Source organism: Asticcacaulis sp. AC460 (assembly GCF_000495795.1).
Classification (GTDB): domain Bacteria; phylum Pseudomonadota; class Alphaproteobacteria; order Caulobacterales; family Caulobacteraceae; genus Asticcacaulis.
Genome location: NZ_AWGD01000036.1, coordinates 113652 through 169282 on the forward strand (window position 1 = coordinate 113652; position 55631 = coordinate 169282).

A 55631-nucleotide genomic window follows, 5' to 3' on the forward strand; every position below is an offset into this window, starting at 1 on the left:
ACTCGAAATGGCGCTGTACGTCAATAAGGACAACACCCCGGCGATCAACTATTACCTGCGCTCCGGCTTCCAGGTCGAGGCTGAGGTGCCGGTGCAGATGGGCCCCTACGGCTTTACCGACTACGTAATGCAGAAGGCCATCTGAGAACCGGGTTGCAAATGGGGCAGGCCGGCCTGCCCCATACTGCAAGCAGCCCCACCTTTACGCCTTGCTTATTTTTCAAGTAACGACCTTTATAAATTCTTTACTACACTTAAGGTATCGGCCAAAAATACGGCCAGATTATTGCACCGCACACGCCTCAAGGGAATAGATGGGCGGTAAACAATCCCGTTATCAGGTATTTACGCCCTTTTTACTGCCTGATTTCCGTGTTACAAAAATTAATGTTCTGTTAAATCACGGTTAATCACCACTTAACACGGCAAGGCAGGCGCAAGACTTGCCACGATACATCTGCCCCCTCTCAGGGCGAAACTGACCAAAGCCAGTGCCAACGCTATCACGACCCCACTCAAACCGTGGAGCCCTCCGATGCCAAACATTACCCCAAACATTACCCAAGTCCGCACCATCTCCATCGACGACCTCGACGAGGTCCGCGATCTGGCCATGACGATCTGGACCAAGCACCATCGTTCGACCATCGCCCCGCTCGACATGGACGAAACCGTCGCCGCCCTGTTCGACCTCGACCAGATGGAAGAGGATATGCGCGAACGCGGCCATGCCCACTTCATCGTCCGCGCCGGCCGTGCCGATGTCGGCTTTGCCTCCGCCCACCTCGAAGGCAGCCGCGTCATCATCACCCACCTCTATGTCATGAGCGATTTCCGCGGCTTCGGCCTGGGTAAGACCCTGGTCCGTGCTGCCCAGGATCACTTCGCGCCGGTTCGCGACCTGGTCATCCTGGTCCATAAGGGCGACAACGACTCGGTCGATTTCTGCCTGCGTTCGGGCTTTGCCGTGGCGCGCGAGATCAGCAGTGAATTCGGCCAGTACGCCTTCACCGACTACGTCATGCACAAATACGTCAACCCCAGCCATATGGTCACGGCATAAGGTCGAAAGCGGACGGCCCGCCCAAAATCCCCTGCCAGGCCAGCACGATCAGACCGTGGAAGACCACACCCGGCCAGAGTGAGCCCGTGCGGTAGCGCATGGCGGCGCAGCCTGTGCCCAGTATGGCCGCGCATATGAGAAAGCGCGGTTCCAGAAACAGGCGCGCCCCCGGCAGGAAGGTCAGGGCTTCGGACACGTGCCACAGCGTGAAAAGAAGGACGCCGGCCGCCATCCATAAGATGGGGCGGGCGCTTTCGTGTCTGGAAGGCAGCGGCCCGCGGAAGATCAGTTCCTCGGTAAAAGCCGGCACGACAAACACCAGCAGCGACGCCCACTGCAGTCTTGGTTGCCAGGACAGCAGGCCCGTCAGGCCGGCGACGGTACCAATGGCCAGTGCGGCGACCAACGCGATGGCCGCCACCTCCCGCCATTCGTCAGCCTTGGGCCATGTGGAAAGCGCGCGCAGGATACGTGACAGCATGACGTTGTTTTAGCGCGGCCGGCGCACATATGCTACCGTCAGCCACGGCATCAGCCCCCTAAGAGAACCGCAGACCGCGCAACTGAAGGCAAAGTAACGCCCTCTACGATGCCTTGGCCAGCTTTTCCGCCTTCGCGATATCGCCGGCGGACATGGATTTCTTGATGACGGGAATCGCCGCGATGGCGTCCTCGTCCTTACCGGCGGCGGCCAGCAGGTACCATTTCAGCCCCTGAACCCGGTCCTGAGGCACGCCCATGGCGTTTTCGTACATCACGCCCAGCTGGTACTGCGCCCAGGCGTCATCTTCCGCCGCCGACTGGCGCAGCCATGTCAGGGCCTGGGCATAGTCGGTCTTGACGCCCTGCCCCTCCATGTACATGTAGCCGATGCGGTACTTCGCCCGCGCCAGGCCCTGGTCGGCACTCTTGTGGTACCATTTCAACGCCTGGTCATAGTCCTGCGGCAGGAAATCGCCGAAATAATAGTGATCGGCCAGACGCATTTGTGCGATCGAGCTGCCGCTGAGCGCGGCCTTGGCGGCGAACTTGAAGGCTTCCGCCGGATCGGCCTCGACCCCGGTTCCTTCGGCGTAGAAGCGGCCAAGCGCCAGCTGGCTGAAAGCGCAGTTCTTGACATCCCCGCGCTGGAACCATTGAAACGCCAGCTCGACATTCTTCGCTTCGCCCAGGTCGCCGTCTTCGTAGATATTGCCCATGGCGTAGATGCCGTCGCATCCGCCCTGCTCAGCGCTGCGCCGGAAATAGTCCTTCGCCTTGGCCACGTCCTGAGCAACGATCCAGCCGTTTTCATAATAGTCACCCACCGACGACAGGCCATAGGCGTCGTTGAGATCGGCGGAAGCGCGATAGTGTTCCAGAGCCTTCGTCCGGTCTTCTGGTGTGCCCAGGGCGTTGGAATAAATGTCCCCCAGGCGGTTGTGGGCCTGGGCATAGTTCTGGGCCGCCGCCAGGCGGTACCATTTCATGGCCTCGGCATAGTCGACGGCGACGGAATTGCCGTTCTCATACATCCAGCCGACGCTGTACTGGCCTTCGGCGAAGCCCTGCGCCGCCGACAAACGGTACAGTTCCAGCGCCCGCGCTTCATCCAGCTCGACTCCGTTCCCGGACAGGTACAGGTCACCCAGGGCACTCTGGGCTTCGGCGTCGCTGGCCGAGGCCTTGAACAGCCAGTTGAAGGCCTGGTCGTAATCGCGCTTGACGCCCCGGCCGTCGGCATAGCGGCGGCCCAGCTCGGTCATGGCGCGCACATCGCCATTCGTGCCCCGCGTGGTCAGATCGGCAAGCGCGGTCGCGCTCAGGACCGGTTCTGCGACCAGAGGCGCCGGCCCTTGCGCCAGAACCGGCGTGGCGGCCAGGATCAGAGCGACGGCGGCCGCGTTTATCCAGCTACGGATCATGATGGTTTCCCCCATATATAGTGCATTTCAGGCGACCATAGCGGGCCCCGGGCGCACTGTTGAGCGAAAAGTGCGCTTTTGCCCTCTTTAAAAATGGGTTAAGACACATCACATCTGCGGGTCGGGGGGCAAGAGGCTCTCCACACGGGCAATAGGGAGCTTCTTCATGTTCAAGCGCGTTTTGGGTCTGATCGCCGTTGCGGGTATGGCCCTGAGCCTGGCCGGCTGCGGCTACAATACCATTCCGACCAAGGAAGAAAACGCCAAGACCAAGTGGTCTGACGTCGCCGCCGCCTATCAGTACCGCGCCGATCTGATCCCGCAACTGGTCTCGACCGTCAAGGGCGCCGCCGCCAATGAGCGCGCCATCCTCAACGATGTCGTCACGGCGCGCGCCAACGCCACAAAGGTTTCGGTCGACGCCTCGACCATCACCGATCCGGAAAAGTTCAAGCAGTTCCAGGAAGCCCAGAACGGTGTCGGTTCGGCGCTGGGCCGGCTGATGGTCATCCAGGAAAACTATCCCAACCTGAAGTCCAACGACAATTTCCGTGACCTTATGGTCGCCATCAACGGCGCCCAGTCGCGCGTCCTGATCGCCCAGAAAGACTACAACGCCGCGGCCCAGGACTATAACACCGAACTGCGCACCTTCCCGGGCGTTGTCTGGGCCAAGACGGCCCATTCCAGCGCCAAGCCGATGGCCTACTTCACGGCCCTGGATCCGGCGGCCGCCACGCCGGGTGGCGCGGTCAAGGCGCCGGAAGTCAATATGGACAGCGTCGGCGCCCCGGCGTCGAAATAAGTCGCGACAGCAAGGCCAAAGCCCATGAACCGCTCCGCCAACCTCGGCTTCCGGCCATGGCTGATGGCCTTGCTGACCCTGCTCTTTTGTGCGGGAAGTGCTTTTGCCGCGCCGCAATTTCCGGCCCAGAACAATACCCGCGTTGTCGATGAGGCCGGTATCCTGTCGGCCCAGACCGAACGTGACCTCAACGAAAAGCTCAAACAGCTCGAAGACAGCACCACCGACCAGGTTATTGTGGTCACTGTCAAGGATCTGGGCGGCTATCCGATCGAGGACTACGGCTATCAGCTGGGCCGCGCCTGGGGCATCGGCCAAAAGAACGACGTTCAGTCATCGAAGGGCCAGACCCTCAAGGACAACGGCGTCATCCTGCTGGTGGCGCCCAATGACCGCAAGGTGCGTATCGAGGTCGGCTACGGCCTGGAACCCGTCCTGCCCGACATCCTGATGGGCCGCGTCGTCCGCGACGTCATCCTGCCGGAGTTCAAGGCCGGCAATTACGACGCCGGCGTCACCAAGGGCGCCGACGTTATCGTCCAGACCCTGTCGATGGAGCGTGGCGCCGCCATAGACCAGGCCAAGGCGGCGACGGCCCAGAAGGTCGAAATCCGCCAGAAGGAAAAGGGTGGCTTCCCGATCCTGGCCATAATTATCATCCTCGTCGTCATCTTCATGTTCTCGCGCGGCTGGCTGCCCTGGTTCCTGCTGGGCAACATCCTGGGCGGCGGCTGGGGCGGCGGAGGCGGCGGTGGCTGGTCCGGCGGCGGAGGCGGAGGCGGTTTTTCCGGCGGCGGCGGGTCGTTCGGCGGCGGCGGTGCGAGCGGGAGCTGGTAGACATGGGCACTCTGAACATCGACCACAGCCGCATCAATGCGGCCATCGCCCGGGCCGAAACCGGGACCTCCGGCGAAATCACCTGCGTTGTCAAAAACAAGGCGCTGGATTACGGCGAAACACCCCTGGGCTGGGCGGCTGTAGCGGCCCTGACCCTGCCCCTGGTCGTGGCGACCATGGGTATGCTGCCGCACCACTGGCTGGAAAACCTGCTGTCGCCGGTCCTGGGCTGGCACGGCCTCTCCGTTGACGGCAACCTGCTGACCTGGGAAGCCATCCTGACCTATGCTGTGGTACAGTTGGCCGTGTTTGCCGTGGCCTATACCGTGATCCGCTTTACGAGCCTGAAACTGGCCTTAACGCCGCTGGCGACCCGCCGCGCCAAGGTCCACCAGAAGGCTCTGGAACAGTTCTATGCCCGCGGCCTGCACCTGACGGCGGCGCGTACCGGCGTGCTGATCTTCCTGGCGGTCGAAGAGCACGTCGTCGAGGTCATCGCCGATGCCGGCATCTACGACAAGGTCGACAAGAGTTTCTGGAACGACACGGTGGCCATCCTCTTGAAGCACATCAAGACAGGCGACGCGACCGACGGCTTCGAAGAGGCCATCACGGTCTGCGGCGCCGCCCTGGCCCAGCACTTCCCGCCGACGGACGACAATCCCAACGAACTGCCAGACGTCCTGATCGAGATTTAATCGGAAAACCGGATTTTTCGCTTGCCCTGACCGCAACCTTTCTGTATCAGCACGATAACACATTGGCACGCCAAATCGAGAGGAGCAACGCTGTCATGACCGACGTCTGCACACATGGCACGGCGCTTTCCGGCGCGGCTATCGGATAGTTTCACTTGCGCAGGGATGCCGGCTGGCGTATCAGCCCGCTGATACAACCGGAGACACGCGCATGGCGGCCGACCATCCCAGCCTCAAGGACGATATCACCCTCCTCCACCAAGCCTTCCTGCAGTTGAAAAGCCAGGACGAGGTCAAGGATTTCCTGACCGACCTGTGCACCCCGCAGGAAATCCGGGCTCTGGCGGAACGGTTCCGGGTCGCCTGGCTGCTGGATGACGGCGAACTGTCCTACCGCCAGATCTCGGACCAGACCGGCGTCTCGACCACCACTGTCACCCGCGTCGCCAATTTTTTGAACAACATGCCCCACCAGGGCTACCGCGCGGTCCTCGACCGCATGAAAACCGATAAGAAGACCTGAAGATGACCGAACCCCGCCTCCGCATCGCCGTCCAGAAGTCCGGCCGCCTCGCCGAACGCTCGCTGGAACTGATCACCGGCGCCGGCCTGCGCGCCATCCGCGGCGCCAACGAGCTGCTGTACCGGGTCGAAAATCATCCGATCGACCTGCTTCGGGTGCGCGACGACGACATTCCGACCTTCGTCGACGACAATGTCGCCGAACTGGGCATCGTCGGTTACAATGTGCTGAAGGAACACTTCCCGGACAAGGACCTGGAAGAGATCATTGTCATGCGTCTGGGCTTCGGCAAGTGCACGCTGAAACTGGCCGTGCCGGTCAATTTCGACTACCAAGGCCCCAAGAGCGTCGCCGGCAAGCGCATCGCCACGTCGTATCCGAACATCCTGAAACAATGGCTGTCCGACAACGGCATCACCGCCGAGGTCATCGAGATGCGCGGCGGCGTCGAAGTCGCTCCGCGCATGCACATTGCCGACGCCATCTGCGATCTGGTCTCCACCGGCACCACCCTGGAGGTCAACAATCTCAAGCCGGTCGAACTGGTGCTCAAGTCCGAAGCCGTGCTGATCAAGGCGCCGCACGCCCCCCAGCCCGACCTGGCCCACATCTACGACATGGTGGTGCGCCGCTTCGACGGCGTCACCAAGTCGACTGGCGCCAAGTATGTCATGATGAACGCGCCGCGCGATCATCTCGATGAGATCATCAACCTGATCCCTGGTTCAGGCAGCCCGACCATCATGAACCTGGTCGATCCGTCCATGGTCGCCGTTCACGCCGTCTGCGACGAAAGCGTCTTCTGGGAAACCCTGGACCGCCTGAAGGCCGCCGGCGCCTCGGCCATCCTGGTGCTGCCGATCGAAAAGATGATGCCGTGATGCGCACCTTCATCTGGAAAGACCTGGATCGGGAGGGGCGTAAGGCCGCCTTGGCCCGACCGGAAAACCGCCGCGATCCTGCGGTGCTGGCGCGGGTGCGCGACATCTTCGACGATATCGAAGCGCGCGGCTTCGAGGGCTTGCGCGACTGGGCAGTGAAGCTGGACGGCTTTGCGCCCGACCGGCTGGAGTTGACTGCGGCAACGGTTGACGCAGCCCGCGCCCAAATGACCGGCGAAGATCTGGCGGCCATGGAACTGGCCGCCGAAAACGTCCGTGCCTTCCAGCAGGCGGAACTGCCCGGCGATGGCCCGGTGATTTCGCCCAAGCCCGGCCTGTCGCTGCAACGCGTCTATCGCCCGATCACCACGGCCGGCCTGTACATTCCGGGCGGCCTGGCGCCGCTGTTTTCGACCCTGATCATGACGGCGGTTCCGGCGGCGGTGGCCGGCGTGCCCAACCGGGTGTGCATCACCCCGCCGGCGCGCGACGGTTCGCTGCACCCGATGATGATCGCCTGCGCGGCGGCCTCGGGCCTGGACGCCATCTGGCGCGTCGGCGGCGCCCACGGCATCGCCGCCATGGCTTTGGGCATCCTTGACGGCGTTCCCGCCGCCGACAAGCTGTTCGGCCCGGGCAACAAATACGTCACCGAAGCCAAGAAGTACGCCACCGAGCGCATCTCGGGCCTGGCCATCGACATGCCGGCCGGTCCGTCCGAACTGCTGGTCATCGCCGACGACACCGCCAATGTGAAGCTGGTCGCTGCCGACCTGCTCAGCCAGGCCGAGCACGACTCCGACGCCCAGGTCATCCTGGTCGCCCTGTCTGCCGACATAGCGAACCGCATCGCCGCCGAGGTCGCCATCCAGGTCGAGCGCCTGCCGCGCGCCACCATCGCGAAAGCATCGCTGAATCAGGCGCGAATCTTTATCACTTCCAGTTTCCGCGAAGCGTCCGAAGTGTCCAATCTGTACGCCCCTGAACACCTGGCCATCCAGATCGAGGACGTCGACGCCATCGTGCCGCTGCTGACCGCAGCGGGGACCATTTTCGCCGGCACCTATGCCGCGGAAACCTTTGGCGACTATGCGGCGGGCCCCAGCCACGTCCTGCCGACCGACGGCGCGGCACGGTCCTACGACGGCATAACCGTGCGGTCCTTCCTGACCAGCTTCGTTGTCCAGAAGGCCACCCGCGAAGGTGCCGCCGCCATCGCCCCTGCTGCTGCCCGCCTGGCGCGGCTGGAAGGGCTTGAGGCTCACGCCCTGGCGGCCGATTTCAGATTGGAAGTGTAGAGATGTTCAACTCCCCCTTCTCATCCCTCGGCGGCGCCGGCCTGGAAGCCGTCCCGCCTTCGCTGGAGCCGTTGCGCGAGCGCATGGCTGGCTTTTACGGCGTCGAGCCGCATCAGCTGATGGTCACCCGCGGCGCTTCGCACGGCATGGAAGTTGTGATGCGCCGGTTGCGCGTGCACGGCCATGAGTTCGTCTGGGCCGGCCAGGACCACTATATCGAAGACCTGTGCGGGGTCTATAGCCTCGCCATCCGCAAGCCTCCCGAAGCCGGCACCCTGGCGCGCGGCGGCGGCTTCTATCTCATTGATAATCCCAGCCAAAAAGACGGCCGGGCGATCGACCTGGTGACGGCACGGACCCTGGCGGTCGACATCTTCCCGACCCTGCTGGTCATCGACGAAAGCTATGCCGATGCCTCGGACGGGTCGCTGATCGACCTGGCGACCAGCGAGCCCAATGTCGTTGTGCTGAAGAGCATGTCCTTCCTGTTCGGCATGTCCGGCGCCCGCGCCGGCGCGTTAATCGCCAACACCAAGACACTTCAAGGATTGCTGAAGTATTGCGAACCACATCCGTTGCCGACACCGTCGGTGCGGGCGGCGGAGAGCGCCCTGTCGCCATCGCGGGCCCTTTCCGTACAAGCCCGGATCGACCTGATCCGCGGTGAACAGGCGCGGTTGCGTGAACGGTTAAAAACTTCGCAATTACTGGAAGCGTTCGATTTGAACGAAGGTCCCTTCCTGCTTTTGCGGCCGAAAAACCTGATCGCCACCCAGACCGCTTTGAAGCGGCTGGGCCTGTCGCCTCAGGTGACCCCGACCGGTCTGCTGCTGGCCTTGGGGGATGTCGCCACCAACAACCGCATCTTGAAAGCGCTGGACGTCGCCGACGACGCCAAGCCGCCGCGCGTCGGTGAGGTCATGCGCGACACCAAGGAGACGCGGATCTCGGTCCTGGTCAATCTGGACCAGCCGAAACCGGTGAAGGTCGAGACCGGTATCGGTTTCTTCGACCACATGCTGGACCAGGTCGCGACCCACGGCGGGTTTTCGCTGCAACTGGCTTGCGAAGGCGACCTGCATATCGACGGCCACCACACGGTCGAGGACTGTATGCTGGCTTTCGGGTCGGCGCTGAAACAGGCCCTGGGCGACCGCATGGGGATGGCGCGGTTCGGGTTTGTGCTGCCGATGGACGAGACCGAGGCCAAGGTCAGTATCGACCTGGGCGGCCGGCCGTTCTGCGTCTTCAAGGGCGATTTCCAGTCGACGCACATCGGCGACTACCAGACGGAGATGACGGGCCACGCCTTCCGTTCGCTGTCGGAAACCCTGGGGGCTTCGATCCATGTCGAGGTCGACGGCGGCAACGATCACCACAAGACCGAAGCCTGCTACAAGGCCCTGGGCCGGGCGCTGCGCCAGGCGACGCGGATCGAAGGCGACGCCCTGCCCTCCACCAAGGGAATGCTGGCATGATCACGGTCATTGAACTGGGTTGCGCCAACACGGCTTCAGTGCTGTTTGCGCTGGAACGGCTGGGTGTCGAGGCGCATCTGTCGTCGGATGCCGCCGAGATCGCCGCGGCGAAGAAGGTGGTTTTACCGGGTGTCGGCGCGGCGGGTTTCGCCATGAACCGCATCCATGAACTGGGCCTGTTCGATGTCATTCGCAGCCTCGATGTGCCGCTGTTGGGCGTCTGCCTGGGCCAGCAACTGCTGTTCGAAGGCTCCGACGAAGGCGATGTCCAGTGTTTGGGGCTGATCCCCGGCCGGGTCACCCGCATGGAGGCATCCAACAACTTCGTGGTGCCGCATATGGGCTGGAACCAGCTTGCGGTCACGCGGGACGATCCGCTGACGGCGAGCGTCAATGACGGCGACTATGCCTATTTCGTCCACTCCTTCGTCTGTCCGGTCAATGAGTGCACCCTGGCGACCGCGACCTATGGCGAACCGTTCGCCGCGATGGTTCGCAAGGGCCAGGTCTGGGGCTGTCAGTTCCACCCCGAACGGTCTTCGGCCACGGGCGCCAAAATCTTGGAAAACTTTGTGAAACTATGATCCTTTACCCCGCTATCGACCTGATCAATGGTGAATGCGTCCGTCTGTCGCAAGGCCGCTTCGACGCCGTCACCAAGTACGACTCCGATCCGTTCAAGCGGCTGGGCCTGTTCAACGGCGAGCACGCCCAGTGGGTGCACATTGTCGATCTGGACGGCGCCAAGGCCGGATCGCCGCAACAGCACGACCTGATCGGCCGGCTGGCCAAGGCCTCCCAGGCCAAGATTCAGACCGGCGGCGGCGTCCGCACGCGCGCCCACGTCCAGACCCTGCTCGACGAAGGCGTCTCCGCCGTTGTGGTCGGCTCGGCGGCGGTCAAGAACCCCGAAGAGGTCCGCGGCTGGCTGAGCGATTTCGGCAAGGATCGGATTACCCTGGCGCTTGATGTTCTGCCGACGGCTGATGGCGATTTCGACGCCGCCCTGCATGGCTGGGTCGAAGGCTCGGGCATCTCGCTGTGGGATGTATTAGATTATTATCCGGTCGGCGTCGCCCAGCGCATCCTGGTCACCGACGTGTCGCGCGACGGCATGCTGATGGGCCCGAACATGGCTTTGATGACAGCCCTGCGCCGCAAGCGGCCAGACCTGGAGATCCAGGCTTCAGGCGGTGTGCGTTCGATCGAGGATCTGCATGACCTGAAGACCCTGGGTGTCCACGGCGCCATCGTCGGCAAGGCGATCTATGAGGGTCTGATCGACCTGAAAGCAGCCCTCAATGTTGGCTAGGCGCATCATCCCCTGTCTCGATGTCAAGGACGGCAAGGTCGTCAAAGGCGTGCAGTTCGTCGGCCACGAAGTCCTGGGCGACGCCGTCGACATGGCCCTGCGCTATCGCGACGAAGGCGCCGATGAACTGGTGCTGTACGACATCACCGCCTCGTCGGAAGGGCGCACGGTCGACTACAATTGGGTGCGCGATATAGCCCGGGCGCTTGATATTCCGTTCTGCGTCGCCGGCGGCATCCGCTCGGCGGACCAAGCCGTGAAATGCCTGAACAGCGGCGCCGACAAGGTGTCGATCAATTCGCCGGCCCTGGAGCGGCCCGATCTGATCAACGAACTGGCCGAGATGGCAGGGTCGCAGTGTGTCGTCGTCGGCATCGACAGCCGGGAGATGGATGGGGACTATTACGTCCATCAATATTCCGGCGATCCGGACAAGATCCGCCAGGCTGGTCGCCGGACCCTGGACTGGGTCGTGGAGGCGCGCGACCGCGGCGCCGGTGAGATCGTGCTGAACTGCATGAACCAGGACGGGGTGCGCAAGGGGTATGACCTGAAGCAACTGCGGCTGGTGCGCGACCTGTTGGACATTCCGCTGGTGGCCTCAGGCGGCGCCGGTGCGCCGGAACACTTTGTCGAGGTGTTCGACCAGGCCGACGTTTCGGGCGCTTTGGCGGCCAGCGTCTTTCACAAGAAGATCATCCACATTCCTGAGTTGAAGCGCGACTTGCGTCAGGCCGGGATAGCTGTGAGACTGTAAGTAAGAAACCCCACCACCGCACCTTGCTCGTTGCAGTCCTCGGCCTTCGGCCTCAGACTTCCACTCACTCGAGCGGTCCCCCTCCCCGACAAGCGGGGAGGAGCAAGAAAGAGCGATGTCGTCTTCTTGTGGTGACTATGAACAACGAGCTCCTGATGGCCGAACAGCACACCCTGCCCAATCCCCTCACCGTCGACGACATCGCCCGCATCGACTTCGCCAAGTCCGGCGGACTGGTGCCCGCCGTGGTCCAGCATGCCGACACGCTTCAGGTCCTGATGCTGGGCTATATGAACACCGACGCCCTGCGCGAAACCCTGACCGGCGGCCAGGTCGTGTTTTATTCGCGGTCGAAAGACCGGCTGTGGCGCAAGGGCGAGACCTCGGGCGATGTGCTGGTGCTGGACCAGGTCCTGGCCGACTGCGATGAAGACGCCGTTCTGGTGCTGGCGCGGCCGGAAGGCCCGACCTGCCACACCAAGACCACCTCGTGCTTCGGTATGGAGAACGCGCCGGGCATCGGTTTCATGGCGCACCTCGCCAAGGTGGTCACCGAACGCGCGGAAGCGTCGCCGGCCGACAGCTACACCGCGCGCCTGATGCACAAGGGGATCGCCAAGATCGCCCAGAAGGTCGGCGAGGAAGGGCTGGAAACCGCTTTGGCCGGTCGTGCCGGTGACCTCGACGAACTGCACAACGAAGCCGCCGACCTGCTGTATCATTTGAGCGTGCTGTTGATGGCGCGAGATACCGGTCTGGGGCCCGTGCTGGATATCCTGCGCGAACGCCACAAGGGCTAATCCTCGGCCAGGTTCTGGCCCAGGTGTTTGCGCAGGCCTAGGCGCTGTTCGAACGTCATGTCGCCCATCAGGCCGCGCCGATCCGGCGGCAGGTGCTCGGCCGGCGGGCCGTTCTTCTGGAAGACGAAGTGGTCGAACATGCCCTTCCAGGCGTCGCGCTGATCCTCGGGTAAGTCGCGCACCGCCAGCATGGCCAGGACCAGGGCCTGCATCGGCTGCCCCCCGGCCGCCTGGATGTCCAGGGCCGGGTTCCACCAGTAGTTCATCTGGACATTGAAGCCGCCCGACGACACGACATGGTGCCACCACATATAGGGGATGTAGAGCACATCGCCGGGTTCCAGGTCGGCGACGGTGGCCGCCTTCAGCGCCTCGGCAAAGCGCGGATGGGCGGTGAAATCCGGGTTCTCCAGGCTGGCCATCGAAGTCGGGACGTTCGAGACCGTGCGTTCGAACGGGCCCATATACAGGTTCGGAAGCTGGTCCGGCGGGAACAGGATGAAGCGTTTCTCCCCGCCGATCATGCAGACCAGGTTTTCCGACAAATCGAAATGGATCTGGGTGATCGAGGTGTTGCCGATCCAGATGCGTGGTTCGGCGTCGACACACGGCAGCTGGTTCTCGGCCTTCATCCGCGGCAGGTGGTCCTTGACCGGCGCCGACTGGATATAGACGTGTTCGGCGTTCGATTGGTTGCGGATCTGGCGGAGCCGTTCCAGGGTCACCGATAGCGGCAGGTTGCCGCGTTGAAACGTGAAGCCATCAATGGTCGAATTGTAGAAGAACTTGCCGTCGCCCGGCGGCTGGCGGAAGGTCGCCGCCGGCGCCCCATTGTCGCAGGCCTTCAGATAGTCAATCAGCGCGTCGGCCGATGTTTGTGATGCTCGGACGGACGGCCAGTCGCGAACCACGCCTTTGAAAACGATCGGTTCATGGGCGTCGGCCACCGCCTGAGCCAGGGTGGCCAGGGTGATGTCGGAACGGGTAGCGACGGTGGGAAAGGGCGACATGGCTTAAGCGATAACCCATTGTGTTTGCGGGGACAATATCAGAGGCTTGCGGGGACCGCCGGATGGGAATGTAAGCGTGGAAACGCCTGCGGGCCAAATCCCCCACCGTCTCATTTGCTTCCAGCAAATGATCCACCTCCCCGTATAACGGGGAGGTATAAGGTATTGATAGTGTATCGCTTTTAAGAACCCAGCCTGTCTTAGAAAGCGCTCCCACAGTAATTCCTCTGTACAGACCGCGGAGTCGTCGCGTAAACTTGGTTAACGGGGATATGTGGAGGGTCCGATGATCAATCTGGCATGGAATACCCAAGGACGTATCGGCCGCCGCGCCTACAAGGATGCCGCCGGCAAGCTCGACTGGATGACCGTCTTGGGCATTATCCTGGCTTCGGTCGTGGCGCTGACCTTCACCCAGCACAACATGCCGCTGTCGGTCGCCGCCGTCGGCGTCATCATCGCCGTCATCCTCTATGTCCAGTACCGCGCCGCGCAGCTTTCGATACGCCGGCTGCATGACCGGGGCCTGCCCGGATTCCTGTTGTGGCCTGTCCTGCTGGTCGGGCTGGGTGTGCTGGGTTTTGGTGCCTGGGTGCTGTTGAAAGCCATGTATGCCGGCGAATTCTGGAGCTTTATCGGCGCGCTGTTCGAACTGGCGACACCGTTCTTCCAGTTGGTCGTCTTCAACGGCATCGGCCTGACCGCCGCTATCGTGCTGGCGCTGTACAACCTGTTCATCGCCTACAATCTCAGCGCCGAAGGCAGGCCCGTCGACAACCGCTACGGCCCGGCCGAGTAGGTTTTCCTGCCACATCGGCGTGATTTTCCGCCGATCGACACCGTCTCAATTGCAACCGTGACGAATTTGCGGCATGATGATGACGGACTCGCGGCGACGCGGTCCTCCCGAAGCGCGTGAACGGATTCCCTGCCATGTCGTCCCTGTCGGACATGATGAGCGCTGCCCTCGCCGGACTTCTGTCCGCCGCGCTGGTGCATTTCGGCGCCAGCGACGCATCCGACAAGCCGAAAAAGCAACCCCCCGCCACCCAGCGCACCGTCGACAAGCCGAAGAGTTCCCGCGCGCCCGTGCCGGAGAACGACGATCGTTTCTCCCCCAGCGGCGCACCTGCCCCGCGCGTGGTAAAGACGCTGGCGCCGCGCCCCTGAAAGCCCCAGATTCCTCTCCGTTAACTGACGAAAACCTTTGCTAAATTAGCCCTTTGCGGCTAACTTTCCCGTGTTGGGAGAAAGACGGGGGGAGAAACCCGGCCTGTCCGCTTCGCGCAATGCCCGTTGACGCTGACCTGAGTCGGGCCACAGGATACTTGAATGAAATCACGCCGCCCCCCGCTGAACCTGACCGAACCGAAAGGCATCCGCCGACGCACGCCGCGCGGAGAGCTCATCAGCGAGGACGCCATCGAAACCGCCGACGGCGCCGAAGACATCTTGGAAACGCCACTGAAGGCCGCCGAGGAAGCGTTCCTGGAAGCGCCCGCCGAAAGCCATGACTTCGATATTCCCGAGACGATTTCGAGGCCCGAGACGATTTCCCGGCCTGAAACCGTTGCCAAGCTTACGCCGCCGCCCGAGGCGACCCCGCCGGCCAAGTCCACCGCAAAAAAGCCGGACGAAGAGCCGGTGCGCCGCGACCTGTCCGCAATCAAGGTCCAGCCGGAAGGCGTCATGAAGGCCACCGGCGCCTCGCCCACCGTCTTCTGGGGCGCCACCGCCCTGGTCAGCCTGCTGTGGGCGTGCGGCCTGGCCGCCTTCGTCCTGGGGGCGCAAGGATCGCTGACCGCGTTCCTGTCCGAGCCGGTGCGCCTGGCCATTCTCGCCTTCCTGGCCCTGTTCCCGGTCGGCCTGATCTTCGCCTCGGCCTTCGCCCTGCGCAACGCCGCCGCCCTGTCGCGCCAGACCCAGCGCACCGCCGCCCTGGCCGATGCCATGCTGGCACCCGCCGCCTCGGCCGCCTCCCAGACCACCGACCTGGTCGATGCCCTGCGCAACCAGGTCGACCACGCCGTCCGCGCCGTCCGCCTGGCGCACAACGACATCGCCGAACTGTCCGCACGTTTGAAGGCCGAGACTGACCGGCTGCAGGACGCCGCCCAGATCGCCCGCGCCGCCACGGCCAGCATCACCCGGTCGTTGGAGCACGAACGCGAGGCCGTCAACCTGATGAGCCAGTCGCTGGGCGCCCAGTCGAGCGGCATCATCGAAGCCGTCGACCGCCAGGCGCGGATGGTCGCCGATGCCTCCGACCTTGCCCAGACGCAACTGCGCGAGGCCGAGGCGTCGCTGGCTTCGACGGCGTCGGACATGATGGGCGCGGCGTCGGATGTCTCCGATACCGCCCGCCGCATCTCCGAGGACCTGGACCGCCAGACCCAGCGCCTGGAAACCGCCGGCTCCGGCGTCGCCGACCAGATCCGCAGCGTCGAGGAAGGTCTGTCGCAGCAGCGCGCCGGCTTGGTATCGGCTGCCCTATCCCTGCGCGCCGATCAGGAAGACTTCGCCGTCCATATCGAAAATCAGCGCGCGCAACTGACCGAGGCCCTGTCAATCACCCGCGTCGCCACCGTCGATCTGGGCGAGACCTCGGCCCGCGGCATCGATGTCCTGCGCGACATCGTGCTGACGGCGCAGGAGAATTTCCGCTCGGTCATCGGCGCCGCCGAAAATGAGCGTACGGCCTTCGAAACGCGGATCCACGCCACCCTGTCGAACATTTCGATCATGGCCGCCGACGCCCGCGACGACCTGATCTCGGAAACCCGGCGCTCCCTCGATCAGTTGACGTCTTCGGCGACCGAGACGCGCAAGGCCGCCGACCAGGCCGCCCAGGCGGCGCAGTCGCGCGTCGACCGGCTGAACGAGACCATTTTCGAAGCCAGCAAAAAGGCCGACGAGGTCTTCGACACGCGGTTCAACGCGGCGCGCCGGCTGATCGAGAACTCGGCCGAACTGATCGCCGAGGCCGGCGACCAGACCGCCGAAAAGCTGGACCAGAGCTTCTCGCACGCCCGTGAGGCCATCACCGAGGTGGCCTCGGCGCTGAACGAACTGACCACCTCGGCCGACCAGCTACCGATCATGGCGCGCGACCGGCTGGATGAAATCCGCCGCGCCGTCGAGGACGGTATCGCCGCTATGACCGCTGCCGCCAAGCGCGCGTCGATCGAAACCGAAGCCGTGGACCAGGCCTTCCAGGACCGGGTCAAACGCAACTACGACATGCTGAACGAGGCCGTACGGTTGATGGGCGTGATCTCGGGCGAGCAGCCGCTACCCCAGAACACCGCCGAGGCGCCGGTGCGCGACCGCGATTATGGCCGCAACCTGCAGATACGCCGCGCCGCCGAACCGCCCGTGGCGCCGCAGCCGGCGCCTGCGATTCGCCAGACGCCGCCGGCGCCGGTGAGCCAGTCGGCCCAGCGCCTGCGCCTGTCGCCGATCAGCGAAACCCGTGCTTCGCCCGGCCCGCAGCCCCGCCAGACACCGGCGCCGCAACCGCAAGCCCAGCCCCAAGCTCAGCCTCTGGCGGCCGGCAAGACTCCCGATGGCTGGTCGTGGCGCGATCTGCTGAACGGCATGGACAGCACCACCGAAAGCCGCGCCGAGGCTTCGGTCCAGACCTACGAACCGGCCCCGGTCGCGCCGCAGCCGCCGCTTGATCCCGAGTTCGACAGCCTGGACGACATCATGATCAATGAGGTCGCCGCCATGGGGGTCGACGCCGCCGCGCTGCTGTCGCGGTCGCGCATCGAAGAGACCATCTCCGCCATCATGGCCGAGGATAACGAAGGCGCGCGCATGGTCGTGCGCCGCGTCGCCCCGGCGGCTATCCGGCGGTTGAGCCGGCGGTTGCTGACCGATGGGAATTTGCGTCAGCAAGCGAACGACTTCGCCACCTATTACGACCAGCAGATCAATATGGCGCTGATGGCCAAGGAGCCGTCGCGGGCGCTGAACGATGTGCTGGCGACCGAACCCGGTCGCGCCTACCTGCTGCTGGATGCGGCGATTTCTGACCTGATCTGATGCGCCTTATTGTCCGCGACGAAACCTTCCCGATTGCCGGGACCTTTACCATCGCCCGCGGGTCGAAAACCGAGGCGAAGGTGCTCTATGTCGAACTGCATGGCGGCGATCATGTCGGCCGCGGCGAGGCCGTGCCCTATGCCCGTTACGGCGAAAGCCTGGAAGGTTGCCTTGAACAGCTGGAGGGCGCCAGGCATCGCATCGAGACGGCCATCACGTTCGGCGAGCTGTACAATATGTTGCCGGCCGGTGCGGCGCGTAATGCCGTCGACTGCGCCCTTTGGGATCTGAACGCCAAGAAGACGGGGATTGCGGCCTGGAAAACGGCGGGCTTGCGACGGCTGGATCCGTTGAAGACGGCCTTTACCTTGAGCCTGGATACCCCCGAAGCCATGGGCCAGCAGGCCAAGGCCAATGCACGCCGGCCTTTGTTGAAGCTGAAGATCGGTGGCGTTGACGACATCGACCGGGTGGCGGCGGTCAAGCGCAACGCCCCCAATGCCCGGCTGATCGTCGACGGCAATGAGGGTCTATCGTTCGATGACCTGCAGCGGGTGGCGCCGGAGTTGAAGCGGCTGGGCGTCAAGCTAATCGAGCAGCCGTTGAAGGCGTCCGAGGACGAGCAACTTCTGAACTATGAGTGCCCGATACCTTTATGCGCCGATGAGAGCCTGCATACGCGGGGTGAGCTGGACCGGGTGTCGCGGCTGTATGCCGTGGCCAATATCAAGCTCGACAAAACCGGCGGATTGACCGAGGCCCTGGCCTTGAAGACCCGGGCTTTGGAAGCCGGCATGGGGATCATGGTCGGCTGCATGGTGGCGACATCGCTGAGCATGGCGCCTGCGATGATCGTGGCCCAGGGGGCGGATTTCGTCGACCTGGACGGGCCGTTGCTGCTGGCCCAGGACCGCGAGAACGGTCTGGAGATTACCGGTTCGGTGCTGCATCCGCCGAAGCCGGCGCTGTGGGGCTGAAGACGGTAGGAGGGAACCACGGAAGGCGCCGAATTCCGGTTACGGCACTTCCCGCGCGAAGCGCCTTCACTCCCAGAGACTATGAGCAACGCACTCTGCTTCGGCATCCTGGATTTCCGTGTTTTCAGTGTCGCCGCGCAGCGGCTTCCGTGTGATCCGTGTTCCCCTTCTTCGCCTTAGAAAGCTCTCAGTCAGCCGGCTTACCGCTGACTTTTCAGAGGAACACGGAAAACACTGAAGCGCCGCCGACGGCGGCGTACACGGAAAGACACGGAATTCAGGATATCAACACGTCAAGCGCGATCCCATGATACCTCGTCATGAAGGCGCTTCGCGCGGAAGGTGCCATAACCGGAATTCCGTGTCTTCAGTGCCGTCGCGAAGCGGCGTTTCGGTGCCTTCCGTGGTCAATCTTTCTTCGATACACAGCGCTCATCCGGATTTACGGCACCACAAACCGCTCGCGGTTCAGGTACAGCCACCCCGCACTCAGCAGTCCAACACCGGCCAGGCCCGCCATCAAACCATAGCCGCCGACGCCGAAGGCGGCGAACACCGCCCCCGACAGCATGGTCCCGATCCCCATCATCACCCCGTTGGCATAGGCTGCATTGACCGTCTGGGCCAGGCCCTCATAGCCCTTGGGCGCCAAGCGATAGATCAGTTCCAGCCCGGCGAAATAGACCGCCGCAAAACTGAAAATATGCAGCAACTGCAACGGCCACAGCAGCCATAGCGGCGGTCCGAACGCCATCACGCCCCAGCGCGCCACCGCCAGCACCGCCGCCAGGATCAGCATCCGCCACGGCCCGACCCGGCGGCGGAAACGATCGGCGAACATCATGAAGGCGATCTCGCCCACCACGCCCACTGCCCAGAGATAGCCGCAGGTCGCCGTCGACAGGCCGCTGTTCTTCCAGATCAGGGTCGAAAAGGCATAGTAGAAGCTGTGCGACGCCTGCAGGCAGCCCACCGCCAGCAGCAGCCAGAACAGGCCGCGATTGCCCATCAGCACGCGCAGCCTTTGCCAGGCGGTCTCCGAGCCCTGGAGGTGGCGCAGGTCCTGACGCGGTTCCGCAGGCAGGATGAACCGCCCCGACACCGCCATGATGGCGACGGCGATCACCACCCACCACAGGATCAGATCGGGTGACGCCCACACCAGCAACAGCCCGAGCAGGACCTCAGCGACGACGAAGGCGAACGAACCGATCGACCGCGGAACGGCGTAGTTGAAGCCGTGGCTGCGCGACAACTGCCAGGTCATGGAATCGAGCATCGGCGACACACTGGTCGAGCAGGTATAGGCGCAGGCATAAAGGATCAGGAAGGCGGCGAACCGCCACGGTCCGTACAGCTGCGACAGACCCATCAGGGCGTAGAACAGCGCTGCGGCCGCGGCAAACCACATCATCGGCGTCCGGTAAAGCGCGAACCGGTCGGCCCAGAGGCCGCTCAAAGGGCCCGACACCGCGCGCAACAGCAAGGGCACGGCCAGGATAAGACCGATCTGTTCGCCGGTCATGCCGTGGTGGTCAAGCCACACCGGCATGAAGGGCAGATTGGCGCCCGTCATGGAAAACAGCAGGATGTAAAACAGCGCCTGCCGGTTTTGCGTCGTGAAAAGGGTTGTGGCCTGCGCCATTTGGGCTTTAGAGTGTTACCTGAAACTATCGCCTCCTCTCTTAGAGCTCATGACCGATTCTGCCAATTCCAAGCCCAGGCCCATGCCACCGCGCGGCCTCTATCCCGACATCGAGCCGTTCGACAGCGGCCACATGGCGACGGAAGGCAAGCATCGCATCTATTACGAGCAAAGCGGCAATCCGGCCGGCCTGCCCGTGGTGGTGCTGCACGGCGGCCCCGGTGGCGGGACTTCGCCCAACCTGCGCTGCTACTTCAATCCGGACGGCTACCGCATCATCATGCTGGACCAGCGCGGTTGCGGCAAGTCGACACCGCATGCCTCGCAGGACATCTCGCTTGAGGACAACACCACCTGGCACCTGGTCGCCGATATCGAGCGCCTGCGTGAAAAGCTGGGGATCGAAAAGTGGGTGGTGTTCGGCGGATCATGGGGCTCGACCCTGTCGCTGGCCTATGCCTTGAAACACACCGACCGGGTGGCGGCGTTGATCCTGCGCGGCATATTTTTGGTGCGCAAGTCCGAGCTGGACTGGTTCTACCAGGAAGGCGCGTCGCACCTCTATCCCGACATCTGGCAGAAGTTTTTGGCGCCTATCCCCGAGGATGAGCGCGGCGATATGCTGAACGCCTATGTGCGGCGCCTGAACGGTTCCGACCGGGCTCTGGCGACGCGCTGCGCCCTGGCGTGGAGCGGCTGGGAAGGTGATACGTTGTCGATCGAAGGTCCGTCCGAGGCGGCGTCGAAGTTTTCGGATCCGGAGTTTGCGTTGGCGTTTGCGCGGATCGAGAGCTGGTATTTCAAGAATGGCGGGTTCTTCGAGACCGACAACTGGGTGCTGGAGAATATCCGGACGTTGAAGGACGTGCCGGCGTGGATCGTCCAGGGTCGGTATGACGTGGTGACGCCGATGAAAACGGCCTGGGAACTGCATCAGGCCTGGCCGGAAGCCCGGTTCAACCTGATCAAAAAGGCCGGGCATTCGTCCAGCGACCGGGGAATCCTGGAAGGGCTTGTCGCGGCGGCCGATGAAGCTCTGGTGGCCCTGGGGAAGTAGCGATTGTCCTGAAACAGGGCGGCGCTCTACCTATGCATACCCCTCCACCGCTTCCTTGCGCGGCAAGGGCTATACCCTTGCTCGCTCACCCGACCTCCCCACTTCGTAAGGAGGAGGGCGTTTGTAACGTCGGACATTCGGTAACTTGAAGCTTTGAAGACGCGGCTTATTCCATAAGGTTTGCCAGCATCGACGACTGTTTCGGCAGCTCCTGGTAGCGGTGCACCTTCACGCCCAGGATCAGGCCGAAGCCCGCCATCACCGTTAGCATAACCGAGCCGCCGTAGGACACCAGCGGCATAGGAATCCCCACCACCGGGAACAGGCCCATCACCATGGCGCCGTTGATCAGCACGTAACAGGCATAGGTCGCGATCGCGCCCGACGCCGCCAGCCGGCCAAAGTGCGAGTGCGACAAGGCCGCCATGCGCAAGGCCATGATGATGATCGTGCCGCTCAGCAGCAGCACCATGGCGCCGCCGACCATGCCCAGCTCCTCGGACACCGCTGCCATGATGAAGTCGGTGTGTTTTTCCGGCAGGAAGTTGAGCTGAGATTGCGACCCCAGCCCCAGACCCTTGCCCAGCAACCCGCCCGAACCCATGGCGATCTTGGACTGCAGGATGTGATAGCCTTCGCCGGACGGATCGCCCTCAGGGTTCAGGAAGGTCAGGATGCGGTTGCGCTGGTAGTCGTGCAGCACGAAGAAATAGGCCAGCGGCACGGAGATCGCGCCCATCAGGCCGGCGCCGGCGATGGCCTTCCAGTTCAGCCCGGCCAGGACCATGACGGCGCCGCCGGTCAGCAGGATCAGCATGCCCGTCCCCAGGTCCGGCTGGTGCATGACCAAGGCCGAGGGCACGGCGATCATCAAGGCCGGGACCAGCAGCCAGAAGGACCAGTTGGCGTCCTCGGGCTTGCGTTCGTGATAGAAGCGCGCCAGGGCCAGGACGATGGCCAGCTTCATGAATTCCGACGGCTGGAAGGAGATCGGACCGAATTCCAGCCAGCGCTGGGCGCCCATGCGGGTGTCGCCGATCAGCTCGACCAGGATCAGCAGGATCAGCGACACGGCATAGGACGGATAGGCCAGCCACAGCCAGAAGCGCAGGTCGACCACCGCCAGGACCAGGGCCATGGCCAGGAACAGGGCGAAGTTGCGCAGCTGGCTGTAGGCCCAGGGCTCCCAGCTCATGCCGCCGACGCTGTACTGGATCAGGGCGCCGATGCCCGCCAGCATGGCCAGCAGGGTCACGAAGACCCAGTCGATCTGACCGATCTTGCTGTCGTAGCGTTCCCGCTGACCGGGACGTGAAAGCGCACTTTGTACCATGATAATCTCTAATCAGCGGGAGGTGTTTCGGCCGGCTGGCCTTCATTGGGCATGTCGCTGGCGCCGGCGGCCTCGCCGCGGGCCAAGGCGGCGGTATCGAGCGCGGTACTGACCGGGCCGACGATGCGTTTCTGGATCTCAGGGTCCTTGATCATGGCCAGGCGCATGATCTCGCGCGCCTTGGGCGCGGCGAAGCGGCCGCCGGCGACGCCATGTTCGACCACCACGGCGCAGGCATATTTCGGCGCGTCCGACGGCCCGAAACAGACGAACAGGCCGTGGTCCTTGTGCATCCAGTCTGCCGCCTTGCGGGTGCCGGCCTTGGCATAGTCGATGACCTGCGCCGTGCCGGTCTTGCCGGAAATCGTGATATTGGGGCCAAGGTCGAGTTGTGAGTTGGTGCGGCCCGTGCCGCCAGGTTCGTTCGACACCGCCCACATGCCGCCGCGGACGATATCCAGATGCGCCTTGGGGATGCCGAGGTCGGCGAAGTCCTTGGTATGGTCGATGACCTTGTCGCCGATCTGGCGCACCAGGTGCGGCTCGACCGCCTTCATGCCGTTGGCAATGCGCGAAGCATAGACGGCCAGTTGCAGCGGCGAAACGTGAACATAGCCCTGGCCGATGGCCACCGAAGCGGTTTCGCCGGGATGCCATTTCGGGTCGTTCGCACGGCCCTTGGTCCCGTTGAAATAGTCGCGCTTCCACTGCTCGGTCGGGATAAGGCCGCGCTTCTGGCCATCGATCTCGAAACCGTCCCAGGTATGGCCCAGGCCCAGCTTGCCGGCGAATTTGGCGATACGGTCGACGCCAGCGCGGTTGCACATGGAATAGAAGTAGGTGTCGCACGAGAACTTGTGCGCATTGCGCATGTTCACCGAGCCGTGGACGCCGTGGCAGCGGAAGAAGCGGTTGCCGACCTGGTAGCCGCCGCGGCAGAAGACCTGTTCCTCCGGGTTGATCCCGGCATCGAGAATGGCCAGGGCCGTCGCCATCTTGAAGGTCGAGCCCGGCGCGAAGGTCGAGCCCACCGACTTGTCCAGCAACGGCTTGCGCTCATAGTCGGCCAGCAGGCGGTAGGCCTTGGTCGGAATGCCGGAAACGAACAGGTTGGGATCGAAGCTGGGCGCCGACACCATGCAGATGATTTCGCCGGTGTGGATGTTCATCATCACCGCCGAACCGGAATCGGTGCCAAAGGCTTCGAGCGCCCGGTTCTGGATGTCGAGATCCAGCGTCAGGGTAACGTCCGCGCCGGGCATGGCGGCGATCGAACCGTCGCCGTCCTCGCCGACCACCTTGCCGCCGGCGTCGACCTCCATCTTGTTGCCGCCGGCCGTGCCGCGCAGGATGTTGTCGTGGGACTTTTCGATGCCCTGCTTGCCGATGCGGAAAGACGGGTGGTGCAGCAGGTTGATGTCGGCGTCGGGCTTTTCGCCTTCGACCTTCATGTCGGCGGCGTTGATCTTGGAGACATAACCGACAACGTGGCTGAAGGCGCCGCCGTGGTGGTAGGCGCGAAGCTGGTCCATGTCGGCGACCACGCCCGGAATGTCGGCCGCATAGAGGCTGACCTTGGAAAAGTCCTCCCAGCTCAGGTCGCCGGCGATCAGGGTCGGCACGGAACGCTTGTTCTGGTTGATGTCGCGCAGGATACGGCGGCGCATGGCCACGGTCTGGGGTAGGATGTAGGCGACCTGGTCGAGGGTCGAGTTGATGTCCTTGACCTCGTTGGTCTCGATCATCACCCGGAAGGACGGCCGGTTGCCGGCGATCACCCGGCCGTGGCGGTCCAGGATATCGCCGCGCGGCGGCGGGATGACGCGGAAATTGAACTGGTTACGCGCCGACAGGGTGGAATACTTGCCGCCCTGCACGATCTGCAGGTGGGCCAGCCGTGTCCCCAGGGCGAACAGGCCCAGAGCCGTCAGCCCGCCGATCAGGAAGGCACGACGGGTGAAGACTCCCTGGCTTTTGTTGATGTCATTGAAGACAATCGACATTTCCGGCATGGCGCGATGTCCCCTAGGCCGGCGGCGGGGTAGCGCCGGCCGTCGTTTCGGTCGGTGCGACGGGAATATCGACGGGGTGCGTGGCGGCCTCGGCCTCGGCGGCCTTGAGCGCGGCCGGGTCGAAGGTGTCCTTGACCGGGCCGACGATGCGCTGACGGACCTCGGGGTCCTTGATCAGGGCCAGGCGCATGATCTCGCGCGCCTTGGGCGCGGCCGAGGACGCGCCCCAGCCGCCATGCTGGACGATGACGCTCATGGCGTATTTCGGCTTGTCGGCAGGGGCGAAGGCGATGAACCAGGCATGGTCGCGCCGCTCCCAGTCCAGGTGCAGGGTGGCGCGCGCCCCATCCTTATAGGTGTGCGACTGGGCGGTGCCGGTCTTGCCGGCCATGACGATCGGCCCCAGGTCGAGCTTGCCCGACCGGGCGGCGGTGCCGCTGGTCACCACGTCGGCCATGGCGGCGCGCACCATGTCGATATGGCTGGGAGCGACCGACAGATCCGCGAACTCGGGGTAGTTGACGGCCTTGCCGCCGATCGCCTTGATCAGGTGCGGCATGACAACCTTGCGGCCATTGGCGATGCGGGTCACGCTGACGCAGTTCTGCAGGCAGTTGATATTGGTGAAGCCCTGGCCGATACCGATCGACGGCGTGTCACCCGGCCACCAACGCCCTTCGGCAGGCCGCCCGCGCTTTTCGAAGTATTCCTTTTTCCAGGCCTTGTCCGGGACCACGCCCGGCTTCTGACCGTCGATGCCGATGTCGAAAATCTGGCCCAGCCCGAACTTGCGCGCGACCTCGGCGATCTTGTCGGGGCCAACCGCCACGGCCATGTTGTAGAAATAGACGTCGCACGAGGTGACGATGGCGCCGTGCATGTCGAGATTGCCGTGGACGCCGTCGCAGCGGAAGACGTGGTTGCCATACGGAAACACGCCGCCGCAGGTATGCCGCGTCGTTTCGGGAATGCCCGCTTCCAGCGCGGCCATAGCCACCAGGCACTTGAAGGTCGACCCCGGCGGGTAGGTCCCCGACAACGCCTTGTCCAGCAGGGGGCGGCGCTCATATTCGTTGAGCAGCTTGAATGTCTTGCTGGGGATGCCTGAGACGAACAGGTTGGGATCGAAGCCCGGTGTAGAGCTCATGCACAGGACCTCGCCCGTGTGCACGTCCATCATCACCGCCGCGCCGGAGTCGGAACCGAACACGTCGACCGCACGTTGCTGCAGGTCGGCATCCAGGGTCAGGGTGACGTCCTGGCCGGCGACCGGCGCGCGTGAACCTTCGGAGTCTTCGCCGACGGCGCGGCCGTTGGCGTCGACCTCCATCTTCTTGCCGCCGGCCGTGCCGCGCAGGACGGTGTCCAGGGCCTTTTCGATGCCCTGCTTGCCCATGCGGAAGGACGGATGATGCAGCAGGTTGAGGTCGGCCTCGGGCTTTTTCTCCTCGGCCTCCAGGTCCTTGGCGTTGATCTTGGAGACGTAACCGACGACGTGGCTGAAGGCGCCGCCGTAATAATAGGCCCGCACCTGGTCCATGTCGGCGACCAGGCCCGGAATATCGTTGGCGTAGAGGCTGACCTTGGAAAAGTCCTCCCAGCTCAGGTCACCGGCGATCAGGGTCGGGACGGACCGCTGGTTTTGGTTGATGTCGCGCAGGATGCGGCGGCGCGAGGTGACGGTCTGGGGCAGGATGTAGGACACCTGGTCCAGGGTCGAGTTGATGTCCTTGATCTCGTTCGTCTCGATCATCACCCGGAAGGACGGCCGGTTGCCGGCGATCAGCTTACCGTTACGGTCCAGGATGTCGCCGCGCGGCGGTGGAATGACGCGGAAATTGAACTGGTTACCCGCCGACATCCTGCTGTATTTTCCGCCCTGAACGATTTCCAGGTGCGCCAGGCGGCCGCCCAGGGCAAACAGGCCCAGCGCCGTCAGGCCGCCCATCAGGAAGGCGCGCCGGGTGAAGACCCCCTGGCTCTTGTTGATATCGTTGAAGACGATCGACATTTCCGGCATGACGGCGCGCCTCTACTGGAACCGGACGTCGGCATGGAGATATTTCTCCATGAGATACCACACCACCGGGAAGCCCGCGCCGGTCGCCAGGGCCTGTTCGATGACGCCGAAGATACGCGGTACGCTGCCCGTGTCGATCGCCATGAAGGTGGTGCAGATGGTGAAGAAGATGATCTCGGTAAGGACGAAGACGCCGAAGACGATCGTCCAGTCCTGGCCGATGAGATAGGTGCGGGCAAACACCAGGGCGGCATAGACCAGCATCAGGCTCAGGGTCCAGAAACCGAGCGGCGCGCCCCAGAAGAAATCGAGGAACATCCCCAAGGCGCCCAGGACGAAGGGGGCGATATAGGAAGGCCGGATCAGCGGCCAGGCGAAGGCCAGCAGGAACGGTGTCACCGGTTCCGGCAGATACAGGCCGAAGGGCTGGAAGGCGGTGGCCAGGACAATGGTGGCCGCCACGCTGATCAGGGCGGGCAGGATGATCCAGTCCCAGGGACCGACGATCTTGGCGGCCATGCCCCCGCGCATCCCCCGGTTCAGCGGGCTGCGTTCGAACAGGCCGCGCTTCAGGAGGGGTTTCATGGCTGGGTCCCCGTCGGGGTGGAAGGTGCCGCCGCAGGCGCGGCTTCCGGCGTGTACGGCTTGAGCGCCGGGGTCGAGGTGGCGACGGACGACGACGAGGACGACGCCGGGCGCGGACGTGGCGCCGAAGACGAGGATGACGACGCCCGCGTCACCGGCGGCTTCACCTGTGCGGCCGGAGTGGCCGGGGTGCTCGCTGCCGCGCTGCTGGTCGCCGAACTGGCGGCGGCGGAAACAGAGGCCTGAGACTGCGGGTCGACCTTGGGCATGGCCGGCGGCGGCAGGATGTCGGAAACCGGCGGACTGCGCAGCAGGGTCGAGGCGTCGGGCAGTTGCGAGAAGTCCTTGAACTTGACCACCTTGACGAAGTCGATCGGTCCCCGGTTGGAATAGAGGCGTACGCGCCAGACACCGTCAACGCCCTTGACCGCCTCACCGACGGGCAGGCCACGCGGGAAGATGCCGCCGTCGCCCGAGGTCAGGATCTGGTCGCCTTCACGAACGCTGTCCTTGCCGCGGACGAAGTCGAGCTTGGTGTAGCCGGTATTGCCGTCGCCGTTCATCATGGCGCGGGCATCGGAGCGCATGACCATGACCGGCACATGCGAGGTGACGTCAGTGACCATCAGCACACGCGACACGTCGGGTGATATGCCGACGATGCGACCGACCAGGCCCTGGTCGGTAATGACCGGATTGCCGAAAGTGATGCCCTTTTTCGAACCGGCGTCGATCAAGCGATTGTTGGCGAAGGGACCGCGCGACACCGACACGGAGCGTGCTGCCACCATTTCCAGCGCCGGCTCGGTGCGCAGGTTCAGCAGCTTTTCGTAGCGCGAATTGAGGTCGCGCTCCTGCTTGTACATGTTTTCGTACTGCGACAGTTCCGCCACCTTCTTGCGCAGGATGCGGTTTTCGCTGACGGCAAAGAGATAGTCGTCCAGCCAGTTGGTGCCGTCGCCGACCTTGTGCACCGGCCAGGACAGGACGTTATTAACCGGCCCGGCGGCGCTGTCGAAGCCCTGGCGGCGGGCATAGGCCTCGGCCTCGACCTGCTCGCTGCGGTCGCCCAGCAGCATCAGGGCTGCGATGATGCAGACCAGACCGACCACGCCCATCACCGCCCAGGTCATGGGCAGTTTGAGATGTTCGAAGTGTTTGTTGTCTCCGTACGACACGCTACTCATCCCCTAATGCCGGAGAACTATATTGGTTCGGGTCCGCCGTCCCTCGCCTCTAGTCGCTAATTACCGCGATTCTATGACATGGTGGCGTCGAGAATGCCCTTCATCCACCGCGGATGTTCCAGCACCCGGCCGCAGCCGATAGCGACGCAGCTCAGGGGATCTTCAGCGACCGACACCGGCAGTCCGGTCTGGTCACGAATTTCGATGTCCAGGCCGCGCAGCAAAGCGCCGCCGCCGGTCAGCATGATGCCCTTGTCGGCGATGTCGGCCGCCAGTTCCGGCGGGGTCGCTTCCAGCGCCACCTTGACGGCGTCGATGATCTGGGCGACCGGCTCGGCCAGGGCTTCCGCCGCCTGGCGCTCAGACATGCGGACTTCGCGTGGCACGCCCTGCATCAGGTCGCGGCCCTTGACGTCGATGGCCATGCCTTCGCCGTCGTGCGGGACACGGGCGGTGCCGATGTCCTTCTTGATGCGTTCGGCGGTGGTTTCGCCGATCAGCAGGTTGTGGTTACGGCGCATGAAGTTGGTGATGGCTTCGTCCATCTTGTCGCCGCCGACGCGGACCGACTTGGAATAGACAATGCCCGACAGCGACAGGACGGCCACTTCGGTGGTGCCGCCGCCGATGTCGACGACCATCGAACCGGTCGGCTCATGGATGGGCAGTCCGGCGCCGATGGCAGCCGCCATGGGCTCGTCCAGCAGGCCGACGCGGCGCGCCGAGGCGTTGAGGCAGCTGTCATTGATGGCGCGGCGTTCGACCGCGGTGGCGCCCGACGGCACGCACACGATCACCTTGGGGTTCACGAAACCCTGGCGGTTGTGGACCTTGCGGATAAAGTGCTTGATCATTTCTTCGGCGACTTCGAAGTCGGCGATGACGCCGTCCTTCATCGGCCGGATGGCCTCCATGTGGCCCGGCGTACGGCCCAGCATCTGCTTGGCCTCTATGCCGACGGCATGGACGACCTTACGCCCGCCGATATTGCGCAGCGCAACGACCGACGGCTCGTTCAGGACGATGCCCCTGCCCTTCATATAGATCAGGGTATTGGCCGTACCGAGATCGATGGCGATGTCATTGGAAAATCCGCCGAAGAAGGATTTGAACATGGAGGAAACTGCCTTGGGACGCGATTATGCCGCGTCAGTATTCGATGCCTGGGATAATCCGGATACACTCCCCGCCTTTCCAAGGTCTGCGCCTTGAATCAACGGGTCATAATTGCCGGAATGGCTTCACTTGCCCTTAATGAGACCCAATTTCAAGGGGGTTGTCAGGCTTGCAAAAAAAAAGTTGTATTCAACCCACGGGGGAAATGGTTAACAGATTGTTTTGCCTCATGAATCGACCTTGTGACAACAATCGATCACACAAATTGTCATCCGCCCGAACGCGATGATTCAGCCCTTGTTCTTGGCCCGCAGATACATGGTCCGGGCCAGCAGCATCAGGGCCAGCCAGACCGCCGCCAGGGCCGCCATCGACAGGGCCAGTTTCCAGTGTCCCTGGCCGGTAAATGCGTTCAGCGAACCGCCCATCAGCGCCACCAGGATGATCTTGGGCAGGCTGCCCAGGGCGCAGCCGGCGATGAAACCCCAGAACGAGGCGTGCGAGGCGCCGAACGCCATATTGACCACGATCGGCGGCGCGGTCGGGATGTTGCGCACGATGAACGAGGCCGAAAAGGCGTTCTTGCCGACATAGGCTGACAGTTTGTTCAGCCGGTCGCCGCCCAGCTTCTGCAGCAGGCCCGAGCCGGCGAAACGGCCGATATAGAATTGCATGGCGGCGGCCACCTGGGTGGCGAACCAACTGTAGAAACCGCCCCAGACCGGTCCGAAGGCGACGACACAGGCGGCGATCAGCACGAACTGCGGCGCCCCCACCAGACCCGAGAGACAGAAGACGGCCGTGACGATAACGATGGCCAGCGGCGAGCGGGCGTAGGCCGCCATCCAGTGCTCCAGGCCGGACATCATCTCCTGGCCCCAGGGCGACCGGCCAAGCAGGATCACGCCCGCCACCAGGGCCAGCAGCAGCAGGCTGACCCAGATGGCGCGTACCATTTTGGTATCAAGGTTGAGAAAAAATCCGGAAACCTTTTCCCAAATTTGTTGTAGTTTATTGTGCATTGCACACCATTATGGCCAAGAAGCTACACTTCTAACAAGTCTTTGCGCCGAGCAAGGATTTTTGGCCTCCAGGCAAGAGAATTTGACCCAGATGAACGATGAACCATGGACAAACGAGCGCCACCGGGTAAAGAGAGGCCTGCATTTTTCCGCCTCAGCAGCCGACCCCAGAGGACCCGTCATGGCCGTGTTTTCCGAATCCGATACCCTCAAGCGCGTTAAGCCTTCGCCCACCCTGGCCGTCTCGGCCAAGGCGCGTGAATTGACCCGTCAGGGCAAGAAGGTCATCAGCCTGTCGGCCGGCGAGCCCGATTTCGACACGCCGGAAAATATCTGCGACGCCGCCATCAAGGCGATCAAGCGCGGTGAGACCCGTTACACCGACGTCGACGGTATCCCCGAGCTGAAGTCGGCCATCGTCGACAAGTTCAAGCGCGAGAACGGCCTGGAGTACAAGACCACCCAGGTGTCGGTCTCGCCCGGCGGCAAGCCGGTCATCTACAACGCCATGATGGCGTCGCTGAACCCGGGCGACGAGGTCATCGTGCCGGCCCCTTACTGGGTCAGCTATCCCGACATGGTGCTGCTGGCTGGCGGCACGCCCGTCTTCGCCATCGGCGAAATGGAAACCGGCTTCAAACTGAAGCCCGAGACCCTGGAAGCCGCCATCACGCCCAAGACCAAGTGGCTGATCCTCAACTCGCCGTCCAACCCGTCGGGCGCGGTCTACACCGCCGACGAACTGCGCGGCCTGGGCGAGGTGCTGAAGCGCCACCCGCACGTCTGGATCCTGACCGACGACATGTACGAACACATCCTGTTCGACGGCATGACCTACGCCACCATCGCCCAGGTCGTGCCGGAACTGTATGAGCGCACCCTGACCATGAACGGGGTGTCGAAGGCCTATTCGATGACCGGCTGGCGCATCGGCTACTGCGCCGGCCCTGAGCCGCTGATCAAGGCCATGTCCAAGATCATCTCGCAATCGACCTCCAACCCGTGCTCGATCGCCCAGTGGGCCGCCGTCGAGGCGCTGAACGGGCCGCAGGACTTCATCCCGCAGCGCAGCGCCATCTTCCAGAAGCGCCGCGACCTGGTCGTGGCCATGCTGAACGGCGCCAAGGGCATCCACTGCCCGCCCCCGGAAGGCGCCTTCTACGTCTATCCGTCGGTGGCCGGCTGCATCGGCAAGCAGGCGCCGTCGGGCAAGATCATCACCTCGGACGAAGACTTCGCCGGCGAGTTGCTGCAACAGGAAGAGGTCGCCGTCGTGCACGGTGCTGCCTTCGGCCTGTCACCCTTCTTCCGCATCTCCTATGCCACGTCGGAGATCGTGCTGACCGAGGCCTGTTCACGCATCCAGCGCTTCTGCGCCTCGCTCAAGTAATTTTTTACCGGGCGACGGATTTCGGATACACCGGCGTTTTTTCTCACCCGTGAGCAGACGCCGGCCTTGTCCCGGGGGACAAAACCGGGCAAGACTTCCACTATATGAACCTTTCGTCGCAGTCCTGGCTCATTCCGTCCTCTCTGGTCCTCTTCGGACTGGCGGGCTCTGCCATTTCGGCGGCGCTGTTCAGCCTTCTGGTGCTGAATGGCGGGCCGGTCGACCGGCCGCGCGAACGCGGCGCCCACACCGTCCCCACCCCGACCAGCGGCGGCCTGGCCATCATGGCCGGCTGCGGTGTCATCTGTGCCGCGGTGTTGTGGTTCGCCGGCGATGCGGTGCCCGGCCAATGGCGCGACGGCGCTCTGCTGTTCGGTTTCGCCAGCCTGATGGGCCTGTCCGGCGCCCTGGACGACCTGATCGACTTGCCGGCGACCCTGCGCCTGGGTTTTCAGATCGGCCTGTGCCTGCTGTTCGCCTGGCTATTCCACGTCGATACCCTGACGTTTGGCCCCGGCCTGGTGGTACGGCTGGATCCGTTCACCAGCACGCTGGGCTGTGCCGCCTGGCTGGTTCTGGGGATCAACACCATCAATTTCATGGACGGCGCCAACGGCCTGGCGTCCGGCACCCAGAGCCTGTGCCTGATCGTGCTGGCCGGCCTGATTCTGCTGCTGGCGCCGGTTGTGCCGCTGGGCAGCGACCTGGGTGTGGTCCTGTTGATCTGTATTTGCGCCGCCGGCGCCCATCTCGGCTTTCTTCCGTTCAACCTGGCGGGCAAGGCCTTCCAGGGCGATGCCGGCGCCCTGTTCGGCGGGGCGCTGATCACGGGCGCCAGCCTGGTGGTCAAGGCCTATGGTGTCGGGTCGGTGTGGTTCGGCGGCTTCCTGCTGGCGCCACTGATCGTCGACGTGGTCCTGACCCTGATCACGCGCCTGCGCCAGGGCAAGGACGTCATGCGGCCGCACAAGGAGCACCTGTATCAGCTATGGCTGCAACGCCGCGATTCCAGCCATGTGCGGCTGTCGGTCCGAATCTGGGCCCTGTGCGCCATCAGCAGCGGCGTCGGTCTGGTGGCGCGCGCCATCGACCTGGTTTATCACACAGATATCCGTTTCGCCTGCCTGGCGGCCATCATCCTGTTGTACAGCCTGATCTGGGGCCGTATCCGTCGCGACCTGCTGCAACTGGCGCCGATCGCCAAACCGTCGCCGGTCGCCCTCACCGCACCAGAAGCGCCATAGCCAGATCGTCTTCGTAGAAACCGGCCTCGTCATAGATGCGGTTTTTCAGACGGCCCTCGACGACGAAGCCCAGGCTTTCATACAGCGCGATGGCGCGGGCATTGCTTTCGCGGCAGCCCAGTTCGATGCGGCGAATGTGCGGCAGGACGGTTTCGATCTCCGCGATCAGGCCTTTGAACATGGCCCGCCCTGCCCCCTGGCCCTGCGCCTGCGGATGAACGGCGATGGTGATATCGCCGAAGACATGGGCGAACTGCGACTGCGGCATCGGCCAGCCGTGGATTTCGCCGATGATGACGCCGTCACGGACGGCGACCAGGCTCAGCCCGGCCTCGACCGCCTGTTTCAGGAAGCCGCCGACATAGGCGTGGGTGATCTCGTCGGGCTTGCGCGACAGTCCGCCCGAGGCCGCCGCGGCTTTGTAGAGGGCGATGATTCCGTCGGTGTCCTGCACCGTCGAACGGCGAATATCAGGCGTCATCTTCGTCTCCGACCTTGGCGCGGCCGGCCTTGATGCCGGAGCGGATGGACTTTCCGACCAGGCGGCGTTGCACCGAACCGCGGGTCGGCTTGGTACGGATGCGCGGCGGTGGCGGCGGTTCGGCGGCCTTTTGCACCAGTTCGACGAAGCGCTCCAGCGCCGCCTTGCGGTTCATTTCCTGGGTGCGGTGGACCTGGACGAACAGCACCAGTTCGCCATCATTGGTGACCCGGCGCCCGCCCAGCTTGGTCAGGCGCTGCTTGACGTCGTAGGGGATGGTCCAGTTGTTGGCGATGGAAAAGCGCAGTTCGACCGCGGTGGCGACCTTGTTGACATTCTGCCCGCCAGCCCCCGACGCCCGCACGAAGCTTTCGTGCAGCTCGTCGTCCGGAACCGAGATCTGGGGCGTAACGAAAACCATGTCGCCTTGTGACGGAGACCGTGGAAAATGTCTAGCGGACCTTGGCGCGCAGCGACAGGTCAAGCGCCAGAAGCGGCGCCAGGCCGTCGATCATCGGCGTCGTCGGCAAGCCGGCGGCATGGAGTTGATCCCCCGTCCAGTTGTTGCAGAGACGGGCGATCGAAAAGTGCTGGTTGCTGGTGAAAAACGGATTTCCGGGCGTGGTGACCTTGTCGGATACAGGCGCGCCGTTTTGGGTGATGAAGGAGGCTTCGATACTGTCGGCCATGGCGGTGAAGCCGGCACGCGACATATGGACGGTGAGGACATCCGGCGCCTTCCAGGCGACGGCGGGGTCGGTGTCGATGCCCCAGACGCGGATGACCGACGGATTGTTGGGCGCGAACAGGGCGCGCAGGCCATCGAGGGCGCGTTCAATGGACGATCCTTTGCCGCTGTAGAAACCGGCATCGCCCCAGCCATAGACGAGCCAGTTTTTGTCGCCGGCCGCCTGCCCGGCCTTGGCGAGGATACCGCCACGGGTGTTCACCTCATCGGCCGGCAGGATGATGTCGGTATGGAAGCCATTGTTCAGGATATAGACGGTGACCGTGTCGTTGGTGGCGGGATAGAGCGCCTTGTTGCCGTGCCGTGCGGTGAGAACGGTCATAACGAGGAACAGGGCCAGGACAGCCAGCGGCGCTTTCCACATCCAGCCTTTTCGCGGCCACGCCAGTTTCAAGTGAGGTCCCTCCCAAGCACACATTGAACCATGTTCAAAGTGATTTGTCCATGGGAGGCGATTGTGCTGATCAGGATTTTCTCGGGCAAGCCGGTAGAATCAAACGACGGAACACCCGGAAAGAGACGGAAAGAAACGGAATTCAGGCCAAGCTTCAAAATCCGCGCGAAGCGCAACCATTCAAGTGAATGCCGCTACGCGGCGGACTCAGGACAGCTAAGAATTCCGCTTCTTTCCGTCTCTTTCCGGGTGTTCCGTCGTTTGATTCTACTGATTTTCCGGACGTGCTCAACAAACACAAAAGAAGCCCCCGGACCAAACCGGAGGCTTCTCGAAATCCAACTGTCAGAACCTGATCAGCCGAGCGTGGCGTTCAACATCCACAAATGCTTCTCATGGGCCGCCAGGCGAGTATTGGCCAGGTCCTGGGACGGACCATCGCCAGCCTTTTCCGCCGCCGCTACCAGCGACTTCAAGGTCGCGATTACCTGCTTATGACCGTCCGCCAGATCGCGCACCATGTCCTCGGCGCCCTTCTTGGGATCGCCTTCAGGCACCGACGTTAAACCCGCAAAGGCCGTACCGGTCATCGGCGCGGTCTGGCCCAGGGCCAGGATGCGCTCGGCGATCTCGTCCAGGGCCGTCCATTGTTCGGTGTACTGATCCATGAACAGCAGGTGCAGCGAACGGAAGGTCAGGCCGCGGACATTCCAGTGATAGCCATGGGTCTTCAGGTACAGGTTATAGCTGTCGGCGAGAACCTTCGACAGTTCCTTGCCCACGGTCTTGTCGTGATCGACTTGGGTGGAAACAGCAGCATCGGCCATGATAAAATCTCCTCAGAATGACGGTACCGAGATATGGCCCGTGCCGTAAGGATTCAATACAGGTCCAAGGGATTTTTAACGGCCTTGCGTCTGATCACCTTCGGCCAGTTGCTTCATCTGCCCCATGGTGCGGCGATGGACCTGCCGCGTCACATCCTCAGCCCAGCCGGCGAAATAGGCCGCCGGACGCACGTGCAGCCGATAACGGCCAGTCATAGTCAATTTGGTGCGGCCATCGCTTAGAGGCGTCAGCACGACCTCGCCCTCGTCAAAGGTCAGGTGGCCGAAGATCTCCGGATGCTGCATCTGACCGGTCACGGCGAAGACGAGCCGCCGGTTGGGCTCCAGAACTGTGATACGCTCGTCATAGGCATGGCCGCCGGTAAAGCGGCATTGCCGGCGGGCGCCCACCGCCCGAGCTTCGGCGACCGAGTGCGTCGGCGACGGCAGACCCATCTGCCAAACCCAGTAGTCGGGCTTTTCGTTAATCTCGGGATAGCTGACGACATAGCGCCAGACCACGTCTGGAGGCGCGTCGATGACAACGCTGCTGGAGACCTCGCGCGCCACATCGGGCACCGGCCCCAGGGTTTCTCCAATCACCAGAACCAGAGCCAGAGGCGCCAGGCTGACCGAAGCCGATCGGCTTTTCCCCCGCCGCGCCACCAGCCGCCCAATAGCGTAGCCGATGGCGATAAGCGCCAGCAGCAGGGGCGACGCCATGATCAGGCAGATCAAGCCTTCGCGCAGGGGCAGGAGGGCAATCAGGCAGTCGACGATCAGGATGCAGACGATCAGGCCGAAGCCCGCCCCGCCCGTCACCTTTTCACGCCCCAGGGCCAGCGCGGCGGCAAAACCTTGCGCCATGGGCAGCAACAGCAGGATGCTGCCGTTATACAGCCACGACGGCGTTTCGCCCGAGAACGGGTTGAAAGCATGATCCTTCAGGAACAGGACCGCGTAGTAGGGAAGGAAGATGCCCAGTCCCGCCAGGATGGCCCACAACAAGGCCTTTCTGAAATAATTACGTCCGGCCGGCTTCATCTCAATCATGGTTCCTTCCATTCGTCATTTAGCTTAATAACTAAATATTGTGGCGTCAATTGTCATAATTCGTGATCAGGCTTGTGACCGCTTCCATATTGCATCCTTCAGCGATCTGGCTATTTTAAAGCCACCTTATGCTGAAAATGAGCATAAGGGTCGAAAAGGACCGAAGCGATGCCCGATACTGCATTTCCGTTAGAGTTCACGCCTGCTGTCGCAGCCGAAACCGCGGCCATTCGCGCCCGTCTGGCGGGCAAGGTGTCCGAGTTGGAATGGCAGCTCCAGGCGCCTTTGATCGCCGCTATCAACCGGCTGAAAAAGGAAAAGAACGCCGTCGTCCTGGCGCACAACTACATGACGCCGGAAATCTTCCACGGGGTCGGCGACTATGTCGGCGACAGCCTTGGCCTGGCCCGCGAAGCCGCTAAATCGGATGCCGCCATCATCATTCAGGGCGGGGTCCACTTCATGGCGGAAACCTCCAAGATCCTGGCGCCGGACAAGACCGTGCTGATCCCCGACATGCGCGCCGGCTGTTCTCTGGCGTCCAGCATCACCGGCGCCGATGTCCGCCTGATCAAGCAGCGCTATCCCGGCGTGCCCGTCGTCACCTATGTCAACACCACGGCCGATGTGAAGGCCGAAACCGACATCTGCTGCACCTCGGCCAATGCTGTTCAGGTTGTGGAATGGGCGGCGAAGGAATGGGGCACCGACCGGGTGATCCTGATCCCCGACCAGTTCCTGGCCAAGAATGTCGCCCGTCAGACGGATATCAAGATCATCGCCTGGGCCGGCGCCTGCGAGGTCCATGAGCGCTTCGATGCCGACGATATCGCCCAGGTTCGCATCGCCCATCCGGGCGCGGTCGTTCTGGCGCACCCGGAATGCCCGCCGGAGGTGATCGCCGCTTCGGATTTTACCGGCTCGACCACCGCCATGGCGGACTACGTCACCAGGAACAAGCCGAAGCAGGTGGTCCTGATCACCGAATGCTCGATGGCCGACAATGTCACCGCCGACGCGCCGGGTGTCGAGTTCCTGCGGCCATGCAACCTGTGCCCGCACATGAAGCGGATTACCTTGCAGGGCATCTATGACAGCCTGGTCAAGCACCAGTACGAGGTCACGGTCGATCCCGATCTGATCCCGCGCGCTGCCCTGGCCGTGCAACGCATGATCGACATGCCGCCCCTGGCCAAACCGGCCCGCTACGACATGGTCAAGGCCCGGCATCACGTCGATGTCGAGATGATTTCTTAGTCCTTCGCACTGCGAAGCCGGAAGGAGGCCTGTCATGGCCGCTGAAACCTATATCCACAATGGTCCCCTGGTCATCGGCGCCGGTTTGGCCGGTCTGTCGGTCGCGCTGAACACCGCCCCGCACAAGACCCTGGTCCTAGCGCCCGTGGCGCTCGGCGTCGCCTGCTCGTCGGCCTGGGCCCAGGGCGGGATCGCCGCGGCCCTGTCCGACGAGGATTCGCCCGAAGCCCACGCCCGCGACACCATTGCCGCCGGCGCCGGCATCGTCGACGAACTGGCCGCGAAAACCCTGACCGAGATGGGGCCGGAAACGGTCCGCAAACTGAATGAGTTGGGTGCGCCTTTCGACCACAACGCCGACGGTGACTTCGTGCTCAACCGCGAAGCCGCCCATGGCCTGGCCCGGGTCGCCCGCGTCGGCGGCGACCTGGCCGGCAAGGCCATACTGGAGGCGGTCGTCAATGCCGCCCTCAACGCCAAACATATCGAAATCTGGGAACCGGCTTTTGCCCTCGGACTGATCACATCGCACGAGGGAGATGTGATCGGCGCCGTGGTGCAGCACGGCGAACGGCGCGTCCATGTTTTCGCCCAGGCCGTGATCATGGCCAGCGGTGGATCGGGCGGGCTGTTCGCCGTAACGACCAACCCGGCCAACCTGCGCGGCGAAGGCATGGCCATGGCCGCTTTGGCCGGCGCGACCATCGCCGATCCGGAGTTCGTCCAGTTCCACCCGACCGGTCTCAAGTTCGGGCTCGATCCGGCGCCCCTGGCCACCGAAGCCCTGCGCGGGGAAGGCGCTACGCTGGTCGACAAGGACGGCGTGCGGTTCGCCTTCGAGGACCACCCGGACGGCGAACTGGCGCCGCGCGACATCGTCGCTCGCGCCGTGCACAAGGCCAATGCTTCGGGGCGCGGGGCGTACCTGGATTGCCGCGAAGCGATCGGCGACCATTTCCCGGCGGAGTTCCCGACGGTGTTTGCCTCCTGCATGGCCCAGGGCATCGATCCACGCACCATGCCCCTGCCTGTCGCGCCGGCGGCGCACTACCACATGGGCGGCATCGCCACCGACATCTTCGGCCATACCTCGCTGAAGGGGCTTTACGCCGCGGGTGAATGCGCCTCGACCGGGGTGCACGGCGCCAACCGGCTGGCATCGAACTCGCTGCTGGAAGCGGCAGCTTTTGGCGAGCGCGTGGGCGAAACCGCCATCACCGAACTGCGCACGCCCGATCCGGCCAATGCCGTCATTCCCGAGGTACCGCCCCAGATGGCCGGCGCCGACATCCTGCGCCTGCGCGAAGCCATGAGCCTGCAGGCCGGGCTGGTCCGCGATGCGAAAGGCCTGGGTGAACTTCTGGGCCTGATCGAGGAACTGGAAAACCGTTACCCGGGTGCACTTCCTTTGGTCAGCGCGCGTCTGATTGTGGTTTCGGCCTTGCAACGGAAAGAGAGTCGCGGTTCTCATTATCGCAGCGATTATCCGTTGCCTTCAGCGGCGGCGAAACGCACATTTACAAGCTGGACCCATGTCCGCGCGCCACAAGGGGAATTTGCCTGATGTACCTGACCGGTCTGCCCGATCTGCTCGTCGAACCCGTGATCAAGGACGCTTTGCGGGAGGATCTCGGCCTGGCCGGCGACGTCACCGCCCAGGCGGTCATTGCCCCCAATGCCCGCTTCAAGGCCGAGTTCAAGGCGCGTGAGGAAGGTATCTCCGCCGGCATCGACTGCGCCCGCCTGGCCATATCGTTCATGGACCCGCAGGCGCGCTTCGAAATCCTGCTGCCGGATGGCAGCCAGGTTGCGCCCGGCGCGGTTATCGCACGCGTCGAAGGCAAGGCGCGCGCCATCCTGGCGGCCGAACGGGTGGCTTTGAACCTGCTGTGCCATCTGTCGGGCGTGGCCACCCTGACCTCAAAATATGTCGCGACCGTCGAAGGTCTGAAGACCAAGATCGCCTGTACGCGCAAGACCCTGCCGCTGTTGCGCGCCCTGCAGAAGCACGCGGTCAAATGCGGTGGCGGTCATAACCACCGCTACGGCCTGGACGACGCCATCCTGATCAAGGACAACCATATCGCCATCTGCGGCGGCGTGGCCCAGGCGATGGAACGCGCCAAGGCCGGGGTCGGCCACACCATGAAGATCGAGATCGAGGTCGACTCGATCGCGCAACTGAAGCAGGCCCTGCCCTATGCGCCGGACGTGCTGCTGCTGGATAACTTCTCGATCGACATGTACGCCGAAGCCGTGAAACTGGCGGCAGGGAAGACCATTCTGGAAGCTTCGGGCGGGGTCAATCTCGATACGGTGCGGGCGATCGCCGAAGCGGGCGTGGATGTGATTTCGGTCGGGGCATTGACCCACTCGGCGCCGAACTTCGACATCGGGCTGGACGCGGTTTGACGGCTGTCGCGAACCGCTGTACAATAATACGTACAATAGGTGCCCTATGCGACATATCAGCTATTCTGCCTTTCGCGCCGACCTGGCCAATCAACTGGACAAGGTCAACGAAGACCACGCGCCGCTTCTGATCACCCGTCAGAACGGCGCGCCGGCTGTGGTCATGTCGTTGGAGGATTTCTCGTCATGGCAGGAAACGATGTATCTGCGCTCCAGCCCGCGTAATGCCGAGCGTCTTGATGAAGCCATTCGGCAGTTGAATGCCGGCCTGGGTGAAACGCACGATCTGATCGAAGAATGAACCTGAGCTTTGCTCCGACGGCGTGGGACGATTACCTGGACTGGCAGGCGACCGACAAGGCGCAACTGAAACGGATCAATGCCCTGATCAAGGATGTGATACGATCACCTTTCGAAGGTATCGGCCAGCCGGAGCCCCTGAAGCATGACTGGTCAGGTTATTGGTCACGCCGCATCGATCAGGAACATCGGCTGATTTATCGCGTTACCGACGATGCGATCCTGATCGCCCAGTGCCGGTTTCACTATTAGACGCCGCCGCGGACGAAGCTAAGCTTCGACACCCAGGCACTGAGCGGCTTGTCGACCACAGCGTCGAACAGGAAGGCCGTGATCATCGCCGCCAGCAGCGCGGTGGCCCACAAAGCCCACTGCGCGGCAAAGCCCAGGTCCAGCATGGCCACGACCTTGGGGGTCAGGCTGAACCACACGGCACCGACCAGGGAATGCACCAGAAACAGGGCGAACGAGGCCCGGCCCAGGCGTTGGCTGACCGGCATCTCGCGGAAGGTCACGGCGCCGGACACGGCCAGGACCGTGCCCAGCAGCGTCAGAATGACCGTGTCGAGTATCAGGTGGCGTGGCAGCAGAGCCAGCCCGACCGCCCCGGCCAGAGCGAAGGTAACCAACGGCCAGAACAACGCCTGACTAAGACGCAGGCTGGCTGTGGCGCGCTCGATCAGGTTGCCGAGAATGAACAGGGGTATGGCGCGCAGCAGGCCCCAGGCCAGGGGCAGGTCGGCGAAGGCATGTTTCGCTACGGTTTCGGCCAGGATGTGCCCCATGGCCAGGACCGCGACGGCCACCCCGGCCAGGATGATCAGCGGCCGGTCGTGCACCCAGCGGGCATAGACGGCGAACAGGCCATAGCACACCAGCAGGGCGGACAAGGTCCAGGTCGGGATGTTCCAGGTCGGGGTGCCGATAATCCCCCAGCCATGGACCATGAAGGCCTGGGCGAACAGGGCGTTGAGGCCGTAGTGGTCGCCGTGGTTGGGCGGGAACCCCAGCAGCGTCGCCGTCACGATGAAGGCAGCGAAGGTCAGCAACACCACCACATGTGACGGCCATAGCCGGGCAAAACGCTTGAGAAAGAAGTGGGTCGGCCGCATCTGCGACCGGGTCAGGCGGTCGCCATAGGCGCGGGACAGCACGAAGCCCGACAGCATCAGGAAGAAGTCGGTGGCCAGCCAGCCCTGTTCGAAAATCGGGCTGACCAGGCGCAGATTGAGCGGCGCCGACGGACCGAAGTGGAACAGCAGGATAAAGGCCGCCGCCAGGAAACGCAGCACATCCAGGCTGGCGCCACCACGCCGCGCCGGTATATCGGCCGGCGCAACGGAGGACACGGAGGGAACGGACAGAGGCTTCACTCTACCCGCATACCGTATCCGCGTTAAGAAGCAGAAAAAAAGCCGCCTGGTGAGGCGGCTTTTCGTCTTATTTCTTTGCCGGTTCGGCAGGCTTGGGCGCTTCGCGCTTGATGCCGGCCTTTTCACCCGCCTTCATGTACTTGACCAGGACACGCTGGCCGATCAGGAACGGCGTGCCGTCCGCCGACACAACCACCTCGACAACGCGCTCGTCGCTGGCTTCGTTGCCGCTGTCCGACTTCAGCTTGCGCGCGCCGAAGGTCGCGGCGATGCGGATGACCTTGCCGACATAGGTCTTGGTCTGGTCGGCTTCGGGAATGATCTCGACCTCCTGGCCGACCGACACGTCCGGAATCGAGCTTTCGACGATTTCCGAACGGATAATGTGCGGCACGGCGGGCTCAAGGTCGAACATGGTAGACACGTTCAGGGTCGAGGCGCCGCCGCCCGGATTGGCATAGCGGCGGATAATCTTGCCGTCCATCGGGGCGCGGATAATGGTCAGGTCGAGATTATACTCGGCCTGGGCCAGTTGGGCGCGGGCCGTGGCGACCGCGGCCTGCTGGGTACCCAGGGTCGCCTGGGCGGTCGCGATGGCGTCGCGTGCCTGGTCAAGCTTTTGCTGCGCCACGAAGTTGGACGGCGCCAGCTTGGCGAGGCGATCATATTCACGTTGCGCCGTGGTGATGGTAACCTGGGTCAGGGCCAGTTGGCTTTCGGCCTGGTGGACCTGGGCGCGGGCGCTGTTCACCGCCAGCGCACTGTCGCGGTTTTCCTGGCGGGCCAGGATCTGCCCCTTGGTGACGGTATCGCCTTCCTGGACCAGGACCTCTTCGACGATGCCAGCGCGGCGCGCGGCAACCTCGATGACGCCGCCCTCGACATCCACCTTGCCGTTGGCAATGGCGGCATACGGGCTGGGGGGCGCCTTGACCTCGGCCTTAGGGTCGGCCTTGCCGCCCGGCGGCGGCATGTTGCACGCCGTGAGACCGGCAGTAACCGTCAGAACGACGGCAAGGGCGGTAGCGGAAACGAATTTGCGAGACATGATGCTTCTTTGTTTCTCTTCGATATCAGGCGATTGAGGGCGGTTCCGAAATCATAGTGTCGCTCAGAATCTTCCCGTCTTCCATGTGAATGACGCGGTCGGCATAGGCTTCGAGGCGCGGATCGTGGGTCACGACGATCACGGCGGCGCCGCGCTCCTTGGCGGCCTGGTGCAGCAGCTTGATCACGACCTGGCCGCTGACCGAGTCGAGCGCCGAGGTCGGTTCGTCGGCGAACAGCAGTTGCGGCATCTTGGCCAGCGCGCGCGCGATGGCGACCCGTTGCTTCTCACCGCCCGACAATTCCGCCGGCTTCTGGTTGAGGCGATGCCCCAGGCCGACCGATTCCAATGCCGCCACCGCGCGTTTGCGGACGTCGGCCTTGGGCACCTTACAGTATTTAAGCACCTGCTCGACCTGTTGTGTCGCGCTGAGGGCCGGGAACAGGTTGAACCCCTGGAAGATAAAGCCGCAATGGTCGAGACGGAACTTGTCGATCTTGCTCCGCTTCTTTTTCCACAGGCTTTCACCCAGGGCCAGGACCTCGCCTTCGTCAGGCTGCATCAGCCCCGAAAGGGCGGCGATCAGGGTCGACTTACCCGAACCCGACGGTCCCATGACCATGGTCACCTGGCCATGCCAGGCAGTGAAATCGACATTTTTCAACACCACCTGGCGTTGCTTGCCGATCTTGTAGCCTTTGGTGAGTTGTTTGGCGTCCAGGGCTAATTTTGCGCTCATCGTAACAGGTCCGCGGGCTGGCTCTTTTTCAGGACGCCGAGCGATAACAGGCCCGACAGGACGGCGATGGTGAGCAACATGACACTGACCGCGATGATCGACCACAGCGGATAGAACATGCCCAGGGCAAAAAACTTGGCCAGGTAGGTGACCCCTACCAGCAGGATGGCCGTCACGCCCAGGCCGGCGACGCCGACCCAGAAGCTGAGCTCCATGATGACGAGGCGCAGGTTACCCATCGACACCCCCAGGGCGCGCAGGGATGCGAATTCCTTGATATTGGCCAGGATGGCGCCTTGCAGGGTTTGCCAGGTAATGACGATACCGATGAAGACACCGACCACCAGCATGAAGCCCAGCATGATGACGATGAAGGCTTCCTTGAACATCGAAGCCTGATTGCGCTCCGACAGTTGTTCACGCGTCCAGGCCTTGAACTGCCCCTTGCCGATGACGTTCAGCTCCTTGGCGACCTGCTCAGCCTGAGACGGGTCGGAGATCTTCACCAGGATGGTGCCGACGCGCGGGCCTTCATCGGTAATGTAGGTCAGCTTGGCGGTCTGGCGCGACATGAAGACCATGGCGTTGAACATGCTGGGATAGTTGTCGACCGTCGCGCGGACGGTCACGGTCTTGCCGTTCAGGGTCGCCTTGTCACCGACCTTCACCCCCAGCTTGGCCAGGCTGGTGCGGTCGACGACGACACTGTAGGGCTCCTGCAGGGCGACGATGACGTTTTCCGGGAAATCGGTCGGCAGGGTCACCGCGTTTTCCATCGGGTCGACGACGATAACCTGGACCCCGTCCTTCTTGGACGGCTGCTCCGGCGTAGGGAAGTTCGACCAGAAGGCCCAGTTCACCGAATAGGGCATGACTTCCTTCACCGCCGGGTGCTGATACAGCACGGGAATGTTGCGTCGCGGCTGCGTGGAGCCGAAACCCTCGGCATCGACGGGAAGGACCATCAGATTGGCCGGCGAACGGTCGATCGTGGCGGTAAAGCTCTTGCCGATACCCATGAACATGCCGACCATCGACATGACCAGCAGTCCGGCCACCGCGAGGGCGATGACGGCCGCCATGTAGCGCCGCCATTCATATATAAGTGTCGATAGGGCGAGGGACATAATACCACTTCAAACGGCACCTGAACGTGCAGGCGCACCTTTTACGAGTTTCTTATAAAGGTCTAATTAAATCATCGTAACTTGCGTTACGAATTGGCAATGTTGCCGGGAAACCATAGCTGCCCCTTGTCAAAACCCGCAGTGTCGGACAGCGGGTTTCGATAAGAGACTGTGGAATCTGAGAATTTGCGGCGATTACAGTTCTTTTTTCGCCGCAATGAAATAAGCCAGACCGGACCAGAGGGTCACGACCATGGCAATCAGCAACAGACCGTAGGAAATCATATAGGCCTCATCCGTCCAGTCCAGTGGCAGGTTGAAGGCGGCCCAGCTCTGCGCCAGCAGCATGGCGCCCAGTGCGACGAGCTGGATGGTGGTCTTCGCCTTGCCGAGGAAAGTGACGGGAACCTTGACGCCCTTGCCCGCCGCCGTTTCGCGCAGGGCGCTGACGGCGAATTCGCGGAACAGAATAAAGGCTGCCGGCAGGGCGAAATAAGGATCGCCGGTATTGATGGTGAACAGGCCCAGAATGGTGCCGCAGACGAGAATTTTGTCGGCGATCGGGTCGAGAATGGCGCCCCACTGGCTTTCCGCGTTCAGCTTGCGCGCCAGGATGCCGTCGAACAGGTCGGTGAACGCGGCGATGACGAAAACGTAGAAGCCCCAACGCTGGAACGGTTCCATTGCGACCGAATTGACGGCAAGAAAGGGAATGCCTCCCGCCGAAGCCGCCAGCAGGCAGAACATGATGATGCCGGCCACCAGCCGGATCATGGTCAGGATGTTGGGGATGGGGTTGACCTGCTCGCCTGTCATATTACACGCCTTGCTTCAGTTGGCTCGCACGCGGGATAGCACGTTCCCGCCGCAATACCAGTGGATTTTGTTGCGGAAGAGGCTGACACCTGCTAGCAATTGGCAATTATTGCCAATGAGATACCCATGCCAACGCGCAATATCAACCTGACGCCCCACTATGATGACCTTGTCGCCGACTATGTCACGAGCGGCCGCTATCAGAACGCCAGTGAAGTTATCCGCGAGGGACTTCGGCTTATGGAAGCGCGCGACGCCGAAATGACCGCCAGGCTCGAAGCCCTGCGTTCTGCCGTGGATGTCGGCATTGCGGACATCGAAGCCGGCCGGTTCCGTGAATTCGCCAGCGGCACCGAATTGTCAGCCTATCTTAAAGCCCGTCGGGCAGAGCCCAGGTGACACACAGGCAATGGCAAATCAGGCTGACTGCACGGGCCGAATCCGACTTTCTCAATATTCTTGACTCGACAGCCGAACGGTTCGGCCCTCGCCAGGCAGACGTTTACGAAGATCATCTCCTGGCTGCCTTGAGGGCATTGGAAGACGGCACCGATATTCAGGGTCGGATAGAGCATTCCGACATTCGTCCGGATGTGTTTGTGTATCGCGTTGCGCGGCGCGGCATACCGGCCCGGCATTTGATATGCTGCCGGGTTCTTGATGATCAGGTCATTGAAATTCTCCGCATTCTCCATGATGCCATGGATTTGCCGCGTCACATACCTGCATCAGATCTTTGATTTTCCAGCGGCGCCCTTGACGCTATGCCTCCCCTCCTCTATCGCCGCCGCGTGCCGAAGGTGCTCCCGTCACGGCGGGAGAGAATAGGGAACCGGGTGTAAACCCCGGACTGTGCCCGCAACTGTAAGCGCCGAGCTGTCCGCATCGCCACCAAACCGGGAAGGCGCGGACCGCGTTCGAGGCGCAAGTCAGGAGACCTGCCCGCGGCTGTCGTCCTTTGTTACCGCCGGGACCAGCGGGACGAGCTCGGGAATCCCCTTGAGAGACGATGTGTTTGTCAGCCGCCGTGTTCGCACACGACGGCTTTCGTCCCTGACTGAAAGACCGCTTAGAATGATCAAGCGCCCCCTCCTCCTCTCCGCCGCCGTCGCGGCCCTGGCTCCGGCCGCCTTCGCTCAAGACGAAGACGTCATCATTTCCGTCACGCGCCAGCCCCTGCCCGCCTCCAAGGTCGGCCAGGCCGTTGCCGTCCTCGACCAGACCGATATCGATACCTATCAGTCGGTCTATCTTGCCGACCTGCTGACCCACACGCCCAGCCTGGTCGTCACCCGCAACGGTCCCCCGGGCGCGGCCGCCAGCGCCTCGATTCGCGGCGCCGGCGCCGACCATACCCTGTACCTGCTGGATGGCATCCGGCTGAACGACCCGTCCCAGGTCGGCGGCGGCGCCAATCTGGGCCTGATCGCCGCCGACGACGCCGGTCGCATCGAAGTCCTGCGCGGCCCCCTGTCCACCCTCTGGGGTTCGGGCGCCCTGGGCGGCGTGGTGAGCATCACCAGCCGCGACAGCCATGCCCCGCTCGAAGCCACCGCCGCGTTCGAAGGCTATGACGAATACGGTTCCGCCCGCACCGCCGTGGGCGGCAAGACAGACCGTTTCACCTGGCGGCTGTTCGGCAGTTCGGTTAGCGACGACGGCGTTTCGACCTTCGCCGGCGGCAGCGAAGCCGACGCCTTCACCCAGACCAGCCTGGCGGCCAGGGGCAGTCTGGCGGTCACCGACTCGGTCACTCTGCGCGCCTTCACCACCTACAGCCGCAGCCGCAACGACTATGACGGCTATCCGGCGCCGCTCTATGCCTTTGCTGATACCGGCGAGTTCGGCCGCACCGCGACCCGCCTGAGCGCTGTCGCCCTGGAACACCGCTTCGACAAGGGCGAACAGGTCCTGTCGTTCAGCGAAAGCCAAGCCGATCGCCACGACTTTTTCAGCGACGGTTCGGAATTCGTCGCCCGCGGCGGCATCCAGTCAGCCGACTACCACATCCTGTACCACGTGAGCGACGCCACCCGTCTGCTGGGCGGCGTGTCGTACGAACGCGACACCATGCGCATCGCCAGCCCGGCGCCGTGGGATCCCAACCCGACGCCGCTGAGCGTCTCGGTCAACACCGCCAGCGTCTACGGCCAGCTCACCCAGGATGTCGGCCCGGCCACCCTGGCCGTCAGCGCCCGCCACGATGACAGCTCCAGCTTCGGCGCGCTGGACATCGTCCAGGCCTCCGTCAGCGCCCCGGTCGGACCGTTCCGCCTGCACGCCAGCGCCGGCACCGGCGTCAAGGTGCCGAGCCTCTATCAGCTCTACAGCGACTACGGCTCGGCCGGCCTTGTGCCGGAAAACGGCGTCACTATCGACGCCGGCGCCGACTACGTGCTCGCTGATGGCCGGATCGGCGTCACCGTCTTTACCCGCACGGTGCGCGACCTGATCAACTTCGGCTATGACGGCTGCCAGCCGGCCCAGCTTTATGGCTGCTACGGCAATATCGACCGGTCGAAAGCCAGCGGCGTCGAGCTGACCGGCGCCTATGCGATCGGTGCCTGGACGATCCGCGGCGACTACAGCTTCCTCGACACGCGCAACGAGTCCGCCGGCCTGACCGGCAAGGCCCTGCCGCGCGCGCCTGAGCAACTGGGCAGCCTGGATGTCGACTATCGGGTAACGGAAAAGGTGTCGCTGGGACTCGGCCTGCGCCATGTCGGCGACAGCTTCGACAACGCGTCGAATACGCGCGTGCTGCAGGCCTATGACCTGGTAGACCTGAGGGCGTCCTACAATGTGAACGACCGCGTGCGGGTGTATGGCCGGATCGAAAATGCCGGCGATGCGCGCTATGAAACGGCCAGTTTCTACGGCCAGCCGGGCCGCCGGATATGGCTGGGGGTATCCGCACGCGTCTTTTAAACTGGCAACCCCCGCGAACAGGGGGTTGTCTTGAACCACCGACATGACAAGAGTGGCAATGTTCTTTTAAGTCATTACCTGAATAGTCTTTTTCCCATCAGGCCGCGGGGCTCCAACTCCCGCGGTCTTTTTTTATGGTTCAAATCCTTAGAGCGCTCCGAAGTCCGCCTTGCCACCGATCTTGGCCACGACTTCAACGCCTTCGATCCGCATGGCCTTATCGACCGCTTTCAACATGTCGTACAGCGTCAGCGCCGCAACACTCACGGCAGTCAGGGCTTCCATCTCAACCCCGGTCTGGCCGGTCGTCCTGACCTCGGCCGAAATCGCAAAGCCCGGCAATGCACTGTCTTCGACGATCTCGACCTTGACCTTGCTTAACGCCAGCGGATGACACAGCGGGATCAGGTCCGCCGTTTTCTTGGCCGCCATCACCCCGGCCAGTTCCGCCGTCGATACCACCGCGCCCTTGGGGGCCTTGCCTTCGCGCACCAGGTCCAGCGTCGCCGCGGCGCAGATCAGCCGGCCCACGGCCCGCGCCGTGCGTGCCGTCACCGGCTTATCCGAAACATCGACCATGCGCGCCCGGCCGGCGGCATCGATATGCGACAGATCGCTCATGACCACCTCTTCAAGCTTGCCGCATCCTCGGGCCGCGGCTCGATCCAGCGGTCGAGGCCGTCGCCGACCTCGCGTTTCCACAAGGCCGCCTCGGACTTCAGCCGGTCCATCATATAGTCCACCGCTTCGAAGGCCGCGCGCCGGTGCTCGGAGGCCGCCGCCACGAAGACCACCGGTTCCCCGGCCTCGACCCGGCCGCAGCGATGCAGCACCGCCACCGCCCGGATGTCGAATCGTGCCTTGGCAGCATCGGCGATGGCGCGGATCGATGCCTCTGTCATGCCGGGATACCAGTCGAGATAAAGGTAATCGACCCCGCCCGCTTCGGACCTCACCACGCCGGTAAAGGCGGCCACTGCGCCATAGTGGCCGTGTTCCACCAGGAACTCGCCATGGGCAGCGGCGGCATTAAGTGGCTGTTCCAGAAGTTGAATCCGCACCCTAACCTCCCGAAAAGACCGAAAAAAACGCCACCTCGTCGCCATCGGCCAGGGTCTGGTCGCTAAAGACCTGAACCTGGTTGACGCTCATTCGCACAGCCGCCGCATCCCCGGCGAAAAGCGAGTCACGCAGGCCAACCAGGCTGTCGGCGTCGCGTACGGTCTTTCGCATGCCGGTAATATCTGCCATACGGCCGAAAAAAAGAACCTGAACCTGCGCCATATTTCCTCGCGCCAACGCTTGATCAAACGGACCTTGCGTCAACCGCCGGCAAAATTCTATAGCCAAACGCCGCATAACTGCTTGATAAAGGCCCCATAACCGGTTCAATACCCCTCGATCAAGCCAAGCCTTTCCTCCGGGTCTACATGAGTCTCTCCAATTACCGGCTTCTGCGATTCCTGGCCCGGCTCTTCGGCAAGAAATCCAACACCCTCCCCCTGCCCGAACCGTCGGACCCGGCGTCGTTCAAGGTGCTGTTGCATCGGCCGCAGGTCTATCTCGATACCGAGCGTCTGAAGGCCTTCTATACCGGCAAGCGCATTCTGGTCACCGGCGCCGGCGGTTCGATCGGCTCGGAAATCTGCAAGCAGGCTCTGTCCCTGGGGGCCGGCCACGTCACCCTGGTCGATCACTCGGAACTGGCGCTGTATGAGATCGAGCGCGCCATCCGCAGCGACTTCCCCAATGTTACGGCGCGGCCGGTCCTATGTTCGATCCGGCGCAAGGAGCGTTTCGCCGCGGTCGTCGCCGAGGCCAAGCCGGACTTTATCTTCCACGCCGCCGCGCTGAAGCACGTGCCGATGGTCGAGCTCAATCCGTGCGAAGCCGTGCTGACCAACGTCCTGGGGACACAGTACGTCATCGACGCCGCCAAGGCCGCCGGCGTCAAGCAGCTGGTGCTGATCTCGTCGGACAAGGCCGTGGCGCCGTCGTCGCTGATGGGCGCCACTAAGCGCCTGGCCGAACATCTGATCCGCACCCAGATTTCCGATACCCATCAGGCCTGTGTCGTCCGCTTCGGCAATGTGCTGGGCTCGACGGGCTCGGTGGTGCCGCTGTTTACCTCGCAGATCCAGCGCGGCGGACCGATCACACTGACCGACAAGGATGTCGAGCGCTACTTCATGACGATTTTCGAGGCGGTCCAGTTGGTCCTGACCTCAGCCATGTACAATGCCCAGACGCCCGATCATAAGTCCGGACTATATATCCTGGAGATGGGGACGCCGATCAAGATCATGGATCTGGCAACCCGAATGATCAAACTGTACGGCCTCACACCGGACAAGGACATCAAGATCACCTTCACCGGCCTGCGCGAGGGGGAAAAGATCACCGAGGCCCTTGTCGACGACAACGAGATTCGCGAACAGGTCCAGCCGGGCATCTACGAGGTGGTCAACCAGGCCCATGTCGACGCCGTCGGCGACGAGATCATGCAGACCCTGTACGGCCTGGCCCAGGAAGGCCACGACGAACAGGCCAAGACCATGACCTTCAACCTGGTCAAGTCGCTAAGGTCGGTTTAAGTCCCCTTGCTTCCTTATCCGGCATGCCGCATAGCTTGGCCGCATAATCGGTTACGGATGAAACGGAGGCGCGCATGATCGCCCTAGCCCTGCACGGCGGCGCCGGCGCCCGCCACGGCCGCGACTATTCCGCCGAAATCGACCATATGCGCGAAGTCGCCACGACCGCCCGCGACGCCCTGCGCAGAGGGGGCCGCGCCTTCGACGTCGTTACCGAAGCCGTCGTCGCGCTGGAGGATTCCGGCCTCTATGTCGCCGGACGCGGCGCCTCGCCCAATGCCGCCGGCCAGTATGAGCTGGACGCCAGCCTGATGCGCGGCGCCGACCAGGCCTGCGGCGCTGTCGCCGCGTTACAGAACTTCCAGAACCCTATCCGCGTCGCCCGCGCCGTGCTGGAAAAGACGCCGCATGTCATGCTGGCCGGCGAAGGTGCCGCCCGGTTTGCCGACGATCAGGGCATGGCACGCCTGCCCGACGGCACGGCCTGGTTCACCCGCGCCGGCCGTGGTGAATCCAACCACCCACCGGGAACGCTGAGCCATGGCACGGTCGGCTGTGTCTGTCTCGATTCGTATGGCGAGCTGGCGGCAGCGACCTCGACCGCCGGCGTCTTCGGCAAGCTCCCCGGCCGGGTCGGCGACACGCCGCTGATCGGCGCCGGCACCTGGGCCGACCTGCAGACCGCGGTCTCCTGCACCGGCCAGGGCGAATACTTCATCCGGATCAATGCCGCCGCGCAACTCGCCTTCCGCCACATGGCCGGCGAACCGCTGGACGACGCCGCCGACGCCGTTCTGGGCCAAATCGCCGGCATGGGCGGCGAAGGCGGCCTGATCGCCGTCAATGCCGTGGGCCATGTCAGCGTGCCCTTCCGGTCCCAGGGTATGAAACGCGCCTGGTTCAGCGGCGACGGAGACATTTGTTCGGAAGCGTTTTAAGATAAGGGCGGTTTAAAGGGAAGCTGCCATGCCAGAGCCCCATTTTCGTCTCAAGGACACGCTAGGCTTCGAACCGAGAAGTCAGTTTTTTGGCGTTAGGCGTGGTTCTGTGGATTTCGAGTCGGCATTGGCGTTATCGCGTTTTGGATTGGGCAGCACGGCCGCCGGGCTGGAAGCCCTGCCGCGGCCGGCGCGCGACCTGATCTTCGACGAAATCGACCGCGGGCGCGTGGCGGCTCCGGGCAATGGCCGGCTGTCCGCCTCCGAAACCCTGATCTCCGAGGCCGCCGCCTTCTTCCAGACGCGGCTGAAACCGGGTGAAACCAAAACGCAGTCTCCGATCGGCGCCGCTCTGGATGCCGAACTGACCGCCCGCTATCACGACATCTACCTGACCGCGCCGGTCGGTTTCGGCGAGCGCCTGGTCATGTTCTGGATGAACCATTTCGCCGTCAGCCTGGATAAGGGCGCCGCGGTCCATATCTCTACCGGCGCCTATGAACGCGAAGCCATCCGGCCCTATGTATTCGGCCGGTTCACCGACATGCTGCTGGCGGTCGAAACCCACCCGACCATGTTGTACTACCTCGACAACGTCACCTCGACCGGGCCCAATTCGAAGACCGGCCAGCGCCTGGGGCGCGACATCAACGAAAACCTGGCGCGCGAGATCCTGGAACTGCACACCCTGGGTGTCGATTCCGGCTACAGCCAGGCCGATGTCACCGCCTTCGCCAAGGCACTGACCGGATGGACGGCCAACAAACAGTCCGGCCGTGACGGTCCGGTCGGCGGCTTTACCTTCCGCGGCAACCAGCACGAGCCCGGCGAAAAGACCATTCTGGGCGAAGACTACCACGCGGATGGCTTCTTCCAGGCGGCCGATATCCTGGTGTCCCTGTCCAATCACCCGGCGACGGCGAAACACCTGTCGACCAAGCTGGCGCGGCACTTCGTCTCCGATACGCCGCCGAAAACCCTGGTCGACCGGCTGAGCAGTACCTGGCTGGACACCGGCGGCGACCTTCAGGCCGTCTATGCTACCCTGATTGAGTCCGAAGAATCCTGGTCACCGGCGCCGGCCAAGCTGCGCACGCCTCAAGAGCACCTGATCGCCATGTTGCGCGCCACCGACACGCAGTTGGCGCCCGGCCTGATCAAGCGCACCCTGACGGCCATGGGCCAGCCGCAGTGGAAACCGCCCGGACCGAACGGCTTTCCCGACGTCAACGCCGCCTGGCTGACGCCGGAGGGCCTGAGCGCGCGCATGGAGGTGGCCGCCCTGGTCGCCGCCAAGACGGCGCGCGACACCGATCCGCGCGAATTCGCCCCGGCCATATTGGGACCACGCCTCAGCGACGGGACCCTGGCCGCCATCGAGCGCGCCGACACCCTGCGCCAGGGTATCAGCCTGGCCTTCATGGCTCCTGAATTCGTGAGGCGCTGACCATGATGAACCGCCGCCATTTCCTGGGCGTCACCGGCACCGCCGCCTTCGGCGCCTTTATTCCGCGCATCGCCTCGGCCGCCGGGGCGCGCGATCCGCGCTTCGTCACGATCATCCTGCGCGGCGCCCTGGATGGCCTGACCGCTGTGCCGCCGGTCGGCGATCCGGACTATGCGCGCCTGCGCCAGGCCTTCGCCATCACCTCTCCGCTGAAGCTGGATGGCCTGTTCGCCCTGCACCCGTCGCTGCCCAACCTCGAGCGATATTACAAGGCCGGCCAGGCCACCATCGTCCATGCCAGCGCCACGCCCTACCGCGCCCGGTCGCACTTCGATGGCCAGGACGTGCTCGAGTCGGGCTATGCGACACCGGGCTATACCAAGACCGGCTGGCTGAACCGGCTGCTGAAGGCCCTCCCCGCCGCCCAGCGCGCCGGTGGCAGCGGCCTGGCTGTCGGGACCGTGCCGCCGCTGGTCATGCGCGGCTCGGCCGAGGTCATGGGCTGGGCGCCGTCGTCCTTGAACCTGCGGGACGATAACTTGCCGCCGCGTATCCTGGCTATGTACCAGGACTCCGATCCGGCCCTGGCGCGGGCCTTCGACACCGCCCTGGCGACCGACCGGCTGGCCGGCGAAACCACCGGCGAAGTACCGGGCAAATACCCGATGACGGCCATGGCGAGCGGCGCGGCGCGGTTGCTGGCGCGCGACGACGGCCCGCGCGTGGCGGCCCTGGCCTTCAACGGCTGGGACACCCATACGCGCGAAGCGAAGAAATTGGCCGAACTGTTGGCTGATCTGGACGGCGCCCTGGCCGCGTTCGAGACCGAACTCGGCCCGAAATGGCGCGACACGGTGATCCTGGTGGCGACCGAGTTCGGCCGCACAGCGGCCATCAACGGCACCCAGGGCACCGACCACGGTCAGGCGACGGCGGCCTATCTGGTCGGCGGCGGGGTCAAGGGCGGCCGGGTGATCGCCGACTGGCCCGGCCTGGGTAAGGCGCAGCTGTACGAAGGCCGCGACCTAATGCCGACGACCGACCTGCGCGCGGTCATCAAGGGCACCCTGACGGAGCTGTACGATCTGTCGCCGAGCGTTCTGGCGAGCGATATCTTCCCGGACTCGGCTGGTATCAAGCCGGCGACCGGCTGGATTGCCTGAAGCCGCACGGCCTGCGACGCCCTGTCACATCCAAAATTTCCGAAATAAGAACACCGTTCCGAGAAAATTTCCGACGGCGTACATGCACACGCTCAGATTTATGCGCAGCGCACAATAACGCGCCATTCTTACAATTTTGTAATTATAACTCATTGATTTTGCGTAATAATTAAATCGAGTTCATGACTTGGTATTAATTTGAACTATGCACGCCGGGGGCGCATATCACGGACATCAGCAACGTGCTTCACAAGGAGTTAAGCCAATGTCCACCCCCGTCGCTACCGCTTCCGCCCTCTTCGCCCTGACCCTGTTCATGGTCGTTTCGCTGGTCACCGCCACCGGCCCGGCCAACACCCTCCAAAGCAGCCTGGCCACCGTCGAAGCCGCCGCTTCGAACGGCTGATCCCCCTCACCTCAACCCATCATCAAAGGAATCTTATCATGACCCGCACCATGCCCACCATCTTCGCCCTGGCGACCTTCACCGCCTTCATGGCCATCGCCCTGTTCAGCCTCGGCGGTTTCTAACCCCACCTGTAAGCCCAAGCGTAAAACAAGGCGCGCGGAGCCCCAAATCCTGGGATGCTCCCGCGCCTGTTTCTTTGCCCGCGGACTTACGCTAGGGTTGCGTATGATCACAACGCTCAGCCTGGCCGGATACCGCTCCCTGCGCGATGTTTCGCTGGAGCTGGAGAGCCTCAACATCGTCACCGGCCCCAACGGATCCGGCAAGTCCAGCCTGTATCGCGCCCTGCGCCTGCTGGCTGAGATCGCCCAGGGTGGCGTGGTGCGGCTCCTGGCGCTGGAAGGCGGCATCGACTCGGCACTTTGGGCCGGCCCGGGCAAAGGTCCGATCAGCATTCGGCTGGGGTACGCCACCGACGATTACGGCTATGCCATCGACCTGGGCCTGCCGATCCCCGGCCTGTCCATGTTCAACCTCGATCCGGTCATCAAGACGGAAAGCCTGTGGGTCGGTCAG

At 63.5% G+C, this 55631-nt stretch carries 58 protein-coding genes and 1 riboswitch (2 of these 59 cut by a window edge); of the genes, 34 read left to right on the plus strand and 24 right to left on the minus strand.

What is annotated here, in order from left to right; translation table 11 throughout:
• Positions 1–145, plus strand: the 3' portion of a protein-coding gene (locus ABAC460_RS43665) for a GNAT family N-acetyltransferase (protein WP_023455168.1). Its footprint begins 368 nt before the window's first position; only the last 145 of its 513 coding nucleotides appear in the window; its start codon lies beyond the left edge, outside the window; the stop codon is at positions 143–145.
• A gap of 390 nt (positions 146–535) precedes the next feature.
• Positions 536–1063, plus strand: coding sequence for a GNAT family N-acetyltransferase (locus ABAC460_RS43670; RefSeq protein ID WP_023455169.1), 528 nt, complete (start codon positions 536–538; stop codon positions 1061–1063).
• On the opposite strand, the gene ABAC460_RS43675 is transcribed toward ABAC460_RS43670, so the two are convergent.
• Positions 1053–1544, minus strand: coding sequence for a CPBP family glutamic-type intramembrane protease (locus ABAC460_RS43675; RefSeq protein WP_023455170.1), 492 nt, complete (start codon positions 1542–1544; stop codon positions 1053–1055). The two genes, ABAC460_RS43670 and ABAC460_RS43675, sit on opposite strands and share 11 nt — an antisense overlap.
• A gap of 103 nt (positions 1545–1647) precedes the next feature.
• Positions 1648–2967 carry a tetratricopeptide repeat protein gene (locus tag ABAC460_RS43680; protein WP_162150343.1) on the minus strand — a complete coding sequence of 440 codons (1320 nt, stop codon included), beginning with the start codon at positions 2965–2967 and terminating at the stop codon, positions 1648–1650.
• A 166-nt stretch (positions 2968–3133) separates the two neighbouring features.
• On the opposite strand from ABAC460_RS43680, the gene ABAC460_RS43685 reads away from it, so the two are divergent.
• From ABAC460_RS43685 to hisIE, 11 genes are all read left to right on the plus strand, one after another.
• The gene (locus ABAC460_RS43685) at positions 3134–3772 is read left to right on the plus strand and encodes a LemA family protein (RefSeq protein ID WP_023455172.1); all 639 of its coding nucleotides are present in this window, start codon (positions 3134–3136) and stop codon (positions 3770–3772) included.
• Positions 3773–3796: 24 nt separating this feature from the next.
• The gene (locus ABAC460_RS43690; RefSeq protein ID WP_023455173.1) at positions 3797–4609 is read left to right on the plus strand and encodes a TPM domain-containing protein; all 813 of its coding nucleotides are present in this window, start codon (positions 3797–3799) and stop codon (positions 4607–4609) included.
• 2 nt (positions 4610–4611) lie between these two features.
• Entirely contained in the window at positions 4612–5307 is a 696-nt protein-coding gene (locus tag ABAC460_RS43695) for a TPM domain-containing protein (RefSeq protein WP_023455174.1), read from the plus strand.
• 211 nt (positions 5308–5518) lie between these two features.
• Positions 5519–5830 carry a YerC/YecD family TrpR-related protein gene (locus ABAC460_RS43700; RefSeq protein ID WP_023455175.1) on the plus strand — a complete coding sequence of 104 codons (312 nt, stop codon included), beginning with the start codon at positions 5519–5521 and terminating at the stop codon, positions 5828–5830.
• A gap of 2 nt (positions 5831–5832) precedes the next feature.
• Positions 5833–6711 carry an ATP phosphoribosyltransferase gene (hisG, locus tag ABAC460_RS43705; RefSeq protein WP_023455176.1) on the plus strand — a complete coding sequence of 293 codons (879 nt, stop codon included), beginning with the start codon at positions 5833–5835 and terminating at the stop codon, positions 6709–6711.
• Positions 6711–8009, plus strand: a complete 1299-nt coding sequence (hisD, locus tag ABAC460_RS43710; protein WP_023455177.1) for a histidinol dehydrogenase — start codon at positions 6711–6713, stop codon at positions 8007–8009. The genes hisG and hisD overlap by 1 nt, the downstream gene beginning before the upstream one ends.
• A 2-nt stretch (positions 8010–8011) precedes the next feature.
• On the plus strand, positions 8012–9487 hold the full coding sequence (gene hisB, locus ABAC460_RS43715) for an imidazoleglycerol-phosphate dehydratase HisB (protein ID WP_023455178.1): 1476 nt from the start codon (positions 8012–8014) through the stop codon (positions 9485–9487).
• Positions 9484–10071 carry an imidazole glycerol phosphate synthase subunit HisH gene (gene hisH / locus ABAC460_RS43720; RefSeq protein WP_023455179.1) on the plus strand — a complete coding sequence of 196 codons (588 nt, stop codon included), beginning with the start codon at positions 9484–9486 and terminating at the stop codon, positions 10069–10071. The genes hisB and hisH overlap by 4 nt, the downstream gene beginning before the upstream one ends.
• Positions 10068–10799: a 1-(5-phosphoribosyl)-5-[(5-phosphoribosylamino)methylideneamino]imidazole-4-carboxamide isomerase gene (hisA, locus tag ABAC460_RS43725; RefSeq protein WP_023455180.1), complete on the plus strand. Its 732-nt coding sequence runs from the start codon at positions 10068–10070 to the stop codon at positions 10797–10799. The genes hisH and hisA overlap by 4 nt, the downstream gene beginning before the upstream one ends.
• Positions 10789–11556, plus strand: a complete 768-nt coding sequence (gene hisF / locus ABAC460_RS43730) for an imidazole glycerol phosphate synthase subunit HisF (protein WP_023455181.1) — start codon at positions 10789–10791, stop codon at positions 11554–11556. Before hisA ends, hisF begins: the two co-directional genes overlap by 11 nt.
• 155 nt (positions 11557–11711) lie before the next feature.
• Positions 11712–12356 (plus strand): bifunctional phosphoribosyl-AMP cyclohydrolase/phosphoribosyl-ATP diphosphatase HisIE, encoded by a 645-nt coding sequence (hisIE, locus tag ABAC460_RS43735; protein ID WP_031237369.1) that lies wholly within the window; start codon positions 11712–11714, stop codon positions 12354–12356.
• Here the strand turns inward: hisIE and ABAC460_RS43740 are convergent.
• Positions 12353–13366: a cupin-like domain-containing protein gene (locus ABAC460_RS43740; RefSeq protein ID WP_023455183.1), complete on the minus strand. Its 1014-nt coding sequence runs from the start codon at positions 13364–13366 to the stop codon at positions 12353–12355. The two genes, hisIE and ABAC460_RS43740, sit on opposite strands and share 4 nt — an antisense overlap.
• Positions 13367–13652: 286 nt before the next feature.
• On the opposite strand from ABAC460_RS43740, the gene ABAC460_RS43745 reads away from it, so the two are divergent.
• From ABAC460_RS43745 to dgcA, 4 genes are all read left to right on the plus strand, one after another.
• Positions 13653–14165 carry a DUF805 domain-containing protein gene (locus tag ABAC460_RS43745; RefSeq protein WP_023455184.1) on the plus strand — a complete coding sequence of 171 codons (513 nt, stop codon included), beginning with the start codon at positions 13653–13655 and terminating at the stop codon, positions 14163–14165.
• Positions 14166–14299: 134 nt separating this feature from the next.
• A complete protein-coding gene (locus tag ABAC460_RS43750; RefSeq protein ID WP_023455185.1) occupies positions 14300–14536 on the plus strand; it encodes a hypothetical protein in 237 nt (78 codons plus the stop codon).
• Positions 14537–14698: 162 nt separating this feature from the next.
• On the plus strand, positions 14699–17413 hold the full coding sequence (locus tag ABAC460_RS43755; protein ID WP_023455186.1) for a hypothetical protein: 2715 nt from the start codon (positions 14699–14701) through the stop codon (positions 17411–17413).
• On the plus strand, positions 17413–18390 hold the full coding sequence (gene dgcA, locus ABAC460_RS43760) for an N-acetyl-D-Glu racemase DgcA (protein ID WP_023455187.1): 978 nt from the start codon (positions 17413–17415) through the stop codon (positions 18388–18390). Before ABAC460_RS43755 ends, dgcA begins: the two co-directional genes overlap by 1 nt.
• A gap of 442 nt (positions 18391–18832) precedes the next feature.
• Here dgcA and ABAC460_RS43765 read toward each other — a convergent pair whose 3' ends face one another.
• Positions 18833–20035 (minus strand): MFS transporter, encoded by a 1203-nt coding sequence (locus ABAC460_RS43765; protein ID WP_023455188.1) that lies wholly within the window; start codon positions 20033–20035, stop codon positions 18833–18835.
• Between the two features lie 49 nt (positions 20036–20084).
• Between ABAC460_RS43765 and pip the strand changes: the two genes are divergently transcribed.
• Entirely contained in the window at positions 20085–21092 is a 1008-nt protein-coding gene (gene pip, locus ABAC460_RS43770; protein WP_023455189.1) for a prolyl aminopeptidase, read from the plus strand.
• Positions 21093–21258: 166 nt separating this feature from the next.
• Here pip and rodA read toward each other — a convergent pair whose 3' ends face one another.
• The 7 genes from rodA to ABAC460_RS43805 all read right to left on the minus strand — a co-directional run bounded on the left by rodA (position 21259) and on the right by ABAC460_RS43805 (position 30301).
• Positions 21259–22425 carry a rod shape-determining protein RodA gene (gene rodA, locus ABAC460_RS43775; protein ID WP_023455190.1) on the minus strand — a complete coding sequence of 389 codons (1167 nt, stop codon included), beginning with the start codon at positions 22423–22425 and terminating at the stop codon, positions 21259–21261.
• An 8-nt stretch (positions 22426–22433) separates the two neighbouring features.
• Positions 22434–24437: a penicillin-binding protein 2 gene (mrdA, locus tag ABAC460_RS43780; RefSeq protein WP_023455191.1), complete on the minus strand. Its 2004-nt coding sequence runs from the start codon at positions 24435–24437 to the stop codon at positions 22434–22436.
• A 13-nt stretch (positions 24438–24450) separates the two neighbouring features.
• Positions 24451–26457, minus strand: a complete 2007-nt coding sequence (mrdA, locus tag ABAC460_RS43785; protein ID WP_023455192.1) for a penicillin-binding protein 2 — start codon at positions 26455–26457, stop codon at positions 24451–24453.
• A gap of 12 nt (positions 26458–26469) precedes the next feature.
• Positions 26470–27042, minus strand: coding sequence for a hypothetical protein (locus ABAC460_RS43790; protein WP_023455193.1), 573 nt, complete (start codon positions 27040–27042; stop codon positions 26470–26472).
• Positions 27039–28220, minus strand: a complete 1182-nt coding sequence (mreC, locus tag ABAC460_RS43795; RefSeq protein WP_031237372.1) for a rod shape-determining protein MreC — start codon at positions 28218–28220, stop codon at positions 27039–27041. Before mreC ends, ABAC460_RS43790 begins: the two co-directional genes overlap by 4 nt.
• A gap of 80 nt (positions 28221–28300) precedes the next feature.
• Positions 28301–29344, minus strand: a complete 1044-nt coding sequence (locus tag ABAC460_RS43800; protein ID WP_006272616.1) for a rod shape-determining protein — start codon at positions 29342–29344, stop codon at positions 28301–28303.
• Between the two features lie 291 nt (positions 29345–29635).
• Positions 29636–30301, minus strand: coding sequence for a TVP38/TMEM64 family protein (locus ABAC460_RS43805; RefSeq protein ID WP_023455195.1), 666 nt, complete (start codon positions 30299–30301; stop codon positions 29636–29638).
• Between the two features lie 247 nt (positions 30302–30548).
• On the opposite strand from ABAC460_RS43805, the gene ABAC460_RS43810 reads away from it, so the two are divergent.
• On the plus strand, positions 30549–31757 hold the full coding sequence (locus ABAC460_RS43810) for a pyridoxal phosphate-dependent aminotransferase (protein ID WP_023455196.1): 1209 nt from the start codon (positions 30549–30551) through the stop codon (positions 31755–31757).
• Positions 31758–31861: 104 nt separating this feature from the next.
• Positions 31862–33001 carry a glycosyltransferase family 4 protein gene (locus ABAC460_RS43815; protein WP_023455197.1) on the plus strand — a complete coding sequence of 380 codons (1140 nt, stop codon included), beginning with the start codon at positions 31862–31864 and terminating at the stop codon, positions 32999–33001.
• Here ABAC460_RS43815 and ABAC460_RS43820 read toward each other — a convergent pair.
• From ABAC460_RS43820 to ABAC460_RS43840, 5 genes are all read right to left on the minus strand, one after another.
• Complete coding sequence (locus ABAC460_RS43820) at positions 32979–33482, minus strand: GNAT family N-acetyltransferase (RefSeq protein WP_023455198.1); 504 nt, start codon at positions 33480–33482, stop codon at positions 32979–32981. The genes ABAC460_RS43815 and ABAC460_RS43820 overlap by 23 nt on opposite strands.
• A complete protein-coding gene (gene arfB / locus ABAC460_RS43825; RefSeq protein ID WP_023455199.1) occupies positions 33472–33903 on the minus strand; it encodes an alternative ribosome rescue aminoacyl-tRNA hydrolase ArfB in 432 nt (143 codons plus the stop codon). Before arfB ends, ABAC460_RS43820 begins: the two co-directional genes overlap by 11 nt.
• A 31-nt stretch (positions 33904–33934) precedes the next feature.
• Positions 33935–34624, minus strand: coding sequence for a DUF2459 domain-containing protein (locus tag ABAC460_RS43830; RefSeq protein WP_031237374.1), 690 nt, complete (start codon positions 34622–34624; stop codon positions 33935–33937).
• 356 nt (positions 34625–34980) lie between these two features.
• Entirely contained in the window at positions 34981–35451 is a 471-nt protein-coding gene (locus ABAC460_RS43835; protein ID WP_023455201.1) for a Dps family protein, read from the minus strand.
• A 75-nt stretch (positions 35452–35526) separates the two neighbouring features.
• Positions 35527–36504 (minus strand): SRPBCC family protein, encoded by a 978-nt coding sequence (locus ABAC460_RS43840; protein WP_023455202.1) that lies wholly within the window; start codon positions 36502–36504, stop codon positions 35527–35529.
• 168 nt (positions 36505–36672) lie between these two features.
• On the opposite strand from ABAC460_RS43840, the gene nadA reads away from it, so the two are divergent.
• Genes nadA through ABAC460_RS43865 form a run of 5 tightly spaced genes read left to right on the plus strand, consistent with a single transcriptional unit; the run spans position 36673 to position 40725 of the window.
• On the plus strand, positions 36673–37761 hold the full coding sequence (gene nadA, locus ABAC460_RS43845) for a quinolinate synthase NadA (protein WP_023455203.1): 1089 nt from the start codon (positions 36673–36675) through the stop codon (positions 37759–37761).
• 34 nt (positions 37762–37795) lie between these two features.
• Positions 37796–39325, plus strand: coding sequence for an L-aspartate oxidase (locus ABAC460_RS43850; RefSeq protein WP_023455204.1), 1530 nt, complete (start codon positions 37796–37798; stop codon positions 39323–39325).
• Positions 39325–40173 (plus strand): carboxylating nicotinate-nucleotide diphosphorylase, encoded by an 849-nt coding sequence (gene nadC, locus ABAC460_RS43855; RefSeq protein WP_023455205.1) that lies wholly within the window; start codon positions 39325–39327, stop codon positions 40171–40173. The genes ABAC460_RS43850 and nadC overlap by 1 nt, the downstream gene beginning before the upstream one ends.
• 46 nt (positions 40174–40219) lie before the next feature.
• Complete coding sequence (locus tag ABAC460_RS43860) at positions 40220–40474, plus strand: type II toxin-antitoxin system Phd/YefM family antitoxin (protein WP_023455206.1); 255 nt, start codon at positions 40220–40222, stop codon at positions 40472–40474.
• A complete protein-coding gene (locus ABAC460_RS43865; protein ID WP_023455207.1) occupies positions 40471–40725 on the plus strand; it encodes a Txe/YoeB family addiction module toxin in 255 nt (84 codons plus the stop codon). The genes ABAC460_RS43860 and ABAC460_RS43865 overlap by 4 nt, the downstream gene beginning before the upstream one ends.
• On the opposite strand, the gene ABAC460_RS43870 is transcribed toward ABAC460_RS43865, so the two are convergent.
• The 5 genes from ABAC460_RS43870 to pgsA form a co-directional block, all read right to left on the minus strand.
• Positions 40722–41846 (minus strand): acyltransferase family protein, encoded by a 1125-nt coding sequence (locus ABAC460_RS43870; RefSeq protein WP_031237375.1) that lies wholly within the window; start codon positions 41844–41846, stop codon positions 40722–40724. The two genes, ABAC460_RS43865 and ABAC460_RS43870, sit on opposite strands and share 4 nt — an antisense overlap.
• Positions 41847–41913: 67 nt before the next feature.
• Positions 41914–42894, minus strand: coding sequence for an HlyD family secretion protein (locus tag ABAC460_RS43875; protein ID WP_031237376.1), 981 nt, complete (start codon positions 42892–42894; stop codon positions 41914–41916).
• 25 nt (positions 42895–42919) lie between these two features.
• The gene (locus tag ABAC460_RS43880; protein WP_023455210.1) at positions 42920–43633 is read right to left on the minus strand and encodes an ABC transporter ATP-binding protein; all 714 of its coding nucleotides are present in this window, start codon (positions 43631–43633) and stop codon (positions 42920–42922) included.
• On the minus strand, positions 43630–44760 hold the full coding sequence (locus ABAC460_RS43885; protein WP_031237377.1) for an ABC transporter permease: 1131 nt from the start codon (positions 44758–44760) through the stop codon (positions 43630–43632). The genes ABAC460_RS43880 and ABAC460_RS43885 overlap by 4 nt, the downstream gene beginning before the upstream one ends.
• Positions 44761–44955: 195 nt before the next feature.
• The gene (gene pgsA, locus ABAC460_RS43890) at positions 44956–45576 is read right to left on the minus strand and encodes a CDP-diacylglycerol--glycerol-3-phosphate 3-phosphatidyltransferase (RefSeq protein WP_023455212.1); all 621 of its coding nucleotides are present in this window, start codon (positions 45574–45576) and stop codon (positions 44956–44958) included.
• Between the two features lie 126 nt (positions 45577–45702).
• Here pgsA and ABAC460_RS43895 point away from each other — a divergent pair, with 126 nt between their 5' ends.
• The 3 genes from ABAC460_RS43895 to ABAC460_RS43905 all read left to right on the plus strand — a co-directional run bounded on the left by ABAC460_RS43895 (position 45703) and on the right by ABAC460_RS43905 (position 48504).
• On the plus strand, positions 45703–45975 hold the full coding sequence (locus ABAC460_RS43895) for a type II toxin-antitoxin system ParD family antitoxin (RefSeq protein WP_023455213.1): 273 nt from the start codon (positions 45703–45705) through the stop codon (positions 45973–45975).
• Positions 45972–46316 (plus strand): type II toxin-antitoxin system RelE/ParE family toxin, encoded by a 345-nt coding sequence (locus ABAC460_RS43900; RefSeq protein ID WP_023455214.1) that lies wholly within the window; start codon positions 45972–45974, stop codon positions 46314–46316. The genes ABAC460_RS43895 and ABAC460_RS43900 overlap by 4 nt, the downstream gene beginning before the upstream one ends.
• A gap of 41 nt (positions 46317–46357) precedes the next feature.
• A riboswitch (cobalamin riboswitch) is annotated at positions 46358–46536 on the plus strand.
• Positions 46537–46650: 114 nt separating this feature from the next.
• Complete coding sequence (locus ABAC460_RS43905; protein WP_023455215.1) at positions 46651–48504, plus strand: TonB-dependent receptor domain-containing protein; 1854 nt, start codon at positions 46651–46653, stop codon at positions 48502–48504.
• A 147-nt stretch (positions 48505–48651) separates the two neighbouring features.
• Here ABAC460_RS43905 and moaC read toward each other — a convergent pair whose 3' ends face one another.
• Genes moaC through ABAC460_RS43920 form a run of 3 tightly spaced genes read right to left on the minus strand, consistent with a single transcriptional unit; the run spans position 48652 to position 49863 of the window.
• The gene (gene moaC / locus ABAC460_RS43910; RefSeq protein WP_023455216.1) at positions 48652–49125 is read right to left on the minus strand and encodes a cyclic pyranopterin monophosphate synthase MoaC; all 474 of its coding nucleotides are present in this window, start codon (positions 49123–49125) and stop codon (positions 48652–48654) included.
• Positions 49122–49565, minus strand: a complete 444-nt coding sequence (locus tag ABAC460_RS43915; RefSeq protein ID WP_023455217.1) for a molybdenum cofactor biosynthesis protein MoaE — start codon at positions 49563–49565, stop codon at positions 49122–49124. The genes moaC and ABAC460_RS43915 overlap by 4 nt, the downstream gene beginning before the upstream one ends.
• A gap of 1 nt (position 49566) precedes the next feature.
• Positions 49567–49863 carry a MoaD/ThiS family protein gene (locus tag ABAC460_RS43920; RefSeq protein WP_369794133.1) on the minus strand — a complete coding sequence of 99 codons (297 nt, stop codon included), beginning with the start codon at positions 49861–49863 and terminating at the stop codon, positions 49567–49569.
• A 71-nt stretch (positions 49864–49934) separates the two neighbouring features.
• On the opposite strand from ABAC460_RS43920, the gene ABAC460_RS43925 reads away from it, so the two are divergent.
• The 6 genes from ABAC460_RS43925 to ABAC460_RS43945 all read left to right on the plus strand — a co-directional run.
• Positions 49935–51098, plus strand: a complete 1164-nt coding sequence (locus ABAC460_RS43925) for a polysaccharide biosynthesis protein (protein ID WP_023455219.1) — start codon at positions 49935–49937, stop codon at positions 51096–51098.
• Positions 51099–51172: 74 nt separating this feature from the next.
• Positions 51173–52036, plus strand: coding sequence for an isoaspartyl peptidase/L-asparaginase family protein (locus ABAC460_RS43930; RefSeq protein ID WP_023455220.1), 864 nt, complete (start codon positions 51173–51175; stop codon positions 52034–52036).
• 109 nt (positions 52037–52145) lie between these two features.
• The gene (locus tag ABAC460_RS43935) at positions 52146–53483 is read left to right on the plus strand and encodes a DUF1800 domain-containing protein (protein ID WP_031237378.1); all 1338 of its coding nucleotides are present in this window, start codon (positions 52146–52148) and stop codon (positions 53481–53483) included.
• Positions 53484–53485: 2 nt separating this feature from the next.
• Positions 53486–54646: a DUF1501 domain-containing protein gene (locus ABAC460_RS43940; RefSeq protein WP_023455222.1), complete on the plus strand. Its 1161-nt coding sequence runs from the start codon at positions 53486–53488 to the stop codon at positions 54644–54646.
• Positions 54647–54911: 265 nt separating this feature from the next.
• Positions 54912–55052: a hypothetical protein gene (locus ABAC460_RS49985; RefSeq protein WP_023455223.1), complete on the plus strand. Its 141-nt coding sequence runs from the start codon at positions 54912–54914 to the stop codon at positions 55050–55052.
• Positions 55053–55280: 228 nt separating this feature from the next.
• A protein-coding gene (locus tag ABAC460_RS43945; RefSeq protein WP_023455224.1) for an AAA family ATPase crosses the window boundary here: on the plus strand, positions 55281–55631 show its start. The gene runs 750 nt beyond the window's last position; the window shows 351 of its 1101 coding nt (coding positions 1–351); it begins with the start codon at positions 55281–55283; its stop codon lies beyond the right edge, outside the window.

Bases quoted from the DNA above. Each gene is read 5' to 3' on its own strand.
- ABAC460_RS43810 (WP_023455196.1), top strand. From the start codon at position 30,549: ATGGCCGTGTTTTCCGAATCCGATACCCTCAAGCGCGTTAAGCCTTCG.
- ABAC460_RS43815 (WP_023455197.1), top strand. From the start codon at position 31,862: ATGAACCTTTCGTCGCAGTCCTGGCTCATTCCGTCCTCTCTGGTCCTC.
- ABAC460_RS43930 (WP_023455220.1), top strand. From the start codon at position 51,173: ATGATCGCCCTAGCCCTGCACGGCGGCGCCGGCGCCCGCCACGGCCGC.
- pip (WP_023455189.1), top strand. From the start codon at position 20,085: ATGACCGATTCTGCCAATTCCAAGCCCAGGCCCATGCCACCGCGCGGC.
- ABAC460_RS43895 (WP_023455213.1), top strand. From the start codon at position 45,703: ATGCCAACGCGCAATATCAACCTGACGCCCCACTATGATGACCTTGTC.
- hisD (WP_023455177.1), top strand. From the start codon at position 6,711: ATGCGCACCTTCATCTGGAAAGACCTGGATCGGGAGGGGCGTAAGGCC.
- hisA (WP_023455180.1), top strand. From the start codon at position 10,068: ATGATCCTTTACCCCGCTATCGACCTGATCAATGGTGAATGCGTCCGT.
- ABAC460_RS43940 (WP_023455222.1), top strand. From the start codon at position 53,486: ATGATGAACCGCCGCCATTTCCTGGGCGTCACCGGCACCGCCGCCTTC.
- ABAC460_RS43925 (WP_023455219.1), top strand. From the start codon at position 49,935: ATGAGTCTCTCCAATTACCGGCTTCTGCGATTCCTGGCCCGGCTCTTC.
- hisF (WP_023455181.1), top strand. From the start codon at position 10,789: ATGTTGGCTAGGCGCATCATCCCCTGTCTCGATGTCAAGGACGGCAAG.
- mrdA (WP_023455192.1), bottom strand. From the start codon at position 26,457: ATGCCGGAAATGTCGATCGTCTTCAACGATATCAACAAGAGCCAGGGG.
- dgcA (WP_023455187.1), top strand. From the start codon at position 17,413: ATGCGCCTTATTGTCCGCGACGAAACCTTCCCGATTGCCGGGACCTTT.
- ABAC460_RS43695 (WP_023455174.1), top strand. From the start codon at position 4,612: ATGGGCACTCTGAACATCGACCACAGCCGCATCAATGCGGCCATCGCC.
- ABAC460_RS43745 (WP_023455184.1), top strand. From the start codon at position 13,653: ATGATCAATCTGGCATGGAATACCCAAGGACGTATCGGCCGCCGCGCC.
- ABAC460_RS43755 (WP_023455186.1), top strand. From the start codon at position 14,699: ATGAAATCACGCCGCCCCCCGCTGAACCTGACCGAACCGAAAGGCATC.
- ABAC460_RS43840 (WP_023455202.1), bottom strand. From the start codon at position 36,504: ATGATTGAGATGAAGCCGGCCGGACGTAATTATTTCAGAAAGGCCTTG.
- ABAC460_RS43700 (WP_023455175.1), top strand. From the start codon at position 5,519: ATGGCGGCCGACCATCCCAGCCTCAAGGACGATATCACCCTCCTCCAC.
- ABAC460_RS43790 (WP_023455193.1), bottom strand. From the start codon at position 27,042: ATGAAACCCCTCCTGAAGCGCGGCCTGTTCGAACGCAGCCCGCTGAAC.
- hisG (WP_023455176.1), top strand. From the start codon at position 5,833: ATGACCGAACCCCGCCTCCGCATCGCCGTCCAGAAGTCCGGCCGCCTC.
- ABAC460_RS43750 (WP_023455185.1), top strand. From the start codon at position 14,300: ATGTCGTCCCTGTCGGACATGATGAGCGCTGCCCTCGCCGGACTTCTG.
- moaC (WP_023455216.1), bottom strand. From the start codon at position 49,125: ATGAGCGATCTGTCGCATATCGATGCCGCCGGCCGGGCGCGCATGGTC.
- arfB (WP_023455199.1), bottom strand. From the start codon at position 33,903: ATGGTTTTCGTTACGCCCCAGATCTCGGTTCCGGACGACGAGCTGCAC.
- ABAC460_RS43865 (WP_023455207.1), top strand. From the start codon at position 40,471: ATGAACCTGAGCTTTGCTCCGACGGCGTGGGACGATTACCTGGACTGG.
- ABAC460_RS43850 (WP_023455204.1), top strand. From the start codon at position 37,796: ATGGCCGCTGAAACCTATATCCACAATGGTCCCCTGGTCATCGGCGCC.
- ABAC460_RS43800 (WP_006272616.1), bottom strand. From the start codon at position 29,344: ATGTTCAAATCCTTCTTCGGCGGATTTTCCAATGACATCGCCATCGAT.
- ABAC460_RS43905 (WP_023455215.1), top strand. From the start codon at position 46,651: ATGATCAAGCGCCCCCTCCTCCTCTCCGCCGCCGTCGCGGCCCTGGCT.
- ABAC460_RS43835 (WP_023455201.1), bottom strand. From the start codon at position 35,451: ATGGCCGATGCTGCTGTTTCCACCCAAGTCGATCACGACAAGACCGTG.
- ABAC460_RS43880 (WP_023455210.1), bottom strand. From the start codon at position 43,633: ATGAGCGCAAAATTAGCCCTGGACGCCAAACAACTCACCAAAGGCTAC.
- rodA (WP_023455190.1), bottom strand. From the start codon at position 22,425: ATGGTACAAAGTGCGCTTTCACGTCCCGGTCAGCGGGAACGCTACGAC.
- hisB (WP_023455178.1), top strand. From the start codon at position 8,012: ATGTTCAACTCCCCCTTCTCATCCCTCGGCGGCGCCGGCCTGGAAGCC.
- ABAC460_RS43805 (WP_023455195.1), bottom strand. From the start codon at position 30,301: ATGGTACGCGCCATCTGGGTCAGCCTGCTGCTGCTGGCCCTGGTGGCG.
- ABAC460_RS43740 (WP_023455183.1), bottom strand. From the start codon at position 13,366: ATGTCGCCCTTTCCCACCGTCGCTACCCGTTCCGACATCACCCTGGCC.
- nadA (WP_023455203.1), top strand. From the start codon at position 36,673: ATGCCCGATACTGCATTTCCGTTAGAGTTCACGCCTGCTGTCGCAGCC.
- nadC (WP_023455205.1), top strand. From the start codon at position 39,325: ATGTACCTGACCGGTCTGCCCGATCTGCTCGTCGAACCCGTGATCAAG.
- ABAC460_RS43675 (WP_023455170.1), bottom strand. From the start codon at position 1,544: ATGCTGTCACGTATCCTGCGCGCGCTTTCCACATGGCCCAAGGCTGAC.
- ABAC460_RS43680 (WP_162150343.1), bottom strand. From the start codon at position 2,967: ATGATCCGTAGCTGGATAAACGCGGCCGCCGTCGCTCTGATCCTGGCC.
- hisIE (WP_031237369.1), top strand. From the start codon at position 11,712: ATGGCCGAACAGCACACCCTGCCCAATCCCCTCACCGTCGACGACATC.
- ABAC460_RS43860 (WP_023455206.1), top strand. From the start codon at position 40,220: ATGCGACATATCAGCTATTCTGCCTTTCGCGCCGACCTGGCCAATCAA.
- ABAC460_RS43765 (WP_023455188.1), bottom strand. From the start codon at position 20,035: ATGGCGCAGGCCACAACCCTTTTCACGACGCAAAACCGGCAGGCGCTG.
- hisH (WP_023455179.1), top strand. From the start codon at position 9,484: ATGATCACGGTCATTGAACTGGGTTGCGCCAACACGGCTTCAGTGCTG.
- pgsA (WP_023455212.1), bottom strand. From the start codon at position 45,576: ATGACAGGCGAGCAGGTCAACCCCATCCCCAACATCCTGACCATGATC.
- ABAC460_RS43885 (WP_031237377.1), bottom strand. From the start codon at position 44,760: ATGTCCCTCGCCCTATCGACACTTATATATGAATGGCGGCGCTACATG.
- mrdA (WP_023455191.1), bottom strand. From the start codon at position 24,437: ATGCCGGAAATGTCGATTGTCTTCAATGACATCAACAAAAGCCAGGGA.
- ABAC460_RS49985 (WP_023455223.1), top strand. From the start codon at position 54,912: ATGTCCACCCCCGTCGCTACCGCTTCCGCCCTCTTCGCCCTGACCCTG.
- ABAC460_RS43685 (WP_023455172.1), top strand. From the start codon at position 3,134: ATGTTCAAGCGCGTTTTGGGTCTGATCGCCGTTGCGGGTATGGCCCTG.
- ABAC460_RS43820 (WP_023455198.1), bottom strand. From the start codon at position 33,482: ATGACGCCTGATATTCGCCGTTCGACGGTGCAGGACACCGACGGAATC.
- ABAC460_RS43670 (WP_023455169.1), top strand. From the start codon at position 536: ATGCCAAACATTACCCCAAACATTACCCAAGTCCGCACCATCTCCATC.
- ABAC460_RS43920 (WP_369794133.1), bottom strand. From the start codon at position 49,863: ATGCGGCGTTTGGCTATAGAATTTTGCCGGCGGTTGACGCAAGGTCCG.
- ABAC460_RS43875 (WP_031237376.1), bottom strand. From the start codon at position 42,894: ATGTCTCGCAAATTCGTTTCCGCTACCGCCCTTGCCGTCGTTCTGACG.
- ABAC460_RS43690 (WP_023455173.1), top strand. From the start codon at position 3,797: ATGAACCGCTCCGCCAACCTCGGCTTCCGGCCATGGCTGATGGCCTTG.